The sequence below is a fragment of the Thermovirga sp. genome (assembly GCF_017656375.1).
Classification (GTDB): domain Bacteria; phylum Synergistota; class Synergistia; order Synergistales; family Thermovirgaceae; genus Thermovirga.
In genome coordinates, this window is record NZ_JACDOB010000008.1 from 1 (window position 1) to 56,463 (window position 56,463).

60 protein-coding genes (1 of these 60 only partly in view) are annotated in these 56,463 nt (G+C 43.6%); 28 read left to right on the top strand and 32 right to left on the bottom strand.

Annotated elements, in window-relative coordinates; all coding sequences use genetic code 11:
* Together H0Z23_RS04035 and H0Z23_RS04040 are read left to right on the top strand one after the other, a co-directional pair.
* A partial coding sequence (locus tag H0Z23_RS04035) for a pyruvate formate lyase family protein (protein WP_296867688.1) occupies window positions 1–989 on the top strand: 989 nt, incomplete at its 5' end.
* Between the two features lie 87 nt (window positions 990–1,076).
* The gene (locus H0Z23_RS04040; RefSeq protein WP_296867689.1) at window positions 1,077–2,087 is read left to right on the top strand and encodes an SDR family oxidoreductase; all 1,011 of its coding nucleotides are present in this window, start codon (window positions 1,077–1,079) and stop codon (window positions 2,085–2,087) included.
* A gap of 32 nt (window positions 2,088–2,119) precedes the next feature.
* Here the strand turns inward: H0Z23_RS04040 and H0Z23_RS04045 are convergent, their stop codons facing one another.
* The 13 genes from H0Z23_RS04045 to H0Z23_RS04105 form a co-directional block, all read right to left on the bottom strand.
* Complete coding sequence (locus H0Z23_RS04045; RefSeq protein ID WP_296867690.1) at window positions 2,120–3,502, bottom strand: phosphomannomutase/phosphoglucomutase; 1,383 nt, start codon at window positions 3,500–3,502, stop codon at window positions 2,120–2,122.
* A 69-nt stretch (window positions 3,503–3,571) separates the two neighbouring features.
* Window positions 3,572–4,771 (bottom strand): ribonuclease H-like domain-containing protein, encoded by a 1,200-nt coding sequence (locus H0Z23_RS04050; protein WP_296867691.1) that lies wholly within the window; start codon window positions 4,769–4,771, stop codon window positions 3,572–3,574.
* A 34-nt stretch (window positions 4,772–4,805) separates the two neighbouring features.
* Window positions 4,806–7,043 (bottom strand): DEAD/DEAH box helicase, encoded by a 2,238-nt coding sequence (locus H0Z23_RS04055; protein WP_296867692.1) that lies wholly within the window; start codon window positions 7,041–7,043, stop codon window positions 4,806–4,808.
* A 166-nt stretch (window positions 7,044–7,209) separates the two neighbouring features.
* A complete protein-coding gene (gene citF, locus H0Z23_RS04060; protein ID WP_296867693.1) occupies window positions 7,210–8,763 on the bottom strand; it encodes a citrate lyase subunit alpha in 1,554 nt (517 codons plus the stop codon).
* 2 nt (window positions 8,764–8,765) lie between these two features.
* A complete protein-coding gene (locus tag H0Z23_RS04065) occupies window positions 8,766–9,641 on the bottom strand; it encodes an aldolase/citrate lyase family protein (RefSeq protein ID WP_296867694.1) in 876 nt (291 codons plus the stop codon).
* On the bottom strand, window positions 9,641–9,910 hold the full coding sequence (locus H0Z23_RS04070; protein ID WP_296867695.1) for a citrate lyase acyl carrier protein: 270 nt from the start codon (window positions 9,908–9,910) through the stop codon (window positions 9,641–9,643). Before H0Z23_RS04070 ends, H0Z23_RS04065 begins: the two co-directional genes overlap by 1 nt.
* Before the next feature lie 130 nt (window positions 9,911–10,040).
* Complete coding sequence (locus H0Z23_RS04075) at window positions 10,041–11,273, bottom strand: isocitrate/isopropylmalate family dehydrogenase (RefSeq protein ID WP_296867696.1); 1,233 nt, start codon at window positions 11,271–11,273, stop codon at window positions 10,041–10,043.
* Between the two features lie 17 nt (window positions 11,274–11,290).
* On the bottom strand, window positions 11,291–11,785 hold the full coding sequence (locus tag H0Z23_RS04080; protein WP_296867697.1) for a 3-isopropylmalate dehydratase small subunit: 495 nt from the start codon (window positions 11,783–11,785) through the stop codon (window positions 11,291–11,293).
* 2 nt (window positions 11,786–11,787) lie between these two features.
* Window positions 11,788–13,044: a 3-isopropylmalate dehydratase large subunit gene (locus H0Z23_RS04085; protein WP_296867698.1), complete on the bottom strand. Its 1,257-nt coding sequence runs from the start codon at window positions 13,042–13,044 to the stop codon at window positions 11,788–11,790.
* Window positions 13,045–13,057: 13 nt separating this feature from the next.
* Complete coding sequence (locus H0Z23_RS04090; RefSeq protein WP_296867699.1) at window positions 13,058–13,576, bottom strand: 3-isopropylmalate dehydratase small subunit; 519 nt, start codon at window positions 13,574–13,576, stop codon at window positions 13,058–13,060.
* A 13-nt stretch (window positions 13,577–13,589) separates the two neighbouring features.
* Window positions 13,590–14,870 (bottom strand): aconitase/3-isopropylmalate dehydratase large subunit family protein, encoded by a 1,281-nt coding sequence (locus H0Z23_RS04095; RefSeq protein WP_296867700.1) that lies wholly within the window; start codon window positions 14,868–14,870, stop codon window positions 13,590–13,592.
* Between the two features lie 35 nt (window positions 14,871–14,905).
* Window positions 14,906–15,451, bottom strand: coding sequence for an HD domain-containing protein (locus H0Z23_RS04100; RefSeq protein WP_296867701.1), 546 nt, complete (start codon window positions 15,449–15,451; stop codon window positions 14,906–14,908).
* A 41-nt stretch (window positions 15,452–15,492) separates the two neighbouring features.
* Window positions 15,493–16,182 (bottom strand): FadR/GntR family transcriptional regulator, encoded by a 690-nt coding sequence (locus tag H0Z23_RS04105; protein ID WP_296867702.1) that lies wholly within the window; start codon window positions 16,180–16,182, stop codon window positions 15,493–15,495.
* A 208-nt stretch (window positions 16,183–16,390) separates the two neighbouring features.
* Between H0Z23_RS04105 and H0Z23_RS04110 the strand changes: the two genes are divergently transcribed.
* The 7 genes from H0Z23_RS04110 (at window position 16,391) to H0Z23_RS04140 (ending at window position 23,264) form a co-directional block, all read left to right on the top strand.
* Complete coding sequence (locus tag H0Z23_RS04110; protein WP_296867748.1) at window positions 16,391–16,693, top strand: DUF6262 family protein; 303 nt, start codon at window positions 16,391–16,393, stop codon at window positions 16,691–16,693.
* Window positions 16,694–16,830: 137 nt separating this feature from the next.
* A complete protein-coding gene (locus H0Z23_RS04115) occupies window positions 16,831–17,859 on the top strand; it encodes an ABC transporter substrate-binding protein (protein ID WP_296867703.1) in 1,029 nt (342 codons plus the stop codon).
* Entirely contained in the window at window positions 17,856–18,749 is an 894-nt protein-coding gene (locus H0Z23_RS04120; RefSeq protein WP_296867704.1) for a glycine betaine/L-proline ABC transporter ATP-binding protein, read from the top strand. Before H0Z23_RS04115 ends, H0Z23_RS04120 begins: the two co-directional genes overlap by 4 nt.
* The gene (locus H0Z23_RS04125; protein ID WP_296867705.1) at window positions 18,739–19,593 is read left to right on the top strand and encodes a proline/glycine betaine ABC transporter permease; all 855 of its coding nucleotides are present in this window, start codon (window positions 18,739–18,741) and stop codon (window positions 19,591–19,593) included. The genes H0Z23_RS04120 and H0Z23_RS04125 overlap by 11 nt, the downstream gene beginning before the upstream one ends.
* Window positions 19,594–19,693: 100 nt before the next feature.
* The gene (locus H0Z23_RS04130) at window positions 19,694–20,674 is read left to right on the top strand and encodes a sulfurtransferase (RefSeq protein ID WP_296867706.1); all 981 of its coding nucleotides are present in this window, start codon (window positions 19,694–19,696) and stop codon (window positions 20,672–20,674) included.
* 45 nt (window positions 20,675–20,719) lie between these two features.
* Complete coding sequence (locus H0Z23_RS04135; RefSeq protein ID WP_296867707.1) at window positions 20,720–22,357, top strand: nucleoside kinase; 1,638 nt, start codon at window positions 20,720–20,722, stop codon at window positions 22,355–22,357.
* 85 nt (window positions 22,358–22,442) lie between these two features.
* Window positions 22,443–23,264 carry a LacI family DNA-binding transcriptional regulator gene (locus H0Z23_RS04140; protein WP_296867708.1) on the top strand — a complete coding sequence of 274 codons (822 nt, stop codon included), beginning with the start codon at window positions 22,443–22,445 and terminating at the stop codon, window positions 23,262–23,264.
* Between the two features lie 8 nt (window positions 23,265–23,272).
* Here H0Z23_RS04140 and H0Z23_RS04145 read toward each other — a convergent pair whose 3' ends face one another.
* Window positions 23,273–24,304 carry a homoserine dehydrogenase gene (locus tag H0Z23_RS04145; protein WP_296867709.1) on the bottom strand — a complete coding sequence of 344 codons (1,032 nt, stop codon included), beginning with the start codon at window positions 24,302–24,304 and terminating at the stop codon, window positions 23,273–23,275.
* Window positions 24,305–24,336: 32 nt separating this feature from the next.
* Window positions 24,337–26,118, bottom strand: a complete 1,782-nt coding sequence (locus H0Z23_RS04150; protein WP_296867710.1) for an aldehyde ferredoxin oxidoreductase family protein — start codon at window positions 26,116–26,118, stop codon at window positions 24,337–24,339.
* 412 nt (window positions 26,119–26,530) lie between these two features.
* Between H0Z23_RS04150 and H0Z23_RS04155 the strand changes: the two genes are divergently transcribed.
* From H0Z23_RS04155 to H0Z23_RS04170, 4 genes are all read left to right on the top strand, one after another.
* Window positions 26,531–26,716 (top strand): hypothetical protein, encoded by a 186-nt coding sequence (locus H0Z23_RS04155; protein WP_296867711.1) that lies wholly within the window; start codon window positions 26,531–26,533, stop codon window positions 26,714–26,716.
* Window positions 26,717–26,886: 170 nt separating this feature from the next.
* Window positions 26,887–27,480: a ribonuclease HI family protein gene (locus H0Z23_RS04160; protein WP_296867712.1), complete on the top strand. Its 594-nt coding sequence runs from the start codon at window positions 26,887–26,889 to the stop codon at window positions 27,478–27,480.
* Window positions 27,481–27,525: 45 nt separating this feature from the next.
* Window positions 27,526–28,521 carry an iron ABC transporter permease gene (locus H0Z23_RS04165; RefSeq protein WP_296867713.1) on the top strand — a complete coding sequence of 332 codons (996 nt, stop codon included), beginning with the start codon at window positions 27,526–27,528 and terminating at the stop codon, window positions 28,519–28,521.
* 5 nt (window positions 28,522–28,526) lie between these two features.
* Window positions 28,527–29,321, top strand: a complete 795-nt coding sequence (locus H0Z23_RS04170; protein WP_296867714.1) for an ABC transporter ATP-binding protein — start codon at window positions 28,527–28,529, stop codon at window positions 29,319–29,321.
* A gap of 11 nt (window positions 29,322–29,332) precedes the next feature.
* On the opposite strand, the gene H0Z23_RS04175 is transcribed toward H0Z23_RS04170, so the two are convergent.
* Window positions 29,333–31,135 carry a ferrous iron transporter B gene (locus H0Z23_RS04175; RefSeq protein WP_296867715.1) on the bottom strand — a complete coding sequence of 601 codons (1,803 nt, stop codon included), beginning with the start codon at window positions 31,133–31,135 and terminating at the stop codon, window positions 29,333–29,335.
* A complete protein-coding gene (locus tag H0Z23_RS04180; protein ID WP_296867716.1) occupies window positions 31,132–31,380 on the bottom strand; it encodes a FeoA family protein in 249 nt (82 codons plus the stop codon). Before H0Z23_RS04180 ends, H0Z23_RS04175 begins: the two co-directional genes overlap by 4 nt.
* Before the next feature lie 207 nt (window positions 31,381–31,587).
* Between H0Z23_RS04180 and H0Z23_RS04185 the strand changes: the two genes are divergently transcribed.
* From H0Z23_RS04185 to H0Z23_RS04210, 6 genes are all read left to right on the top strand, one after another.
* Complete coding sequence (locus H0Z23_RS04185; RefSeq protein ID WP_296867717.1) at window positions 31,588–31,929, top strand: NifB/NifX family molybdenum-iron cluster-binding protein; 342 nt, start codon at window positions 31,588–31,590, stop codon at window positions 31,927–31,929.
* Between the two features lie 2 nt (window positions 31,930–31,931).
* Window positions 31,932–32,732 carry a P-loop NTPase gene (locus tag H0Z23_RS04190; protein WP_296867718.1) on the top strand — a complete coding sequence of 267 codons (801 nt, stop codon included), beginning with the start codon at window positions 31,932–31,934 and terminating at the stop codon, window positions 32,730–32,732.
* Between the two features lie 200 nt (window positions 32,733–32,932).
* Window positions 32,933–33,985 carry a TRAP transporter substrate-binding protein DctP gene (dctP, locus tag H0Z23_RS04195; protein ID WP_296867719.1) on the top strand — a complete coding sequence of 351 codons (1,053 nt, stop codon included), beginning with the start codon at window positions 32,933–32,935 and terminating at the stop codon, window positions 33,983–33,985.
* Complete coding sequence (locus H0Z23_RS04200; RefSeq protein ID WP_296867720.1) at window positions 33,985–34,482, top strand: TRAP transporter small permease; 498 nt, start codon at window positions 33,985–33,987, stop codon at window positions 34,480–34,482. The genes dctP and H0Z23_RS04200 overlap by 1 nt, the downstream gene beginning before the upstream one ends.
* Entirely contained in the window at window positions 34,479–35,768 is a 1,290-nt protein-coding gene (locus H0Z23_RS04205) for a TRAP transporter large permease (protein WP_296867721.1), read from the top strand. The genes H0Z23_RS04200 and H0Z23_RS04205 overlap by 4 nt, the downstream gene beginning before the upstream one ends.
* A 24-nt stretch (window positions 35,769–35,792) precedes the next feature.
* A complete protein-coding gene (locus H0Z23_RS04210) occupies window positions 35,793–36,512 on the top strand; it encodes a M15 family metallopeptidase (protein ID WP_296867722.1) in 720 nt (239 codons plus the stop codon).
* 40 nt (window positions 36,513–36,552) lie between these two features.
* On the opposite strand, the gene H0Z23_RS04215 is transcribed toward H0Z23_RS04210, so the two are convergent.
* The 6 genes from H0Z23_RS04215 to H0Z23_RS04240 all read right to left on the bottom strand — a co-directional run bounded on the left by H0Z23_RS04215 (window position 36,553) and on the right by H0Z23_RS04240 (window position 41,238).
* Window positions 36,553–37,416: an ATP-binding protein gene (locus H0Z23_RS04215; protein WP_296867723.1), complete on the bottom strand. Its 864-nt coding sequence runs from the start codon at window positions 37,414–37,416 to the stop codon at window positions 36,553–36,555.
* Window positions 37,413–38,261 (bottom strand): ATP-binding protein, encoded by an 849-nt coding sequence (locus H0Z23_RS04220; protein ID WP_296867724.1) that lies wholly within the window; start codon window positions 38,259–38,261, stop codon window positions 37,413–37,415. Before H0Z23_RS04220 ends, H0Z23_RS04215 begins: the two co-directional genes overlap by 4 nt.
* Window positions 38,262–38,279: 18 nt before the next feature.
* On the bottom strand, window positions 38,280–38,612 hold the full coding sequence (locus H0Z23_RS04225) for a NifB/NifX family molybdenum-iron cluster-binding protein (RefSeq protein ID WP_296867725.1): 333 nt from the start codon (window positions 38,610–38,612) through the stop codon (window positions 38,280–38,282).
* A 102-nt stretch (window positions 38,613–38,714) separates the two neighbouring features.
* Entirely contained in the window at window positions 38,715–39,116 is a 402-nt protein-coding gene (locus H0Z23_RS04230; RefSeq protein WP_296867726.1) for a hypothetical protein, read from the bottom strand.
* Window positions 39,106–39,675 carry a Fur family transcriptional regulator gene (locus H0Z23_RS04235; RefSeq protein WP_296867727.1) on the bottom strand — a complete coding sequence of 190 codons (570 nt, stop codon included), beginning with the start codon at window positions 39,673–39,675 and terminating at the stop codon, window positions 39,106–39,108. Before H0Z23_RS04235 ends, H0Z23_RS04230 begins: the two co-directional genes overlap by 11 nt.
* Window positions 39,676–39,753: 78 nt before the next feature.
* The gene (locus H0Z23_RS04240; protein WP_296867728.1) at window positions 39,754–41,238 is read right to left on the bottom strand and encodes a DUF4139 domain-containing protein; all 1,485 of its coding nucleotides are present in this window, start codon (window positions 41,236–41,238) and stop codon (window positions 39,754–39,756) included.
* A 152-nt stretch (window positions 41,239–41,390) separates the two neighbouring features.
* Here H0Z23_RS04240 and ychF point away from each other — a divergent pair, with 152 nt between their 5' ends.
* The 3 genes from ychF to H0Z23_RS04255 are packed head-to-tail and all read left to right on the top strand — an operon-like array spanning window position 41,391 to window position 44,369.
* Complete coding sequence (gene ychF, locus H0Z23_RS04245; protein WP_296867729.1) at window positions 41,391–42,485, top strand: redox-regulated ATPase YchF; 1,095 nt, start codon at window positions 41,391–41,393, stop codon at window positions 42,483–42,485.
* Between the two features lie 47 nt (window positions 42,486–42,532).
* The gene (locus H0Z23_RS04250; RefSeq protein WP_296867730.1) at window positions 42,533–43,561 is read left to right on the top strand and encodes an NADH:flavin oxidoreductase; all 1,029 of its coding nucleotides are present in this window, start codon (window positions 42,533–42,535) and stop codon (window positions 43,559–43,561) included.
* Window positions 43,539–44,369: a M55 family metallopeptidase gene (locus H0Z23_RS04255; RefSeq protein ID WP_296867731.1), complete on the top strand. Its 831-nt coding sequence runs from the start codon at window positions 43,539–43,541 to the stop codon at window positions 44,367–44,369. Before H0Z23_RS04250 ends, H0Z23_RS04255 begins: the two co-directional genes overlap by 23 nt.
* Window positions 44,370–44,374: 5 nt before the next feature.
* Here H0Z23_RS04255 and H0Z23_RS04260 read toward each other — a convergent pair whose 3' ends face one another.
* Window positions 44,375–45,265: a YitT family protein gene (locus H0Z23_RS04260; protein WP_296867732.1), complete on the bottom strand. Its 891-nt coding sequence runs from the start codon at window positions 45,263–45,265 to the stop codon at window positions 44,375–44,377.
* Between the two features lie 120 nt (window positions 45,266–45,385).
* Here H0Z23_RS04260 and H0Z23_RS04265 point away from each other — a divergent pair, with 120 nt between their 5' ends.
* Window positions 45,386–45,826 (top strand): hypothetical protein, encoded by a 441-nt coding sequence (locus H0Z23_RS04265; RefSeq protein WP_296867749.1) that lies wholly within the window; start codon window positions 45,386–45,388, stop codon window positions 45,824–45,826.
* Between the two features lie 77 nt (window positions 45,827–45,903).
* Here the strand turns inward: H0Z23_RS04265 and H0Z23_RS04270 are convergent, their stop codons facing one another.
* Window positions 45,904–46,365 carry a universal stress protein gene (locus H0Z23_RS04270; protein ID WP_296867733.1) on the bottom strand — a complete coding sequence of 154 codons (462 nt, stop codon included), beginning with the start codon at window positions 46,363–46,365 and terminating at the stop codon, window positions 45,904–45,906.
* A 135-nt stretch (window positions 46,366–46,500) separates the two neighbouring features.
* On the opposite strand from H0Z23_RS04270, the gene H0Z23_RS04275 reads away from it, so the two are divergent.
* Window positions 46,501–47,277, top strand: a complete 777-nt coding sequence (locus tag H0Z23_RS04275; RefSeq protein WP_296867734.1) for an A24 family peptidase — start codon at window positions 46,501–46,503, stop codon at window positions 47,275–47,277.
* On the opposite strand, the gene H0Z23_RS04280 is transcribed toward H0Z23_RS04275, so the two are convergent.
* Window positions 47,238–48,038 (bottom strand): alpha/beta hydrolase, encoded by an 801-nt coding sequence (locus H0Z23_RS04280; RefSeq protein ID WP_296867735.1) that lies wholly within the window; start codon window positions 48,036–48,038, stop codon window positions 47,238–47,240. The genes H0Z23_RS04275 and H0Z23_RS04280 overlap by 40 nt on opposite strands.
* A 12-nt stretch (window positions 48,039–48,050) precedes the next feature.
* Window positions 48,051–48,752, bottom strand: coding sequence for a lipid-binding SYLF domain-containing protein (locus H0Z23_RS04285; RefSeq protein ID WP_296867736.1), 702 nt, complete (start codon window positions 48,750–48,752; stop codon window positions 48,051–48,053).
* Between the two features lie 99 nt (window positions 48,753–48,851).
* On the opposite strand from H0Z23_RS04285, the gene H0Z23_RS04290 reads away from it, so the two are divergent.
* From H0Z23_RS04290 to H0Z23_RS04300, 3 genes are all read left to right on the top strand, one after another.
* On the top strand, window positions 48,852–50,216 hold the full coding sequence (locus H0Z23_RS04290) for a diguanylate cyclase (RefSeq protein ID WP_296867737.1): 1,365 nt from the start codon (window positions 48,852–48,854) through the stop codon (window positions 50,214–50,216).
* Window positions 50,217–50,542: 326 nt separating this feature from the next.
* Window positions 50,543–51,541, top strand: a complete 999-nt coding sequence (locus H0Z23_RS04295; protein ID WP_296867738.1) for an HAD-IA family hydrolase — start codon at window positions 50,543–50,545, stop codon at window positions 51,539–51,541.
* Window positions 51,535–52,851 (top strand): replication-associated recombination protein A, encoded by a 1,317-nt coding sequence (locus tag H0Z23_RS04300; RefSeq protein WP_296867739.1) that lies wholly within the window; start codon window positions 51,535–51,537, stop codon window positions 52,849–52,851. Before H0Z23_RS04295 ends, H0Z23_RS04300 begins: the two co-directional genes overlap by 7 nt.
* A gap of 213 nt (window positions 52,852–53,064) precedes the next feature.
* Here the strand turns inward: H0Z23_RS04300 and H0Z23_RS04305 are convergent, their stop codons facing one another.
* The 5 genes from H0Z23_RS04305 to H0Z23_RS04325 form a co-directional block, all read right to left on the bottom strand.
* On the bottom strand, window positions 53,065–53,952 hold the full coding sequence (locus tag H0Z23_RS04305; protein WP_296867740.1) for a DMT family transporter: 888 nt from the start codon (window positions 53,950–53,952) through the stop codon (window positions 53,065–53,067).
* A gap of 9 nt (window positions 53,953–53,961) precedes the next feature.
* Window positions 53,962–54,636 carry a GntR family transcriptional regulator gene (locus H0Z23_RS04310; protein ID WP_296867741.1) on the bottom strand — a complete coding sequence of 225 codons (675 nt, stop codon included), beginning with the start codon at window positions 54,634–54,636 and terminating at the stop codon, window positions 53,962–53,964.
* 91 nt (window positions 54,637–54,727) lie between these two features.
* Window positions 54,728–55,255 (bottom strand): cob(I)yrinic acid a,c-diamide adenosyltransferase, encoded by a 528-nt coding sequence (locus tag H0Z23_RS04315; protein ID WP_296867742.1) that lies wholly within the window; start codon window positions 55,253–55,255, stop codon window positions 54,728–54,730.
* A gap of 3 nt (window positions 55,256–55,258) precedes the next feature.
* The gene (locus H0Z23_RS04320) at window positions 55,259–55,708 is read right to left on the bottom strand and encodes a DUF2703 domain-containing protein (protein ID WP_296867743.1); all 450 of its coding nucleotides are present in this window, start codon (window positions 55,706–55,708) and stop codon (window positions 55,259–55,261) included.
* A gap of 63 nt (window positions 55,709–55,771) precedes the next feature.
* The gene (locus H0Z23_RS04325; protein WP_296867744.1) at window positions 55,772–56,200 is read right to left on the bottom strand and encodes a PaaI family thioesterase; all 429 of its coding nucleotides are present in this window, start codon (window positions 56,198–56,200) and stop codon (window positions 55,772–55,774) included.
* 106 nt (window positions 56,201–56,306) lie between these two features.
* Here H0Z23_RS04325 and H0Z23_RS04330 point away from each other — a divergent pair, with 106 nt between their 5' ends.
* Window positions 56,307–56,463 carry the 5' portion of a carbon-nitrogen family hydrolase gene (locus tag H0Z23_RS04330; protein WP_296867745.1) on the top strand. The gene runs 632 nt beyond the window's last position, so the window shows 157 of its 789 coding nt (coding positions 1–157); its start codon is at window positions 56,307–56,309; the stop codon falls past the right edge of the window.

Sequence of the window (56,463 nt, forward strand, 5' to 3'; positions counted from 1 at the left end):
ACAATGGCGTTGATCCCATGACTGGCAAGAAGATAGGCATTGAGACAGGCGATCCTAGGAACTTTAAGACATATGAGGAGCTCTTCGAGGCATTTAAAAAGCAGCTTCACCACTTCGTGGATATAAAGATGAGAGGCAACCAGTTTATAGAGCGCATGTACGCAGAATATGCTCCTGCAGTCTTCCTTTCCGTTTTAATTGATGACTGCATAAAGAAAGGTAAGGACTACAACGATGGAGGGCCAAGGTACAATACCAATTATATCCAGTGTGTAGGTATAGGTACCATAACAGATAGTCTTTCAGTCCTCAAAAAACACGTTTTTGAGGATAAGAGGTACACCATGGACGAAGTTTTAGATGCTTTGCATAAGGATTTTGAAGGATATGAACCTATGCGCCTTACATTCATGAACAAGACGCCTCGATATGGCAATGACGATGACTACGCTGATAGCATAATGAAGGAAGTTTTTGAGACCCTCTTCAATGAAATTGATGGCAGGAAGAACACCAAAGGCGGCGAATATCACGTGGACATGCTTCCCACAACTTGTCATATATACTTTGGCTCCGTAATGGGAGCGTCACCAGATGGGCGAAAGGCGAGGATGCCTTTGTCTGAAGGTATTTCCCCAGTGCAGGGGGCGGACAGAAACGGTCCAACGGCAGTCATAAAATCTGCTGGAAAGATGGACCACATAAAGACAGGTGGAACGCTCTTGAACATGAAGTTCATGCCTAAAGTTCTTGAAGGTGAAGAAGGTATCGAAAAGTTGGCTAACCTGATAAGGACCTACTTCAGGTATGATGCCCATCATATCCAGTTTAACGTGGTTGATGAAGCCACATTGAGAGATGCGCAGAAACATCCAGAAAAGTATAGGGATCTTATAGTGCGTGTGGCAGGCTACAGCGATTACTTCTGCGATATAGGAAAGGACTTGCAGGACGAAATAATAGCAAGGACAGCCCAGGAAACGTTGTAGAAAGCTCTTTATATATGTATCATTAAAGGGCAGCGGGTAAAACTGCTGCCCTTTTTTAATGGAATACATATAAAGGAGAGAAGCTTAATGCTAGAGCCTCTATCGCAAGGGTTAATTGGCAGTCGTTTTAGGTGGGCTATAACTGGTGCAGCGGGTTTTGTTGGATCGCATTTGGTTGAAAGTTTGCTTGCTTTAGGCCAGGAAGTTGTAGGGATGGATAATTTCCTAAGTGGCAGCACAAAAAACCTTGAAGAAGCTACGGAAAAACTTACTGATGATCAACGTAGGCGTTTTACCTTTATTGAAGGGGATATAAGAAACCCGGAAGATTGCTTGGCCCTTTGTAGAGGGGTGGATATAGTGTTGCACCAGGCGGCATTGGTTTCGGTCCCCAGATCTTTTGAAGACCCGTTATTGAACAATCAGTGCAATGTGGACGGCTTCTTAAACGTTCTTTTGGCAGCCAAGAAATCAGGTGCAAGGTCCTTCGTGTACGCATCTTCTGCGGCTGTATATGGTGATGGTGGGGAAAAGATTTTGACGGAAGATGCATCCTTGAACCCCAAATCCCCATACGCAGTAGCGAAGATGACAGATGAGCTTTATTCTCAAGTTTTTGCCAGTGATTTGAATATCGCAGGCTTGAGGTATATGAACGTTTATGGTCCGAGGCAAGATCCTACAAGCCCTTATTCCGGTGTTATATCGATTTGGTTAAGCCGTATAGCTCAGGGTCAGCAGCCCGTTATTTTCGGGGATGGCAAGAATACGCGGGACTTTATCTATGTTAAAGATGTAGTTCAGGCAAATATAAAGGCAGCACTGTTTAAGGGAGAAAAACATGAAGTGTTTAACATAGGTACTGGGCATAGTGTTACCCTCTTGGACCTTTTGTCCGTCATAAGGGAGCTTTATAGTGAGAAAACAGGCAAGGTAGCGCCAGAAGGTACATTTGCTCCTTTCAGGGAGGGGGATATACGCTACTCAAAAGCAGATATCAGCAAGGCAGAAAAAATGCTTAACTACAAGCCTACGTATGATTTGCGTGAAGGCCTTGATAGGACTATAGATTGGTTTATATTTCAACGGACAGGATAAAAGCCCACCCTGTCCGTTGAAATTGAGTTCTATTAGTATTCCCACTGGAAGTCTTCTACACCGGCATCGAGAATTCGTTTTTTAAGATCCTTACAGTACTTTTCTAGGTCTTCTTTTGTCTTGCCTTCTACTCTTGCAACCAATACTGGCTGGGTGTTGGATGCCCTTACCAGGCCCCATCCTGAAGGATAAAGGATCCTAACGCCATCTATTGTGATGGCCTCGTAGTCTTTTAGAGCACTTTCCTTTATTTTCTCTATGATCTCAAATTTGCGCTCGTCGCTACATGGTATCCTTGTTTCGGCGGTGCTGTAGTATTTAGGAATACCTGAAAGCATCTCAGATAGTTTTTTGTCGGAATTGGACAAAATTCGCAAAATTCTGCCTGCTGCGTAAAAGGAATCATCGAAACCATAGTATTCATCTGCGAAGAACATGTGTCCCGAGACTTCCCCTGAAAAGAGCGCATTCAGTTCTTTCATCTTAGCCTTAATGAGAGAATGTCCTGATTTCCACCAGACTACCTCTCCACCTAGGCGCTTTATTTCATCTACTAATGCTTGGGAACTTTTTACTTCAACTATGGCCTTTGCTCCAGGGTGCTTAGGAAGTATTTCCCGCCAGAAGAGTATCATCAAGATATCTCCAAAAATAATGTTGCCCTGGTCATCTACTACACCTATGCGGTCCGCATCGCCATCGAAGCCTAACCCTACGTCGGCTTTTTCCTTTAGAACTGTATCTATTAGGTATTTTAGGTTTTCCCTTTTTGTGGGGTCTGGATGATGATTGGGGAATTGTCCATTGGGCTCTGCGAAAAGAGGAATTACCTCACATCCTATTCTTTTTAAATATTCATTTACCACTGGACCTGCCGTACCATTCCCTGAATCTGTTACCACTTTGAGCTTTTTGGGGCCAAGTTTTGTCTTAGAAACGAGCATATTAATATAGCTCTCGTTAATGGATTCGGTAAAGATTGCTCCCTTTTTGCTGCTTTTTTCCATATCATTTTTACATATCATCTCGTATATTTCTTTTATTTGTTTCCCATACAAGGTGGTTTTCCCAACTGCCAGCTTAAGGCCGTTAAACTCTGGAGGGTTGTGGCTGCCAGTTATCATGATGCCCCCATTTAGGCCATAATGGTAGAGGCTCCAGTAGAGCATGGGGGTTGTTGCCACACCTATATCTGTAATGTCTATACCTGCAAGGGTGATTCCCTCTATTACGTCCCTTCGAATGCGCTCCGTTGATGGCCTTACATCTCCGCCTAAACATATTCTGCCTATCCCTCTTCTCTTTAGCAGCGTTCCAAATGCCATGGCAATTGCCTGGACGTTCTCACTGTTCAGTTCCTCTTCTGCCAAGCCTCTTATATCATATTCTCTGAAAATGTGCTCCGGTACGGGCATGTGAAGACCTCCTCGAACATTTTATGATACTTCTTAAGTATACTGTAAAAACATTAGCAAAAAATTACTTCAAATTATACCCTTTTGACGGTTCAACTTTCCAGTAAGCCTTTTCAATCTGTGAACTATAGAAAAGCGTAACTTCTTCCAGGAGTCGTACTCATAAAAAGGGCGAGCCCTGTCTAATATCACCAAGGCGGATTTTGTAAATTTGAAAGCTTTGGGAAAGTCTTTGATATGGTGTTCGTTTATTTTTGCAAGTTCAATTAATACATCTACAAGTATTGGTCCCTTAATGGCAGCGGCACACTCTTCGAAGAGGCTTGCAGCTTCCTCATAGTTTTGCCTTCTTTTTTCTTCGTAAGCCAGTTTTAGCTTTGCCTTATAACTCCAAGGGCAGTCGTAAGAAGCTACAGTTTTCCATAGCTTTTCTGCTTCTTTCATTTTCTTTTTTGAAGCCCAAAGCTCTCCAGCTTTCAAGGTATCCTCTGGATCTACCAGCTCTAATCCTCTCATTAGTTTTGCTATCTTCAGCTTAAGCGCTACTAAAGATAATATGTCCATGAGATTATGGTAGAACACTCCTTGGAGAGGCCGAGCGTTGCCGGTTTTAAGGAAATCGGCATAATGCTTGGGTACCAGCCATCCTGGAGCATCGACTATGGTTCTTTTGACCTTAAGTAGCTGAGTTTCAACTGTTGCCAACCTGCAATTTTCTAATTTCCCCTTCCAAAGATAGCGGACGAGTTGGAGTAAATCCAAATGTCCAAATACGTCCACTGGCAACGTTTTGCGGTTCAATATGGACCTGGTCTGGATTATAGGCCAATCGAAGGCTTTGCCGTTGTAAGTAACAAGCGAGACCCTATTCCCCGGGAAATTTTCAAAAAGAGCCTTAAGCCACAATTTTTCTGATGCAGGAGTCGCAAGAAATATTTGTTTGGCTACTAGGTGTGTTCCTGAAGGGTAGGCCAAGCCGGCCAAGAATGCGTAAGTTCCGCTTCCTCCAGCTAATCCGGTCGTTTCCAGGTCGAGGAAAACAGGTATCCCTTTGACTCCCCATGGCTCAAGGGTCAAGGCAGATTGACTTATTTTTTCCAGCAATACGTCTCCATGCCTGTACGGCAGAGGAAAAGTTTTTGTTATAAGATACACGCCTTCGTGGACCCAAGTGCCTTCAGGCAATCCTTCTATGCCATCTGATTTCTTTGTTTCGCTTTTTTGTGGCAGTGGACCCAATAGCCTTTCTAACCTGGTCAAGTTATTCATTCTTCTTTTATTGTCACCTCAATTAGAGAGGTCCTTAATGTGCAAGTATGGTATCCAGCAAGAATGCTGTGTCCCTTTTCGCGTTGATTTGTGCGCCAATTGGGCCAACACAGCCAGGGCAACCTTTCTCACATTTGCAACTAGATAGAGCTTCTCTTGCAGATAAGAGAAGCTTATCTCTCAGTTCGAAAGCGCCCTCAGCGAGCCCAATACCTCCTGGATAGTTGTCAGCTATGTACACTGCTGGTCCTTCAATGAAAGGATCCCTTACCAAACCATGGACTATTATGTCATGCCGTGCGCACATCAAAAATAAAGGAGCCGTACTGCGCATTAGGTTGGCAAGCCCTGTTAGCGCTGAACTTTGCCTGTTCTCATCCCATCCTTCCCAGACAATTCCTGTCTGTACTTTGAACCAGCACGCAGTTGTGTGCATTTGTTCTTCCGGTAGGTGTATGTGCCCATATCCTAGGTTCTCGTGAGTGTGTAGTTTTATCTTTTTGTATATAGTTGGCCTGCTGGCTAATAAGACCTCTCCAAAACCCCAGTTGCCTTTTTCTTCTAGGATATCTATAGGTTGGAACCTTACGGCCATATCAGCATCGGTATAGTAATCCACGTCTACCTGGCGCACGTAGCATCTCATGCCATCATAGTCCAGTTGCATCACCTGGTAGGTCTTTCCTCCGTGAAAGTATATGGCCTCAGGGTGGATGAGCATAGGGGCACTTGGCCTGTCTACTTCTCCTATGACCACAGGTTTTGCGGTTTCCGTGATGTCTATAATTACAAAATTTTCGCTTGTCGCGCTTCTTAAGGAAAGGGATTCGGCAGGGAAGGAATCTTCCTGCCAAAAGTACCTTTCTCCTGCTTTGTGAAGCGTGCCTTTCTGGCTAAGATATTCTAATATCTCAGAGATATCTTTATTGCCAAATGTTTCTCCATGATGAAATGCTAGCTCAAAAGCGCTGCATTTTACGTGGTTGGCCAGTATGTACAGGTTATCTGCATTTATGCGAGCCCTTTCCGGCGAGGCACCAAACAGGTACTCAGGCCTTGCAGCAAGAAATTGATCTAGAGCAAACGAGGAGGCTACCATTATGGCAGCAGAAAGCTCCTTGCTTCTTCCAGCTCTGCCTATTTGTTGCCACATTGACGCTATGCTTCCAGGATAGCCGTGAAGAATGGCTAATTTCAAGTAGCCTATATCTATGCCTAACTCCAGAGCGTTAGTAGAAACCACACATGAAATTTCACCTTCTCGCAGTTTCCGTTCTATCTCTCTTCTTTCACTTGGCAAATACCCTCCGCGGTATCCCTCAACCTTGTGGGGCTCTAGGCCTCTCGAAATTAAATTTCTTCTAATGTAAGTTACAAGAAGCTCAACATTTACTCTGGATCTGGTGAATACTATGGTGCTTATGTTGTTTGCTGCCGCCTCTGCTGCTATTTTTGCAGTCTCGTTCAAGGATGATTTCCGAATGCCCAATTGTTCATTGACCACAGGTGGATTGTATAAGAGAAATTTCCTGGGGCCCCTTGGCGCTCCGCTTCTCGTTATTATGTGAACTGGCTCCTCTAGTAGAAGTTCCGCCAATTCTTTAGGGTTGCTTATGGTTGCTGAGGAACCGATAAATGTCGGTTTGGTGCCGTAGAATGAGCATATTCTTTTGAGTCTCCTTATCAGGTTTGCCACGTGTGATCCAAAGACTCCTTTGTAAATGTGAAGCTCATCGATAACTACGTACTTGAGGTTTTCGAAAAGCTTTATCCATTTTGTATGGTGAGGAAGGATTCCCGTGTTGAGCATATCAGGGTTTGTTATTACTATATGTCCTGCCGCTCGAAGCTTTTGCCTTGCTGCTACAGGAGTATCTCCATCATAGGTAAAGGTTTTTACGTCTATTCCTGAGGAGTTTATAAGTTGGTGAAGTCCTGCCATTTGGTCTTGGCTCAGGGCCTTCGTGGGGAAAATGAAAAGTGCCCTTGCATTTTGATCTTTCATGATAGCTTCCAACACAGGGATGTTATAGCATAGGCTTTTACCAGAGGCTGTTGGTGTGGCAAGAACGACGTTTTTACCTTCCTGGATCATTTTGATGGCTTCAACCTGATGGCTATAAAGCCTTTGAATCCCTTGTTTTTCGAGGGCTTTTATTAATTTTTCATCTAACTTAGGCCACTCGTTCCATGCTGCACCTTGAGCAGGAAATTCTCTAAGTGAGCACACCTTTCCATTGAGGGTCTTTACCCACTCAAGGAATGAGTCCAAACTTTTGTGTGGTTTTATCAGCAGGGCAATACACCTCCCAAAAGAGCTTTGAAACTAAGTATTTATTGGTAGATTTTATACCAGAAGGGTTCCTGAAGGAAATGGATAAGTACAAGAGGCAGAGAAATAGGGGCCCATCAGGGCCCCTTAAGTTGTGAGTCAGTTGCTATTTTTTCTTTATCTGCCTGACTACATCTATGACAGAGCCATCCCTATATTCTATTACCCCTATTATTCTGTCCGTGTACTCGATTGGTGCCATTTCTCCTGCAATTTTTTTGGCTTTTTCTGCTAGCTCATCTATCGTAACTAGGGGTAAGTCTTTACTGGGCTTAATGGCGTCTAGGAGGTCCTGCCGTTTTGGATTTATGGCTACGCCAAACTCTGTGACCACAGCGTCTACAACTTCTCCTGGGGTCGTAACTGTATAGACTGAATCCACAACTGACGGAAGTCTTCCTCTGAGGAGGGGCGTGGTTATTATAGTAAGTTTGGCGCCCGATGCAGTATCCTGATGGCCTCCAATACCATGGAGCAGTGCGCCGTCAGATTCAGTATTGACGTTCACGTTAAAGTTCCTGTCTACTTCAGTGGCTCCGAGTACCACGGTGTCCAGCATGTTTACCATGCATCCGGCATTCCAGGGGTTAGCATACCAGTCTGCTGAAATTTCTACGTGAGCGGCGTTGCGGGATATGGATTCCACAGCGGCCAGATCGAAAGACTGAACGTCCATAATTTGTTTGAAAAGGCCTTCCTCCAGCATGTCTACGAAAAAGCTTGTAATTCCTCCAAGACCGAAACTGCCTTTTATTCCTCTTTTTCTCATAGCGTCACGAACGTAGGCTGCAGTAGCAAGAGATATCCCACCTGCACCTGTCTGGAAAGAAATTCCCTCTTTGAAGTAGGGGCTGGATTCAATAAGTTTTGCCGCGTACCGTGCTATGAGAAGTCGCATTGGATCTCGAGTTACTCGGGTTGTTCCTGATACTATGCCTGCTGGATCCCCAATTTTATCTACCTGAACAACATAATCCACCTGAGTTTGAGGAATCTGTATGTAGGGGGCAGGATATTCCACCAGGTTATCTGTTATGGCTACTACGCACTCCGCGTAATCAGCATCGGTGTGGGTGTAACCCAGGGAACCACAGGCAGACTGGCCACATGCACCAGTCAAGTTTCCGTATTTGTCAGCTGTTGGAGCTGCGATAAAAGCAACGTCAATTTTTACGTCTCCACTTATTACGGCCCTGGGTCTTCCTCCGTGGCTTCTCAACACAACAGGAAGCTCCATGCCGCCTTCCGATACAAGCTGTCCTATCGGTCCATTAACAGAGCCCTGAATTTGGCGAATTACGCCTTTTTGTATGTGCTTGGTCAGGTGCTTGTGAATGCCAAAAAGAGCGGTGGGGAATATGACTAAATCCTTTATGCCCATTTCAGCACAGGCATCAAGGACCATGTTGACCACGTAATCGCCATTACGGAGGTGATGGTGGAAAGATATGGTCATCCCGCTCTGCAATCCTGACTCGCGGATGGCAGCTTTTATGTTGGGGAGTGTCTTATCTGTTTTTGTGAAAAAAGTTGTCCTGTTTTTCTTGCCATAGCGGTTGCCTTTTGGCAATCGTTTCGTAGCTCCTCTGAACAACACAACGTCGTCTTTGTAACCAGGTATAGAGCTTGGTATATCTCGTCCTACAGCATTGACAGCCATATTCATTCGCCTCCTTCGAGAAGGCCAGCTTTTTGCAGCGTGTACTCTGCACGCTTCACTACTGGCTTATCTACCATTTTCCCATCAACAGAGACGGCGCCTAAGCCTTTTTCCGCAGCTTCTTTTGCTGCTTGTACTATTTTCTTTGCTTGAGCGATTTCTTTTTCTGTTGGAGTAAATACATCATGAATTATGGGAATTTGATTTGGGTGGATCACACTTTTGCCTTGGAAACCGATTTGCTTGATCCACTCGGTTTCCCTTCTTAAGCCTTCATCATCGGTTATATCGGAAAAGACGGTGTCTAGCGGATCCACTTTCGCCGCGTGAGCAGCCAAGACCACCATTCTCCTTGGACCTACCAGCTCTTCTGATGTCTCTGAGCGGCTTGTCTTTAGGTCTGCTCTCAGGTCTTCCCCTCCAGGGCATATGGCAGTAACTCTTTTTGAAGCAGTTGCTATGTGATATGCGTTCCAGATACCTAGTGCTGTTTCAAGTAAACAAGTTATTTGGATTTTCCCTTCAGGAATGTTGTTTTTGCTTTCTATTTCTGATATGGCTTCATCAAGCAGTTCTATATCTTTGGGAGTTTCCACCTTCGGAACTCTTATGCCATCTATCCCGCAGGGTATGACTTCCTCCAGGTCTTTTTTCCAGAAGGGGGTATCCAACCCGTTTATTCTCACTGTTACTTCACATCCGCCGAAGTCGATGTTCTTTAGTACTTCCCGTACCAGAATCCTCGCAGCATCCTTTTCGCTTAGTGCTACGGAATCCTCCAGGTCAAGAATTACTCCATCAGGTTTGAAAAGGTGTCCCCTTATCAACATGTTTGGGTTGTTGCCAGGTAAATATAGCATGGTTCGTCTTAGTGCCATTAGTTATCACCCCCTATAAGGGCTTTTGCTGCTGCCTCTACTCGTGCTTTTAATACTATGTCGTTGGCACCGTTATACTGAATAGACAGAATAACATCTTTGATTCCCATTTCTTGTAGTGTTGTCTTTGCTGTTTTAAGGATAGAATCCCTAAACCTAGCGATATTGGAACCTTCCATGGTTATAAATATGCCTTTGCCTTTTTCTGCTTCACTGGCAGTTACCAGGCAATCCATGGATTCCAATGTACCTGCTTGGGCAGTTTTCATTCTCATCCCCTCCGTGAAGTACGAACCATCTTTCGAAGATAATATTTCTACACTGGTGCAGTTTAGTTTGAACCAAAAACTAAAAAAGACGAGACCCCCTCTGGGGGTCCCGTCCACCACTAGAATAGTCTTAAACTAGGTGCTCCCATGCACACATTTCTTTCGCCTTGGCACAAATTTCGTCTGCTTTCTTATCGAAGTCTGGGTCTATCTTTGCTGCTATTGCCTTTGCCATGTCAAGGGTGGAGACAGCCTTTGTTTCCCAATCTTTATCTCCGCGGTCTCTCCAAATGTCATATGTTAAGTATTTGCCTTCTACCAATGTGTCGCCTATGGCTTTTTCTAATTTTTCTGCATATTCATCCAATCGTAGGTATTTGAGCATCATTGCTGCGGTTATAAGCATTCCACAAGGATTGATCTTGTACTGATGGGCGTATTTGGGTACAGAGCCATGGCTTGGTTCGAATACTGCGGTGTTTTCGCCTATGTTTCCGCTCGGAGAGAAGCCTAAACCTCCAATGAGCTGAGAAGCTTCATCCGAGAGAATATCGCCGAATACATTGGATGTCACTATGACCTGATAGTCCTGAGGATTCTTGATTAGCCACATTGCCGTTGCGTCAGCGTTTTCTTCTCTTGCTTCTATTTCGGGATATTCCTTGGCTATCTCAAGGAAACGTTCTTTCATCATGCCGTCGGTGGCCCTTATGACGTTGGCCTTGTTGCAGTTTACCACGCTTTTTAAGCCATTTGCCTTGGCATATTCGAAGGCAGCTCTTATTATTCTGTCGCACCCCTCTTTGGAGTAGACCCTCCAGGAAACAGCAACCTCGCTTTTGTCCTTAAAGCGCTCCATGCCGGGGTGTAGGTCGAACATCTCTTTAGGGAGAGGCCTCCACTCGACGGCAGAGTAAAGGTCTTCAGTATTCTCACGGAACAATACTATATCTATGTTTGGGTCACCCTTTAATGGAGTGCTGACGCCAGGGTAAAGCTTGGCTGGTCTGAAGTTGATGTAAAGATCGAATATCTGCCTTAGTTGAAGGATAGCAGATTTGAACCCTTTAACTCCTGATTTGGATGTTATAGCGGCCATCAACGTAGCATCGGAATTTTTTACTTTTTCTAGAGTTTCAGGTGGAACAGTGTTTCTCTTAGGATCTCCTTCGGGATATTCTTTGCATGATTTCTCCCACATGCACCAGCCCATGTCGGCCCTGACCCAATCTATTGGGGGATTTAAGGTCTGCATGACAATCATGGCTGCTTCCATTACGTCGAAACCTGAATCATCTCCAGGTATGTAAGTTACAGTGTAGCGATTCTTTTTCTCCTTTACTTGCATTACATTTCTTTGCATTTGTATGACCTCCTCTTTTATTCTAGCCCTAAGGATTTTCTCACGTGAGGTATAAGACCACCATCTTCTATGAGCCCTCTTACAAACTCAGGGAAAGGCGGGAAGGAGAAGGTTCCCTTAGGAGTAATAATTTCTCCTTTGTCGAAATCAATGGTTATTTCGTCATTGGGTTCTATAGCATCTACAGCGTCGGGAGCTACTATAATTGGAAGCCCTTCGTTTAAGGCGTTGCGGTAATAAATTCGGGCGAATCCTTTTGCTATTATTGCCCCTATTCCTCTTACCTTAAGGCACGTTACTGCCTGTTCTCGTGAGGAACCACAGCCCCAGTTTTTACCGGCGACTATAATGTCTCCTGGTTTGGCGTTTTTCGTGAACTCGGGATCCAGATCTTCCAGCGCGTATTGACCCATCTCAGAGCGTTCGGATACTGTATAGGTATATTTACCTGGGAAAATGACATCGGTATTTACGTCATCTCCATATTTCCAAACTTTCCCAGTTATCTTCATATCTAGAGCACCTCCCTTGGGTCGGCTATCGCGCCTTTTACAGCGGAAGCCGCTACCGTCATGGGGCTTGCCAGGTAAATGAAGCTTTCTTTGTTGCCCATGCGACCCTTAAAGTTTCTATTGGCCGTGGAAATACAAGTCTCACCAGGCGCAAGTATACCCTCGTGATTACCCATGCAAGGGCCGCAGCCAGGATTGTTTATTATGCAGCCTGCATCCAAGAAAATATTCAGCAGGCCTTCTTCCATAGCTTGGCGATATACTTTCCACGATGCTGGGATCACTATAGTCCTGACAGCTACTTCCTTGCCTTTCAGTATTTTTGCAGCTTCCCTTAGGTCTTCTATCCTGGCGTTTGTACAGCTTCCCAAGAAAGCCTGGTGTATGGGCGTTCCTGCTACCTCGTTTACTGGAGCGTAATTATCCACTGTGTGAGGCTTCGCTACGCCAGGTTCAAGCTCTCCAAGGTTATATTCCAATTCTTTAGCATAGACTGCGTCGTCGTCAGCCCAGATAGCTTCCCACTTGTCTGTTTTGGCATTATCTTTTATAGCGTCTAGAACTTTTTCGTCAGGAGGGCATACGGCGTTTTTGGCTCCCATCTCAATGCCCATGTTGCATAGGGTCATCCTTTCTGCGAGGGACATTTGAGAGATAGCTGGACCGTGGAACTCTACAGACATATAATCTGCTCCGTCTGCCTTTATATCGCCGATGATCTTTAAGATTAAATCTTTAGCAGATACGCCTTTTTTGAAAGATCCTTTTACCGTTATTTTCATCGACTCAGGCACGCGGAACCAAATTTTGCCTGTGGCCCAGGTAGCTGCCATCTCACTTCTGCCTATTCCGGTGGAGAAGGCTCCGTAAGCACCATAGGTGCATGTATGGCTGTCGCTTCCCACCATTACAAGACCTGGAAGAGCGTATCCTTCCTGGCACATTATCTGGTGGCAAACGCCCCCTTTACTGTTTACATCGTAGAAATGTTTTATTCCCTGTTCTTTTACAAATTCCCGAATTATCTTGTGGTTTTCGGCATGCTTGTCTGTAGGCGCCGGCACGGCGTGGTCCAGGATGAAAACGATATGATCCGGATTCCACACTTTTTCCACGCCTATTTTTTTAAAAATCTTTGAAATGGGTGCAGCGTTGTCATGGCTCATGCAAAAATGGGGTTCAACGGTTACCACTTGTCCGGTTTTTACATCTTCCCCTGCTGCTTTCCCCAAAACCTTCTCAGCGAAAGTTTTGCCCATTAGTTTTCACCTCCTATTTTTGTTCTTTGGCTGCTTGAGCCTTGAGGTAAGGGATGAGGCCGCCGTAGGCCATTATTTCCTTTTCAAGGTCTGTTACAGCGTCGCCGTGCATTACTTCACCCGTTGTGAGGTTTTTTATTTCTCCAGTATCAAGGTTTACCTCAAGTTCGTCACCATCTTTAACTTTCTTGGTTATTTCAGGGACTACTAGTACTGGATATCCATTGTTTACGGCGTTTCTGTAGTAAATTCTGGCGTAAGATTCAGCTAGGATTACGGGGATACCCAGTTCCTTGAGGCAATATACGGCGTGTTCTCTGGATGAGCCGCAGCCAAAGTTGTGGCCTGCTACGACAAAATCTCCAGGTTTGGCCTCCTTGGCAAAATTCTCTTTGCCAGGGTAGTATTCGAAAGAGTATTGTGCCATTTCCTTTGGGTCAGTTATAGCGAGATATTTGTTGTGGTATATAAGGTCTGTGTCAACATCGTCACCGAAAACCCATGCTCTTCCTCTTAAAATGTTCTCTGCCATGAGAATTCACTCCTTACCCAATAATTTCCCGCGGGTCGGTGATTACGCCGCGAACTGCCGATGCCATAGCAGTCATAGGACTTGCCAGATATGTATGGCTTCCTTTTCCGACCTTTCCAATGAAATTTCTATTGGTGGTGGACATGCCCACGTCACCACTGGGCAGCGTTCCATAATGCTTTGCTGTGCAGAGTGCGCAGGTAGGATTAGTGAAAATTACTCCTGCCGCCAGGAATTTTTCGATGAATCCGGCCTGTGCACACTGTTTCATTACCTCTCGAGTTGCAGGAGTAATGATGGCTCTAATTCCCGGGGCAATCTTGAAGTCTGCGGCCTTTAGGACTTCAAAGGCAGCGGCTATATCCTCAAAACGGCCGTTGGAGCAGGAGCCGATATGTATCTGGTCAAGTTTTTCACCAGCTACTTCTCTGACTGTCTTAACATTGTCAGGGGCATCAGGGGCAGATACCATGGGTTCGAGGTCGTCAACGTTAAACTCGTATTCTTCCGAATAGATTGCGTCAGGATCTGCCTTAATGGCTTCAGCTAATTCCACAACTTCCTCTCCTGCCCTTGCTTTAAGCCATTCTAAAACCTCACCGTTTGGCTGGATTAGCCCTATTTTTCCACTCATTTCAGTGACCATGGAACAAAGAGTGATTCTCTCTGCCAGGTTAGCATTTTCGATGGTCGGGCCGACAAATTCTACAGCCTTATATATAAGCCCACCAGCTCCTAAAGTTCCTACTATCTTTGTTAGCAGGTCGCGCATGCATACGCCCTTTTTGAAGCTTCCTGTTACGTGGATTTTGACGGTTTCTGGAACCCTGTACCAGAGTTTTCCAAGAATCCAGGATGCAACTATGTCGGTATTACCCACACCGGTAGCGAAAGCACCGACAGCTCCAAGTAGGTTCATGTGGCTGTCTGTTCCCAGTATGACCCATCCTGGTTTGACAAGGCCGTTTTCCAGGAGCACGTGTTGCCCTATTCCCCAATTTACGTCGAAGACTTTGGTTATGCCTTGTCGTTTCGCAAACTCTCGTATAAGTTTCTGGTTGTTTGCTACCTGCTCGGAACGAGAGGGAGCCTCCAAATCAAAGGTAAAAGCTATTTTGTCAGGGTTCCAAACCTTTCCCTTGCCTTCCGTTTCCTTGTCAAACTGCAGAACGCAGTTTGGTCCTGCGAAGTCTCTTGCAGTTGAAAGATCAATGTTGCACCATACTCTGTCACCAGGTTTTACTTCTTTGCCTGAAGCTCTCTGGATGATCTTTTGGATCATCGTCTTTCCCATGGAGATGCACCTCCGTTAATTGGTTTTAGGTAATCTTAGATAAGTCCCATAAAGGACTTAAGGGTTTCGAAGTTTAAAAAGTCGCACTTGTTTATTACTACTGCTTCTGGAGACCTGTGCCTTCCGTCGCCTTCGCCTGCGTGAACAGCTATGCAATGGCAGATGGGTGAAGGTATATCGTTCTTCATTGCCAGGCCGACACCTGAGAATGGATGGCGCAGATCCTTGCCGAGGTCGGATTTTACAACTTTGCCTTCGGCATCCCGTTTATACTCCACCAGCTTACCCACATCGTGGAGTATTGCGCCAGCTATCAAAGTATCGTTATCCAGCTTGTAGTCGTATAAAGCGTTGAATTCTTCCATGGCCTTTTTGGCCATCCTGGTTACACCTCTAAAATGGGTTAAGAGAGAAGCAGGACAATCCTTGATGAGTAGAGTAAAGGGAATTTTGTCCATGTCTTCTGGTTCCCAGCCGCCAATTTCCAAAGCGTCTTCCAGAGTTTTCAAAACTTTCTCCTTGAGCTCCTCGTTTTCAATCCAATTAATTTCTGGGAACAGCTTCAAGATCCTTTCCTTCATAATTAACACCCCTCCATGTTTTTCTTCTATGAGCTTATGGCCTACTGGGCCATTGCTTCCTGCAGAGTTTTATAGATACGGTCTATATGTTTGGCCGCAAGATTTGCAGCCAAATCCATATTATGGTCCACTATGGCTTCATATATTTCTTTGTGCTCGTTCAGGAATGCCTCTTTATCGTTCAGAAGGGAATATATCCTTTCGTGGGTTGCCATTATCAGGTTGAAAGTCATTTTAACGACGTTCACGAAGATGAAATTGTGGGTCGCCTCGGCGAGGGCTAGATGAAAGTCGTAATCCAACTTGGCTCTTTGGGACAAATCGTCGATATTTTGGGAGGTTTTGGATAGTATTTTTCTTATTTTGGTCAGATTTGAAGGGAGAGCGTGCATGGCAGCAGCTTTTGATATAGCAGGATCCAATATGCGTCGGGCTTCCATTAGTTCAAGGATTGCTTCATCTTCAAGGGGGACCATGCTTGTTTCCTTATTGTCTGTGCGGGGTTTCCTGACGAATCGTCCTTTACCCGGTATACTTTCTATCAACCCTATCAACTCTAAAATTCGAAACGCTTCCCTGAGAGAGCTTCGGCTTACGCCTATCTCTTGCATGAGTTGCCTTTCTGAAGGGAGAGGATCTCCTGGCTTAAGTTCTCCTGAAGATATTAGTTGCTTTACCTCTTCTACTACTTGTTCGTAGACCCTAGTGCCTTTTAATTTCCGTTGAGTCATAATCACCCCTCCTACTGGTCAGCCCAGTACACTTTATATACCAAGCGGTCCGTTTGTGCAAGAGGCCGCAAATAGTCTAAATGTTCTGACTAGAAAGACGTATTTTTATTGCATGCACTAAAGTTGACATATGTTCTTTTTTTCATTATGATACATGTAGCGATAATGAAGCATTTTTATTGTTGGCTTGTGTAGGGAGTGAATTAGGCTGGAGAAGAAAGAAAGACAAAACCTTTTTGACGCTGTCAAAATAGCCATTGAGGAAATGCGTTCTTCGGGACAGGAGGTGGATTTCCAATCTGTTGCGCGAAAATTGGGTGTTGCTCGTTCTACGCTTTATAGGAATCTAGCTGTAAGGGAGTTGGTGGAGGAAGTCAGAAGAAAAAGAAGAGGGGGAGTTGTTCCTTACTCTAGGTTAGTTGAAGAAGTTGCTGATTTGAGGCGGAGAGTAGAAGAGTTAGAACGTAAAGTCCAGGAGATTTCTTTCAAGAATTATTCTGTTGAATCTTAGCTGCTTCATTTCCTCTTGTTTTTAATATTTAATTTTTTGCTGATTTAATCATTCCTAAAGTGTCGTCTGTTGGAAAAACGAAAGCTCATAAAAGCTTATTGATGTTGAGGTAGGTAATACAAAAAGGAGGGGGAAAGATGAGAAAAGCATTCAAAGGTATGCTTGCAGTCGTTTTGTTGTCTTTCGTGGTGGTACTGTTGGTAGGGGCAGCTTTTGCTGCGGATAAGAAAGTTGTTTTTGTTGACCACAGTTGGAACAGTATTCAGATGCACAACAGAATAGCAGGGTATATTTTAGAGAAAGGTTATGGCTATAAGCCTGATTACATGTTTGCGGAATCTGTTCCAGGCCTGACTGGCCTTGCCAGAGGGGAAATAAATGTGCTCATGGAGCTATGGGTGGATAATGTCCTGGATTGGTATAAAGAAGAGGTAGAGGGAACTGGCAGAGTTTTGGATTTGGGAGAAGTTTATCCTGATGCCCCGCAAGGCTGGTATGTTCCTACCTTTGTTATAAAGGGGGATGCTAAAAGAGGCATCAAACCTATGGCTCCAGACCTCAAATCTGTATTTGACCTGCCTAAATATTGGGAACTTTTCAAGGATCCTGAGAACCCCAAGAAGGGTCGCTTCTACAACGCTGTGCCAGGATGGGTTGTCCACGATATCAACTTAAAGAAGCTGGAAGCTTATGGGCTTCTTAAGTATTTTGAGCCCTTTGACCCTGGTTCTCAGACAGCTTTGGCTACAGCCATAGTGTCCAATTATGAAAAAGGCAAGCCAGTGTTGGCTTATTATTGGGAGCCAGAATGGATAATGGGCATGTTGGATATGACTAAGCTGGAAGAGCCTCCTTACGATCCAAATCGTTGGGGGAAAGATAAAGACTTTGGTTGTGAATTCCCTCCTTCAAAGGTACACATAGGGATAAACGCCAAATACGCTAAAGAAAACCCCGAAATAGTGGAATTCTTGAAAAAGTATGAGACAACTCTTGCTCAAAATAACGCAGCGCTGGCCTTTATGCAGAAGAACGAGGCTTCTGTTGAAGACGCAGCCATATGGTTCTTGAAGACATATCAGGATGTATGGAGTAAATGGGTAGATGATCCGGAAAAAGTGGAAAAGGTAAGGAAAGCATTGGAGAAGGAGAAGAACCAACAGTGAGTGATGTAGCCATAGAAGTAAAAGAACTTTGGAAGGTATATTCGAAATCCAAGTCGGGAAAGGTCGTACTAGATGTAGATGATGAGGAGCTTATGAGGTCCATTGAGGTCTCTGAAGAGGACGTCGTGGCTGTAAGGGATTTGTCGTTTGAAGTAAAGAAAGGCGAAGTATTCATCGTGATGGGGCTTTCTGGTAGCGGAAAGTCTACACTGATTCGCTGTCTGATACGCCTTGTGGAGCCAAGTTACGGAAAGGTAATCATAAATGGCTACGATGTCACTGCAATGGATAAAAAAGAATTAACGGAATTCAGAAGGTATCAGACAGCTATGGTTTTCCAACATTATGGATTGTTGCCTCATAAGGACGTTTTGGATAATGTGGCCTTCGGATTAAAGCTAAGAGGTGTTCCGAAGAAAGAGAGAAGAGAGAAAGCTATGCATGCTCTTGAGGTTGTCGGTCTAGAGAAATGGGCTAACTACTACCCATCCTCGCTGAGTGGTGGAATGCGTCAGAGAGTTGGAATTGCAAGAGCTTTGGTTGCGGATCCCCCGATATTGTTAATGGATGAACCGTTTAGCGGATTGGATCCCTTAATACGCAGGGAAATGCAGGACGAACTAATTCGCCTTCAGGAAGAGATGCATAAAACCATATTTTTTGTCACCCATGATTTAGATGAAGCCATGCGTTTGGGAGATAGAATGGCCGTAATGCGAGATGGGAGCATAGTGCAGATTGGCAAACCCGCTGAGATCTTTGCAAATCCTGCCAATGATTATGTGGCTCGCTTTGTACAGGATAGAAGAGAAGAGATCAGAAAGGCCGATGAACAGATAGCAGCGCTCAATGCAGCGAAAGACAAAGAGGTGAATAGCGATGTTTCCTGAGGCTTGGGAATTTCACGTGGCACAACATCTTAATAGAGGAATAAAGATTTTGATACAAAACCACAGTGAAGGTTTTGACGCTTTTTCAAACGGGCTTTTGCAGTTTTTGTTAGGTGTGCAGTCAGCCCTGTCAACGATTCCGTGGTGGGGATATATATTATTGATTGCACTTATATCATGGTTTAGCATAAGAAGAATTGTCCCGACTATAGTTTTGTCTTTGTTGCCGCTGCTAATAGGAGTTTTTGGCTTTTGGGACCTTGCTATAGAGACATTGGCTATAGTAGTTGTCTCGGTTGTAATTTCCCTTGTGCTCGGTATTCCTCTGGGTGTAATAATGGCTGAAGTCAAAAGCCTTGGCTATGTGATAAGGCCTATTTTGGATGCCATGCAGACTATGCCTAGTTTCGTTTATCTGATACCAGCCATGATGTTGTTTGGATTGGGTAAGGTGCCTGCTATTTTGGCTACGGTTATATATGCCCTTCCACCGGTGATAAGGCTAACGTGCCTTGGGATTGAGCTAGTCCCTAAACCTGTGCAGGAAGCAGCCTTAGCTTATGGAGCGACTAGGTGGCAGCTTCTGAAAGAAGTGCGTCTCCCACTAGCAATGCCGTCCATAATGGCTGGTGTCAACCAAACTACAATGATGGCTCTTTCGATGGTCGTCATAGCCTCAATGATAGGTGCTAGGGGGCTAGGCCAGGAGGTTTTGCTTGCTATAAACAGGATCAATGTGGGGCGAGGATTTGAGTCTGGTATTAGTATAGTCATTATGGCTATAGTAATAGACCGTATAACCCAAGGGCTTGCGAAGAAGTGGGACCCAGTCAAAAAACGTTAATGCTTAAATGGCAAAAATTGCTGATGGCATATATTAGCCCCTCCAGGTAAAATATAGTTATCTGGAGGGCTCATTTATTTGTGAAAATAAGCATGAGAGGATGGTCGAGTTGCGTAAGATTGTAATTTCTGTAATGCTTGCTTGTATTGTGTTAGCTGCCGTTGCGGCAGCGGCTTTTGCTGCTGAGGGTGGGAAGCAGTCTCTTTATGTAACTCCCGAATGGTTGAAGGCTCATAGGAATTCGGTTGTTATCGTGGACGCCAGACCTAAATCCCTTTACGCCAATGGCCATATTCCTGGTGCTGTTAATGCAGAGTGGACGTACTTTGCCAACATGAAGGGACGCCCTGGTTCCCCTGGTTGGGGAGATCTTTACCCCAAACATATTTTGGCCAAGAAGATAGGAGCCTTGGGTATTGATGGAAAGAAACCGGTAGTTGTCTATGCCGACCCAGGTGGATGGGGGCAAGACGGATGGGTAGTTTGGATATTACGCCTTTCGGGTATAGAGAACGCGAAAATGTTGGAAGGCGGGTTCCTGGCTTGGAAAGCAGCAGGTGGCAAAGTTTCCACTAAACGTGTAGTGGCAAAGGCTAAACCCTTTAAGATAGAGAGTTTCAGGGGAGGTTATAATGTCACTACACCATGGCTAAAGGTCAAATTAGGAGAAGTCCGTATAATAGACGCTAGAACTCCTTTCGAATACCAGGGAGCAAGAATCTTCCAGGAGCGCAGGGGAGGCCATATCCCAGGGGCTATAAATATACCTTATGATTCGGTTTTCAATGAGGATCAGACGGTAAAGGATGTAGGGGAACTTAAAGCCCTTTTCCAGTCCTATGGCTTATCTCCAGACGACGAGATAGTGGTGTACGACACCGCGGGGGTGAGGTCAGCATACTTGGTTTTGGTCCTAAGAATGGCTGGATTTGAAAATGCGAGAAATTATGATTCCTCATTCCACGAGTGGGCAGGAACTCCTGAGTTGGAAGTTGTTCAAGGGAGCGAGCCTGGGGCTCCGTCTCCACTCGCTGCTGCAGGTAATAATGAGAAAAATAGCACCCAAGCGGTAAGTAACTAAGCTGTTTTTATCGTGGAGATATGGGGCATGGGAGTGTTTATGTAGATGCCATTTAGCATTTCTATTGAAGGAGTAGGTCTCAAGACGTTCGACAATCCTGTTTCAGGGAAAGATGTTCTTTCTCTCTGCACTCTGGACGATAGGCCTGTGGTGGCATGGCATGTTAACAATTACCTCAGACCGTTAACATGGGTCGTGTCGGATCATGCAGAAGTGGATTTCGTGGATACCTCAACGTTTGAGGGGATGGCAGTCTACAGGAACACTTTGAGTTTTTTGCTTGTAGTAGCATGTAAGAAAACTTTGGGCAGAGAACTTTTTATAAGACATTCCATTAGTGATGGGTTTTTTTGTGAGTTGCAGGGAGGGGCTCCTACGCAGGACGAATTAAAATTACTTCGTGGGAGCCTTAAAAACCTCATTGAAGAAGATATACCTATAGACATGGAAATCGTGCCTCTGGATAGGGCAAAAAAAATATTTAAAGCCCAAAATGATGTTAGGAAAGCCGATTTATTAGGTGCAGCATGTATGGATCCAGTCACCGTGTGGTTGTGTGATGGAATTTATGGACATTTTTACACCCCACTAGCACCTTCTGCTGGCTATATTAAATCATGGGATCTGGTTTCGTTCAGAAACGGTGTGGTGCTTCGCTTCCCTACGGTAACATCGCCTCAAGGATTACCTCCCTTCAGACCTCCAAAGAAGCTTGCGGACGTATTCGAGGAATACGCTGGCTGGTTGGATATTTTAGGTGTCAACACAATGGAGAGCCTCCACCGTTACGTTGCATCAGGAAAGGCCCAGGAGCTTATTTTAGTGTCCGAGGCTTTGCATAATCAGAAATTAAACGAGATAGCTTATGAAATAATAAAAAAGGGCGATGTTAAAGTGGTGTGTATAGCAGGTCCGTCTGGTTCCGGTAAGACTACCACTGCTAAAAGGCTCGCCATAACCCTTAGGGTACGTGGCAAAAAAACGGCAGTAATATCTCTTGATGATTATTTCTTGGACAGAGAAAGGACACCAAGGGATGCTGATGGTAATCCTGATTTTGAATCTATAGAGGCTCTAGATTTGGACTTCCTGCACCATCAACTCGAGATGATCCTTGAAGGCAAAGAAATTATATTACCCAAATTCAACTTTATATCGGGGAAAAGAGAACAAGGGCCTCGCCTAAAGCTAGAGGAGCAGGGTGTAGCCATAATTGAAGGGATTCATGGGTTGAACCAACGGATCACGGATGTAGTTCCAGAAGAAAAAATATACAAAATCTTTGTATCTCCTCTTACTGGAATAAGCATGGACCAGTACAACAGGACAAGTACTACCGATAATAGACTATTGAGACGTTTGGTAAGGGATTACAGGACGAGGGGGAAGAATGCGGAAGCTACTTTGCTACAATGGCCTTCGGTCATTAAAGGTGCCCAGAGGTATATTTTCCCCTATCAAGAACAGGCCGATAGAATGTTTAATTCCGCATTGGTTTATGAACTTCCTGTCCTCAAAGGCTACACTGAAGCTCTTCTGAGGAGCGTAAAGGAGTCTTCACCTGCTTATGGGGAAGCCCAAAGACTCTTAACCCTTTCTCAGTATATTCCTTTTATCCCCTCAGATGCAGTGCCTAACACCTCCATATTAAGGGAATTTATAGGTGGCAGCTGTTTCGAATAGCCATATATAGCCTTGAAATGTTCTTGAAACTTCCCCCTTGAACTTTATTATGCAACCGGTAGTATTATGTTCAGGAGGGGATGTCATGAAGGTTACCATGGCTGATGTGGCGGCTGAGGCTGGAGTCAATAAGGCTACTGTAAGCAGAGTTTTAAAAGGGGATCCGAGGATAAGCACTGCTACACGGGAAAAAGTGTGGGCAGCAGTAAAGAAGCTGGGGTACAGGCCTAATATCCTGGCAAGAGGCTTATCCACCAAAACCACTGACACAGTAGGCGTTTTGTTTAAAAATCTTTCCCTCTGGTGGGTGGGTCCTTACCTTTGTGGGCTGGAGCGAGTCCTTGAGAGGGCAGGATTAGAGATTATAGTGAAAGAAACCGCTTCAGATGAGAAAAAAAGATTTAATGCTTTAAAAAACCTTTCTGCAAGACGTGTGGATGGTGTGATATGCGTTTATGAGAAGCCTCCCGAGACAGAAATGGATTTGGTGGCTGTTACTGTAGGAGAGCATGATCCGAACGGTGTTTCTATCAAATTTGATGAGGCGGCAATAGTCGACAAGATAATGAAAATGACTGATGGCCTAGGGTTTAGATATCATAAGGGGGAAGGTGCGGTATATCCCTTCCTTGAAAAATACCAGTCAGAGAAAGATGTAAAAGTACATTTGATAGATGGTAGGGTAAATAAAAAAATAGAAGCCTCTCCCCTGAATTTTATGGTAATTTGCGGTTCTCAGGGAGAGGCTCTCGTTTCAGGCGCTTGGGCATTAGAGTTTCCTGCATTTCACTTGGGGGCCCTATCTGGAAGGCTCCTCATAAATTGCCTAAAAGACAGGCGGATCCGCCCCCAATCTGTTCTAGTGGTTCCTCAAGTGTTTACTCCCGAAGGAGAACTTTGGAGCTAACCCTATGGCTATTTTCTACAATGTCTTCTGTGTATGGTAAGTATGTCTGTTAAAAGTGCTTGGCCGGTTTCGACTCTGCCGGCCCCTGGTCCTACTATTGTGACATCCCCAAGGTGGTCCGTAGTAAAGGTCAAAGCGTTAGTGGCATCCATTATGTTGGCCAATGGATGGCTCAAAGGAATTTCCATGGGGGCAACAGAAGCTTTTGCTTTGCCATTTGTCTTCTCTACTTCTGCTATCAGCTTTATCCTTGCCCTTCTTTGTGCAGCTTCTTGGATGTCCTTTTGCGTTATCTTTGTTATTCCTGTTCTCTGAACGTCTTCTATCTTCATCTGCTCGCCCATTATGACGTTTGCCAAAACCTGGGCTTTTACAGCTGCGTCCCATCCTTCCACGTCGCCGGTAGGGTCTGCTTCAGCGTAGCCTAATTCCTGAGCTTTTTTGAGGGCGTCTTCATACGATGTTCCCTCTTCCATTCTTGTAAGAATGTAGTTGGTGGTTCCGTTTACTATTCCCATAACTTTCTTGATGTCGCAGCCTGCTAGGGCTTCTCTTACCAGGTTTATAGAGGGAGTGCCACTTAAGACTACACCCTCGAATAGGTATTCCACATTGTTTTTTGATGCTAGTTCTAGTAGTTCTGGCAAAGCAACAGAAACAGGCCCTTTGTTTGTAGAGACAACGTGTTTTCCGAATTTTAGTGCTGCTTTTATGTGGCTTAATCCTGGTTCTCCTGTTTCCAGGTTGGTTATTGTAGTTTCCACTATAATATCGGCTTCGCTTTTTTCAATGATTTCAAGAGAGTCAGGATCTGTTATGTTGGGATGTTCTTTTATATTTCCTTTGGAGTCAAACATGTTTAACAAAAATTCTAGATCTAATCCAGAAGTGTTAAGTACAGATCCTTTGATTGGGTCAGCTATTGCTGTTATAGAGTACTCAAAATTGTATCGCTCCTTGAGAGAGGCTTGTTTGTCTTTCAGTATCCTCAGGAATCCCTGAGATACATTTCCAAATCCTATTATTGCTATTTTCCACATGAACTTGCCACCTCCGATTTTATTTTGATACTTTAAAGATCTAGGCGCCTCAAAGTACTTTCTTCAGGAATGCCATCTTTATTCCATCCTCTCAAATTATAATACTCGTCTAACATCGCATCGAAAAGTTCTTTCGGCAAATTTACTTTTTGTTCTCCCCTAGGGGGCATAGGAAGGGGCTCCTGGAACATACGCCTTGGAAGGTAGTCATCTTTTCTTGAAATATTGGCTTCTCTGATATTAAAGAGTCTTATATGGTTCCATATCCTTTCCCCAGCTTGTAGGTATTCTTCTTCGCTAATATCTATACCTGCAGAATATCTAAGGCAGGGATATATCATATTTTGATCGTAAGGCAAAAAGTCACAAACTATTAATGAGAAGGCTGCTGCCCTTTCATCCTGAGTGCTTTTAACCTTAAGAGCAATTCCTTCCGTACTAAATCGGGGGAGAATACCGTCCAGCTCTGCAAGAACAGTCCATGCTCTTTGGTGGCAGCCTCCTCTGTCCGCAGTGGCGTAAGCTAGAGCCATTCCCCACGTGGCTCTAGGTTCGTACCCTGGTAGTTCCAATCCTTTTACTTCTATAGCGAAGTCTTCTGAGCCTTTTCCTATATGACCTGCAGCTTTTTTGACTCCGTCAGCTAAAATAGCCCCTAAACCTCTCCTAAGAGCTATATCTTCTAGGAGTTTGCGTTGGCCTTTGGGATCTCCGAAGGAAGGAGCATCTGGAAGTATGCCTCGGGCCTTACATTCCATGGCAAAGGCGACAATGCCCCCTGCTGATATGGAATCTATGCCCATTTGATTACAAACAGAAATTGCCTTGGTTAATTCGGGCATGGAGTCGATTCCATTGTTGCTGCCCAAGAGGGCTATGGATTCGTATTCTACCTTTGTGTCTTTTCCATCAGCATCCAGGATCTTTCCGCATGTTATAGGACAACTGAAACATGCAACGTCTCTTTTGGTGTGATATCTCAGGTTAGCAGAAGTCAGTCCATAGATGGGGTGAAAATATCCCTGTTGGAAATTGTATGTCGGTAAGATGCCCGTTCTGCTCATGGGCTCTACCAGAGCGGAAGTGCCTACGGTACGCCTGCGGTGAATTGCTGGAGATTCTAATGCTGCTTTTACTATGTGGGATGTTATTTCCCGAAGGTTTGTTTCGTCTTTGACCGGTATGGTGCCGGTTCCCTTCAAGGCTACTGCTTTAAGGTTTTTGCTCCCCATAACGGCCCCCGTGCCACCTCTGCCGGCTATACCAGCTCTCCAGGGATCACTATCCTTGTCGACAGTTATAGTTGCTATGGTAACAAGCTTTTCCCCAGCAGGCCCTATTACTGCTACATGGGCATCGGGGGAAGTTTCTTTTCGTATAGCTTCCACTGTTTCATCTACTTTCATGCCCCAAACGTGATGTGCCTCTCTTATTTCTACTTTCTCGTTTTCGATCCATATGTAGGCAGGCATCGATGCTTTGCCTTTTATGGCCAAAACTTCGAAACCTGCTTTTCGCATGGCAGGGGCGAAATGGCCTCCAACGTGGCTGTCGACGTACATGTTAGTATGAGGAGATTTAGTGACTATGGTAAACCTGCCAGATGTGGGAAAAGTTGTTCCAGTTAAGGGCCCGGTTAGAAAAAGCAGTACATTGTCCTCTCCAAGAGGGTCGGTTTCTTTCGGGATCATTTTATCCAACAGGTAAATTCCTAGTCCTTTCCCTCCTATATATTTTCCGATCACCCTCTGATCAATTTCTTCTATCCAAGACTTTCCACTGGATAGATCTGCAATCAGCATCCTGTAGTGCACAGCTATCACCTCACAAGGTCTTTTTGTCTCTGATACAATTCTACTTCATCTTATCATTATCAAAAGGAAACACGGAAGGAATTTTTATATTTTTCTCTCAAGTACACAAAAAATTTTTACGACATAACTTCTTGCAAAGGAGAAAAAGAAGCGATATAATTCAACCGGTTGCATAAACTAAAGGGTTTGTATCGTTTAAAATCAAGTAAATAATAAACTAAAGTTGACAAAATCAAGGATGGCTGGTATAAATTACCGCAAGCAGTTGTAAAAGGGGGAATGAAGTTGCTGAAAGGTTTAAGGAATTGTGGTTTTGTGCTTTACCCAGAGCCTGGACGAATAAGATGAACCTGCCCGTTTTGAGATTGTATTGGAAGGCCGATCGATGATTATAAAAACGGGAGGGATAAAGATGTGGATTAAAGATCAGAATGGTAATTGGTATATGGCAAGCCAAAGTATCATAAAGGAAGCTTCTTTAAATAATAATATTTGGATCAAGGATGGCAACGGCCAATGGCTTTTGGCTAAACCCAATAGTATGCCTAGTATGAAAACGGAAATTGGGGAATCTTATTATGTGATAGAGTCTTTTTGAGACGCGTAAAATATGACTGCAGCTTAAAACAATAGTGTAATAGTAAAATGCATAGGCGCCCAAGGGCGCCTATTTTTTATATTATTGCTATAATGGCGAGGTATTCCAACCCAGCTATAATACTAAGCATAGTTATGGTTTCTTTAATATTTTCTGAAAGGGGCAAGAGTATGATAATAGGATACTTTGATGGCGCATCTAGAGGAAATCCAGGAGAAGCCGGGGCTGGAGCCTGCATCGTGGATTTTGATAAGGGGCAAGTTCTATGGAAAGAATCTAAATATCTTGGTAAGAGAACCAACAACGAAGCAGAGTATGAAGCTTTGATCCTTTTACTTAGAGAGTTGCTTCAGCGGAAACTATTTAATTGTGTAGTTAAAGGTGACAGTAAATTGGTTGTCAATCAAATGCTTGGCGAGTGGAAGGTGAGAGAGCCTAGGCTTTTGCCCTTGGCCGAAGAGGCAAAGCTCTTGATAGAAAAAACCAGAGCCCGGCTTCAGTGGATCCCAAGGCAGGAAAATAGCCTCGCTGACAGCCTTTCCAACCAGGCCATAGATGAAGCCAAAAAAAGCAAAAAACAAACCGATCATGATGTAGCAAAAGTGGTTGCCCGCATGGTGTCAGATTATATATTTGTCGTAAGGGATGGGCAGGAAGAGTATGCGGTGGACTTGAAACATAAAAACTGTAGTTGCCCTAGTTTTGCCGTTGAAAAAAACTGCGTCCACATGGAGGAAGCCCTAAAGGAGAAAAATCAAAAATAAGCGTGGAGCATACATAAAACAAAATATTCCAAGGTAGGTTTTTAGATGATTCTTAAGAGGTGTAGTAAAAGCTTCATTGGTTACGTTATTCTTTCAATAGGTTTAGTTTTATGTGTTTTGTGGTCCCTTGCCGTTGGAGAAGCTAAGATACCCGTAAAGCAAGTTTTTGCAATTTTGGGCAATGTTTTGGGGTTTGTTCCCTCAACAGGAGCTGAAATTACGGATAGGTTGATTCTTTTGGATATAAGGCTTCCCAGGGTTCTTTCAGCTTTATTGGTCGGAGCTTGTCTTTCATGTAGTGGAGTAATATACCAGGGACTTTTGATGAATGTCCTGGCTGAGCCTTACACTCTAGGTGTGGCTACAGGAGCAGCTTTTGGGGCTTCCTTTGCCTTAGTTTTAAATTTGAGGCCCATAGCATTATTTGCCTTTGCAGGTGGAGCAGCTTCTCTTTTGATATCCATATTTTTGAGCGGAGGAAAATCAAGGATAAGGAATTCTACGCGCCTCATCCTCGCTGGAGTAGTAGTAAGCAGCATCCTAAGTGCCGGCATAACTTTGTTGAAGGCTCTCGCTGGCCAACAGGCCTCAGTTATTGTCTTTTGGCTTCTAGGAAGCTTTTCTGCGGCTGATTGGACCCAGGTCATGTTGGTTTTGCTATCAGCTTTTTCAGTATTGGTGGTAGGGGTTTGTTATTCCAGGGATATGGACATTATAGCCTCTGGAGGGCCAGCAGATGCTTTGGGGGTTGACGAGAAAAAAACCAGGATGCTTCTTTTATTTGTAAGCTCCCTTGCAACCTCGATAGCAGTATCTACTTGTGGAATTATAGGGTTTGTTGGATTGGTGGTTCCCCATTTGTTGAGGCTTATCTTTGGCCCCGAACACAGGCGGCTTGTCGTGATGGCCTTCCTCGGAGGAGGAATTTTGCTTGTTGTAGCAGATACATTTTCTAGAATGTTGGGAGAGCTGCCCATTGGTGTTTTGACGGCTCTTACAGGAGGGCCTATGTTCTGTTTTCTCCTATGGAGGGAAAGGTAGAAACAATGGAGTCAAGCAATAAGGCTTTGGAAATTAAGAATATGAGCGTAATTATGGGAGGAAAGGCGATTTTACACTCTATCAGCTTTGATGTGAGATATGGTGAAATATTGAGTCTCTTGGGACCCAACGGTAGTGGGAAGAGTACTCTTATAGGTGCAGCAGCAGGAATAGGAATAAAGACTAGCGGAGAGGTCCTTCTTGAAGGAATAGATATAGGTAAGATTTCCAAAAAGGAACTTGCTCAAAAGATAGCTGTAGTTCCTCAGCAGAATTATTTCCACATGCCCTTTAAGGTTATTGAGGTCGTGTTGATGGGCAGATATTCTTATGCGGGGAAATTCAGCAGTTTAAAGACTCAAGATTACGATATAGCCCGGAAAAGCTTGGAAGCTGTGGATTTAAGTGGTTTTGACAATAGGCTAGTTACAGAGCTTTCGGGAGGAGAAGCGCAAAGGGTTGCGATAGCAAGAGCACTAGCTCAGGAGGCGAAAATCCTATTGATGGATGAACCTACCAGCGCATTGGATCCTAAACACGCTCTTTCGTTGTTTAAGCTCATTACGAACCTGAAAGGCAAAGGTTATGCCATATTACTAGCCATGCACGATGTTAATTCTGCCCTTTTATGGTCTAGCCGGATCATGTTCCTTAAGAAAGGTAAAACCTTCTGTATTAAAAGGCCTGAAGAGGTAGATGAGGGAGTCTTAGAAGGGGTATTTGGTGTAGAGTGGGTCAAGTATACCCTACCTTCTGTTGGAGAAGTTGCGTTCCCCGCAGATGAGTGCGGAGAACGCTAAAACATTTTGTGTTATGCCAGCAAGAAAAGGAGTCTCAATGTGGCTCCTGATAGGATCGCTGTTACAAGCATTATGCTCAAGCTTAGCATCATCTTTTTAAAGCCCAATTCCTTGAAAAGCACGATGAAAGTGGCTATACATGGGAAAGTCATGGATAACATAACTACAGAGATGACCATCTCTTGAGATGTTAAGTTTAAAGGTAAAAGCATCCCTACAGCTACGTCTTTTCTGAGCAACCCTAATATGATTGGGCCTGCTGTTGAAGCTGGAAGCCCAAGGACTGTATTGAAAAAGGGAGCTAAAAAGTTTGATATAAGGTTCATTGCCCCCGATATGTAAAGGAGGTTTACTAATAAAACGCCAAACATAACAAGTGGAATAGCCTCAAACAGGAAGCCCTTCACCCTAAACCACAGCTTTAATCCGATCCCCCTCAGAGAAGGTAATCTGTAAGGTGGTATTTCTATTATAAGCTCCGGACTATAGCCTGGGAGTAAAATGTTAAGAAGCCTTCCTAAAATGATCCATGTTACAGCGAGGGAACCATATACAATTACTACGTATTTTCCCCCAAATCCCCCTAAGGCACCGAAGATCATGGCTTGGAGGCTTGTACAGGGTATTGCTATAGAAATCAATGTCGAGGCGATGAATCTCTCCCTTGGAGATTCTAGCACCCTGGTTGCTAATACTCCTGGCACGTTACATCCTAATCCTAGCAGGTTTGGAACTATAGCGAATCCGTGTAACCCAACTCTGTGCATCAGTGAGTCGAACAAGACCGCTAGTCGGGGCAGGTATCCTGAATCCTCCAGTAAGCTCAATACGGTATAAAAGGCTACGATATAGGGCAAAACCATCACGATTGGGACATATATTCCTGTCGTGAATAATCCAAAGCTTTGTTCAAAATCCAGACTCCCGTTTATCAAGGAGCCCAAAAGCAAGGAATGTATGATGCCTTCTTGGTTCATGCTTTTTGAAATATTTTCTAACAGGGGGAGCACAAAGGAAGAGAAGAAAGGGTCCAATATGTAGTTTATAATTCCTTCTCCAATTCTTCGAATGGCAAAGAAGCTTGTAGCAATAACGGCCACTCCTACTAGGACGCCCCAAAGAGGGTTGATGGTTATGTCTTCTAGCCTGTCTTTTGCAGTGTGATGCCTGTGATGTGCTTTTTGTACTTTCATTACTATATTACCTATGGTCTTCCAGCGGTCTTCATCGCTCTGCGGTTTGATGTGAGACTTTTTAGCTTCTTTTAGGCGGCTGACTAGCTCCTTTATACCTCTGCCTGCAAGGGCAACTGTTGGAACTACAGGTACCCCTAAAGCTTCTTCAAGAGCTTTGATATCTATTTCTATGCCTTTGTGCCTTGCTTCGTCCACCATGTTTAGAGCCACTATAGCTTTTCCCCCAAGTTCCAGAACTTGAAGGGCCAGATATAAATTTCTTTCCAAGGCACCTGCATCTAGAACTATCACAACTATATCAGAGTCACCCATGATTATCCGCTTAGCTACTTCTTCAGCTTCATTGGTTGGGTTCAATGTGTATGTTCCAGGGACATCAATGAGGATATAATTTTGGCCTTCGTGTCTTAAGTTCCCTTGAGTAAAGCTTATGGTCGTTCCTGGGAAATTGGAGGAAATAGCGTGAACCCCAGTCAATCTGCTGAAAACAGCGCTCTTGCCTACGTTTGGGTTTCCCACTAAGAGGATTTTTTGGGGTTTGCTGTCAACTTCTCCACATTTGACATGGCACCCGTTGCAGGATTCCGTTTTATGGCAGCCAAAGCATGGAAACTTCATAGCTTTTCTCCTTTTTTATCAAGGGGCTCTATGATTATTCTCTCGCTCATGCCATGGCCTATGGCTATCTGTCTCCCATCAAGGGAAATGGTGATTGGTCCCCTGAAGGGCATTCCCGAGACTTTTTCTATTATTTTTCCAGGCCTTAATCCCAGGGCTTCAATGCGTCTTCCGCATAAGCCTGGGGGTAGAGAAACTATTTTGGCTTTTTGACCATTTTTTAATAAATGAAGTTTTGCGCTCATGGCTACCTCCTTCATAGATTGGACAAGGCCTTACTATATGAAAGTTAGCCTTACCGAACTTTTGTAACAATACACGTAAGTATTGTTATTGTCAATATCCTTTATCAATAACTGATTTTGTGCGCTTATTTTGCTTGACGAGCCATCATGAAAGAGTAATATTGTTGTTAGTGATAATAATAATCAAAAACAGGAGGTGCTAGTCATTTGCAACGTTTAATTGCTGTCCCCTCAGATGGGAAAACTGCAGATTCCCAGATTTCTGACAGGTTTGCCAGAGCCTCATTTTTCCTCGTTTTTGACGAGGAAGGGTTATTACGGGAAGTTATAGAAAACAAAGCAAAAGAAGCAGGTCACGGTGCAGGAGGCCAGGCGGTCCAAGAGCTATCGAGGTCGGGAGTTTTCGTGGTTTTGGCCCCAAGGATAGGGCCGAAGGCACAGGCTGCTTTGAATGCGGCAGGAATGGAGTTTTACGAAGTCAAAAATTGCAATACGTGCAAACAAGCTGTTGAGGAATATATAAACAAAGGCCCTTACAAGGAGAGATGAAAATGGCAGAAATGAAAGATCCAGGAGGCTTACCTCCTAAGACCAAAAAAGGTATCAAACATATAATAGCAGTGGGAAGCGGAAAGGGTGGAGTTGGCAAAAGTACCCTTTCGGCACTGTTGGCTGTTGCCCTTGCAAAAGAAGGATTGAAGGTGGGAATTTTAGACGCAGATGTAACAGGACCATCCATACCTAAATTGCTTGGAGTGCGAGAAAAACCTTTTGTAACCGACAAAGGGGTAATACCACCCAAAAGCAGTTGGCTTGGCATTAAAGTGATGTCCGTAAACCTTGTGCTGGATGACCCCTCTAAGCCAGTTGTTTGGAGAGGCCCTTTGATAGGCAAAGCTATAATGCAGTTTTGGGAAGACATAAATTGGGAGGATACTGAATACCTGGTTGTGGATTTGCCTCCTGGTACGGCTGATGCAGTGCTTACAGTCATGCAGCTTATAGACTTGGACGGTGTTGTTATGGTAAGCACCCCGCAGGGTCTATCTTCGCTTATTGTTGAGAAAATGATGCATATGGCAAAGATGCTTGAAGTCCCCTTGATAGGGATTGTGGAGAATATGGGATATGCAGTTTGTCCTCATTGTGGCGAAAGGTGGGATCTGTATGGCCCCAGCCATATTGACCAACTGAAAGAAAAGTGGGAAGTTCCCATTCTTGTTGGGTTGCCGGTGGATAGAGAAATTTCAATCTTGGGTGATTCAGGAAGGTTAGAACATTACACCAACGATGCAATTTTGAAAAAATTGGCTGACGGGGTCCTATCAGCTTTGAACAAAACCGTTGCATAGCTGATTGTGCGGCTAACTGTAAGAAAGAAGGGTAAGAGTTGAGGCAAAACTGCTTCAACCCTTATCCTTTTGTTTTATGAGATCAAAGGAAAAGTTGTATAAATTAATGCAAGTTAACATAAAATGCAATTGACCATCTTAAGTATGAGATAGTAAAATGCCTAATAGTTTATTTAGCTTGATAAAAGGAGGAAGGGTTGATGAAAGTAGAGATGAGAAGATTCCTGGTGGTGTTTCTGTTAGTAGGGGCTTTGCTTTTAAATGGTGCAGTTGGAGCCATGGCCGTTACGGTGAAGATGTCTTACAATGGTCCTCCGGATCCGAAGAACAATGCCGTTCATGCATTTGCAGTAAACTTCAAGAAGTTTGTTGAGGAAGGAACACAAGGCAGGCTTCAAATAGAACTTTTCCCAGATAGCCAGTTAGGTACTGAAGAAGAAAGGATGGAGCTTTTGATGAAGTCGGGGCTAAATCAACCTATCATCAATGTAGCTTCTTTTGCGGGAGTAGCTCCTGTTTTCCCTGAGATATACGCTTCATCTGTACCGTTTATGTTCAATAGCTATGAAGCTGCTCATTATTTCTTTGATAACAGCCGTTACTGGAAAAAAGCTCAAGAAGAGTTTCGCAATAGGACAGGTGCTGTCTTATTGGAAGCAGTTGAAGAAGGTGGCTTTTTGGCCTTTACTAACTCTAAGAAACCCATTCATCGCCCCGCAGATTTTAAGGGGTTGAAGTTCAGGGCCATGGACGAGGGGCAGATAGCTATATACAAAGCCTTTGGTGCCAGTGGTACCCCGATCCCTTGGACGGAGCTTTATATGGCCTTGAAAACGGGAGTTGTTGATGGGCAGATGAATCCTGCGATGTACATAATAATTGGAAGCCTTTTCGAAGTTCAAAAATATATGACCCTTGCTAATATTCAATACTCCGATCAGTTCTTGGTGATGAATGGAGACCTCTTTGATTCCCTCTCAAAGGCAGATCAAGAAGTTGTCCTGAAGGCTGCAAAAGAGGCTAATCGGATTAGCAGGAAAGAAGTAGAAGAGGCCGACTCGAAGCAAATAGAGTTCCTGAAAGAAAAAGGCATGGAGGTTTATGCTCCTACACCAGAAGAAATGAAAGAATTCAGGTCCATAGGTCAACCTGGTTATATCGAGTGGCTTAAGAGTAAGGTTCCTGCTGATTGGATGAAGTTGGCATTGGAATGTGCAGAAAATGCCAATAAGGTTGCCTCAGGAGGGAATTAATGGAACATAGAGGTTTGGCCGTCCTGGAAAAGTTTTCCAGATTAGTTGAGGCGACAAGCGCCGTTCTTGCAGGGGGCCTGTTAATAATAAATATCGTTGATATAGTGATGGGTATAGTTTTTCGTTACGTTTTGAAAAATTCGGTGATATGGACGGAAGAGGTGGCCAGGTATTCTTTGGTTTGGCTTGTCATGCTTGGGGCCGCAGGAGCGCTGGCCAAAGGGGATCATATGGCAATAGATTTCCTTGTCCCCAAATTCCCCGGGTGGCTTAAAAAAACCTCTGAAGTTCTGAGATTAGGCATACAGCTTGTAGTACTTTTTGTCCTCATCTGGTATGGGGCGATGAATGTAAGAGGAACATGGCACATGAAGACGATGGCCCTGGGGATCCCCAAGGCCATCGTCCTCATGGCGGTACCCCTGGGCATGTCAATCTTGCTGCTGCAGCTTGTGATATTGGAGTTCATAAAAGCCAGAAAGGATGAGAACAAATGATTCTGGCGCTGCTTTTGGTGTTTTTCTCACAGATGGTTATAGGTGTTCCCCTTTATGCATCTTTACTTTTCACAGGCCTGGTGGGTTTGCTAGTTACAGGCAATGTCACCTTGATAAGGGTCATCCCACAACAGTTTTTTGGAGGTATGGATGTTTTTTCTTTGATGGCTATTCCATTTTTTATTCTTGTTGGGAATTTGATGAATCGCTCTGGTTTGACCGATAGATTGATAGATTTCAGTAGGCTCCTAATAGGAAGTGTGAGAGGTGGGCTCGGTTATGTTAACGTAGTTGCCGGGATAATTTTGGCCGGAGTCAATGGGTCGGCTGCTGCAGATGCTTCTGCTTTAGGTTCTATACTGATACCTGCCATGGAAAAAGAAGGTTTCCCAAAGGCTTATGCTGCAGGGCTCACGGCTGGAAGCTCTCTGATAGGGCCCATAATCCCGCCAAGCATATTCATGATCATCTACGCTTCCATGACCAACACCTCTGTGGGAGGGCTTTTTATAGCTGGGATTCTGCCAGGTATCGTTTTAGGAATGGCTTTTATGGTCATGAACTGGCTGTATTCTAGACGGTACAACCTTCCAGTAAATGACCCTAAAGAGGTAAGAAAGGAAGCAAAAAACATACTTAAAAGAGCTTCCATAGCCTTAATAGCTCCTTTCATAATAATAGGAGGAATAGTAACAGGGGTAGTGACTCCCACGGAATCTGGAGCGCTTGCGGTTGTTTACTGCCTTATAGCCGGATGGCTTGTAACTAGGGAATTGACTCTAATAAGCCTTTGGGAAGCTATCTATGAAACCCTTAGGCTGACTAGCGCAGTTTTTTTGATAATGGGAGCTGCTACAGTTGTGGGGTGGTTTCTGAAATGGGAAAGGGTGACCCACAAGTTTGCATCTTTGCTAGTGTCCATGGGATTGCTAGATCACCCGTGGCTGTTGTTGGTCGTTTTGAGCCTTATTACCTTTGTCATCGGGATGTTTATGGAGGAAGTGGCTGTATTGACACTGCTCACTCCTATATTCTATCCGCTGGCTATGAAGGCAGGAGTAGATCCCTTTCATTTTGGAATCGTTATGACCTTAAACGTGACTATTGCCTTGATAACCCCTCCAGTAGGGGCTTGTAATTACATCGTGGCCGCCGTGGGAAAGGTCCCCTTAGGTGATCTATTCAGGGAGATATGGCCCTTCATTAGTGTAGCTATGGTTGTTCTTTTGGCTATAATCACGTTTCCCTTCATAACTGTCACATTGCCCAGGATATTAGGTTTATAAGGCCAGAGTATTGGGAGGTGGAAAATGATCTTAAAAGAAAAGACACATTCAAATATACCTTTTGTGCCTAAACTAGAAGAAAACGGGGAACCTCTTATACCTGCAAGCTGTTATCCTGAAAGGATCTTGGTCAGGCCTCAATATTTCATACAGGGGCTTGAGGGAAGTATTCCTGAGTGTTATGTAAGGCGAGGGGTTTATGAAAGGCTTGTTGAGGCTGCAGAAAGTTTACCTAAAGGATGGAAGCTTATCCTTCTGGATTGCTGGAGGTCTTTAGAGCTCCAGAAAACCTTGTTTTTCAAAATATGCAAGGAATTGCGAGAATCGAATAAAGATCTTACTGAAGAAGAGATTAGGAAGAAAGCCGAGACATTTGTGGCTTTGCCTTCAGAGGATCCAATGCACCCTCCAGGTCATGCTACAGGCGGTGCTGTGGATCTGACCATAAGCGACGCAAAAGGCAGGATCTTGTATATGGGCTCAGACTTTGATGAGACAACAGAGCGTTCTTTTACAAATTATTACAAGGATTTAGTGAAAGAGGGGAAGGCTCTTTCAGGAAGAGAAAAAGAGGCCATGAGAAATAGGGACATACTTCTGGAAGTAATGGAAAGATCCGGTTTCTCTAATTACCCGAAGGAATGGTGGCACTTCGATTTTGGCAACATAAATTGGGCTATTAGGACTGGGGCAAGAAAAGCTATTTACGGGAAAACCTCACCAAATTTTAGATGGGCGGGCTAGGCTTTGTAGTTCGGCGGCCCGCCATCCATTATTTTCACTTTCAGCCTAAAAGTTCAAAAACCTTTTTCACTATATTATCTATCTCTGCTTTCATTTCTTTTAAAGGAATCTTTCTTTCCGAAATAGCTCTTGGAATGTCTTCAGAAAATGGGATTTCTCCAATTATAGGAATGTTGTCTTTAAAACACTCCTCTTTGATTTTAGCTGAGATGTTTGGTGAAAGATCAGCTTTGTTTATGACAACCCCCATGGGAACAGAAAAGCGCCTGGCTACCTGGGCCAATCTTTTTAAGTCTGAAAGGGCGCTCATGGAGGGTTCTGTTACAGTTATAGTAAAGTTACATCCTGTAATTGAAGAGATGGCTGGACAAGCTACCCCCGGAGGCCCATCGGTTATGATGTAGGGAATTCCCTCTTTTGACGCCGTTTCTTTTGCCTTTTCCCTTAAAATTTGTACAAGCTTACCCGAATTTTCTCCTCCTGGAAAGAGCTGGGCGTGCCACATAGGACCAAAGTCAGTGGTGCTCTCATAGTAAGTTCCTTGCCTTGTGGGCACCATAGAAATTGCACTAGTGGGACATACATAGGCGCAGGTAGCACATCCTTCGCAGAAATGGGTATCTACTACCGCCTTGCCATTAATCATGGAGATTGAGTTAAAACGGCAGCTTTCAATACAACGATTGCAACCGATGCATTTAGACGGATCCACTTGTGCAGTATCCATGCCCCAAAAAGCGTAATCAGTTTTTATGGAGGGGTTCAATAAAATATAAAGATCTGGAGCGTCTACATCAGCATCGCATAAGGCCACTTTGCCCAAAGATGCAGCGAGAGCTGAGGTTAGAGTGGTCTTTCCAGTTCCTCCCTTTCCACTGGTAACGACGATTTCTTTAGGTCTCATTTTGCAACCCTCTCTTCAAAATAATTCCATATATCAGATATTTTTTGCTGCCATAGGGGATCACTTTTGGCTGGAGGAATACCTTCGGCGTAGGAGGCTGCTATATGCCTGCTAAAAGGGAAATGGCCAAGGACTGGCACATTGAAATCCCTGCACAGTTCTTCAACATTTTCCGATGCGATACCAGATTTGTTGACCACTACTCCGATGGGCTTCTTTAGCGGAATTATCGCCTCAAGGGCAAGTTTTAAATCCGCTAACCCGAAGGGAGTAGGCTCTGTTACCAGTAATACAGCATCGGCCTTCCTTACACCTGCAACCATAGGACACGAGGTACCAGGAGCACAATCTATTACTTTGGGCTTTTCTATAGCCATGGCAGCATCAACTACAGCTTCCACTATTGGCACAGGGTTGGGCATTCCAAGCATCAAACGCCCTTCTAGGAGTTCTATATTTCTTGATAGGTAATGGCGTATCTCTCCTATTGGTTTTTCTGTTTCTGATATGGCCTTCGTAGGGCAAACCAAAGAGCAAAGACCACAGCCATGACAGAGGTCATTCACCATAGGGATATTGTTTCCAAACATATTTAAAGCTCCGAAGCGACAGGCATCAGTGCACTTGCCACATCTTGTGCATAGCTCTTCTTTTATTACTGGAATTTGTAAGTTTACCAACGAGCTTTCTAGAGGTTTTAAATTCAAAAGAAGAGCCAGATTTGGTTCTTCCACATCAGCATCTACTAAAAGGACTCCCTCTTTGGTTACTCCAAAAGATGAGGCAAAACTACTTTTGCCTGTTCCTCCCTTACCGCTTGCTACGGCCAATGTCAGATCAGACATACGAGAATGGGCCTCCTTTTAATGATGGTCACAGGCACTTGGGCCGGTTTGAAGGGTGCCTTCACAGTATTTTTGTACGACTTCCTCTACAGGACCCTTTGCTCCTATTACTGGTGTTATACCCTGCTCTTTGAACAGTTGGACTGCACGAGGCCCCATTCCACCTGCTATGATCGCATCAACTCCAAAACTAGCCATCCATTTAGGCAAGAATCCTGGTGTATGTCCAGGGTTTGCCAACTCTTCTTTTTCCACAATCTTATTTTCTTGGATAGTGAAGATAGCATAAGAAGGAGCATGACCGAAATGTTCGCAGACATTTCCGTTCTCCATCGCTACAGCAATTTTCATATTTATCACCTCGGTTATATAGGATTAATGTATGGTACACTCCAATAATAACGATAATTGTTATCAATATTATTGTCAACAACTATAAATTGCGCGTGGATATTAAGGTTTTGCCTTTACTGCTATAAATATTCCTTTGGCTGAAGAGTTTCTTTGCTTCCACGTTCCTTCCATGCGATAGGAGAAATTTATTTTTCCTCTGAATAAAATAGATTTTTGAGAAGTGTAAAACTCACAGATTCCATTGTGAGAACAGAAGCCCTCTAAAGGTACACTATTCGGGTTTTTACGAATAGTAATAGATCCCTTTATGGTTCCTGTTTCTGATATGGTGATGATAAAAGTTCCATAATCATCCCCTACGTAGGTGCCTACATATTCCCCTATAAAGCTTTCGGCTATGGGAACAGCAAAACATTGAGCACAAACATAATGTACTCCAAAAAAACAAATGAAATGCCAAGTTAATACTACTGTAAATAGGATGGCAATTCTAGCTTTCATGCCCCCATCTGTGCCTTTGCTTTTTGCATCGTTGCCTGCAGATAGGCCATTTAACATCACAGAAATCCTCTTCTGTTATGCCTTTAGCAATGCAATCTGGACATATTCCTGCCAATTCAAATGTTTGTGGGAGTAGCCTAAACCCTTCCTTTTGAGCCCAACTATTTACCGTGTTCGTTTTATCTTTTTCGTCTGGCAAGTGTACGACTTTTCCGCAGGATTTACAATAGAAATGAAAGTGCATTTGTTCATCTGGAACTTCGAACCTGCTGAATCCCTCTTCCAGGTTTATCATGTTGAGCAAGCCCAGGCCAGTGAGGAGATCTACCGTCCTGTATATGGTGGCTATCCCTATTGTGGGATCTTCCTCTTGAGCGATGCTCAAGAGTTCTTTTACGTTTAAATGTTTTCCTAGGTTTTTCAGCAGTATTTCAATGATTGTTTTGCGTTGGCTTGTCACCCTAAACCCACAGTTTTTTAGCCTTTCCATGTACTTATCTGTGAGCTTATTTATTTGCTTCTCTTGTTCAGATATAGTTGAATTTCCAGAACGCTTCATACTCACACCTTCCCAAGCATATTGTTTTAGCCATTTTTAAAATTATACATTCATAGGCTACAAGCCGGAAAGAGCCTCTTATCGAAATATTATTTCTTTGTTGGCCGGGAACCTCACAGTATAAGAGACCGTAATGGCCTTTTTAGTGCCTCCCTTTAATTGCATATTCCACGTGATTATACCTTTTTTGTCTTGCTCATGTGGGGTTGGATTCATCATTATTTCTTCTACTTTTATACTTTCCTTCGCAGAAGTGGGTATGCGATCAATTATGGTTACTTCTATGTCTTTTTTCATCCCATTGGTTACAGTTATAGTATAGCCTTTCTTAACCCAGCCTTTGCCTATCCATCCCTGCCCCTCTTTGGGTATTAGATTTTCTTTTGTTACTTTTATTAGCGGAGTTTTCCCAAAAGGTATTTCCACTTTGTCACCTATTCCGGTTCTTGTGAGATTGGTGCGAGCCGACGGTTTTCCGTCTATATAGAGCTCTGCGTTGCCACCAAGGATAACCTTGTCCATGGAGTCAATTGTAGCTATGGCCCAAGCCTCTCCTGACAACTCGGGGATGCAGACCAGAGAAGTTTTCCCATTTAAAGTAAAAGTTTCTATTTGTAAAATGTTGGGTCTTGAGGAGAGGGCCTCTCCTTTTATGATGTGAACTATGTCTGCCATATCATATTTTTGTTCAACCATAGTTGTGGCTCCCGTGCCTATGCTTTTTCTTAGGCCCTTAAAAAAATCTTCTTTCTCTTTGAAATCAGCGATCAAAGGCCTTAGTTTGGGAACGAAGAGGCTTTCTAGGGGCATGGTGGTGTGTAACCTTATGAGGCCCTTCCATGAAATTCCCGTGTTGTTGATTATTTGAGCCTCCAATGTTCCGCTTATGTTAGAATTTTCGCTGCTAAGGTTCAGTTTATATGATGGTTTCCATGAGGCGTTATTTGTCCACGCAGAAAGTATTATATCGCCCTTGCCTTTAGTTTGAATTAGGAGTCTATTTTGTTTCTTATAGTTTACCGGAAGCAAGGCATCCAATTCTTTTTTTAAGACCTCGTAGCGGTGTGTGGCTTTTTCTAAGGCTTGGGACCGTTCAAAAGATAACATTTCTAGTTCTTGCCTTTTTTCCGCTATTTTGCTTATGAATTCAAGAATTTCGTCTGAAGTCTTTCCGGGAACAGAAATTTCGTCGAGCTTCTTAATAGATTGCCTAATGCTTTCTAGCTGAGCGGCAAGGAGGTCTTTTTCCTTTTTAGCTATTAGCACAGTTTGAGCTAGTTCTTCCAAGCCAGGAGGTACTTGATCATCAACATCCATTATTCCAAAATTGAAATTGGTTACCTGGACTCCATGTGATGGCATTATCCTTATGGAGTCCTTTTGGAACGTCGCGGGGATATTCACCCTTATAGAATTTTGGGCGGGAATCTCAAAGTAAACTCTTGCGCCTTCAGGGTAGACATCGACCTCGGAAGCTACCAGAGCCCCTGCTTCTGAAGCGAAGGCATGTGAGGCATAAAATAGCTGAAATATAAATACCAAAAGGCACATGTGGGTTTTCATTTTTATAACCTCCTTGCAAGGTAGACATTTGGTGTTTCTGTGCATTCTTTAAATCATGTTAACATATTAAATGCCTATTGTCATAAAAACGGTATCCTAAAACTTGAAACATCTTGTACAATAGACAAAAAGGCTGTTTTGGGAGTGATTTTATGCTGAACTGCGGTATAGTAGGTCTTCCTTTATGTGGTAAAACCACTATCTTTAATGTTATAACCAAGGCCGGTGCAGAGGTAAAGCCTTACGCTAGCGGAAAGACTGACCCCAACAGGGCGGTAGTCCCTGTGCCCGACAAGCGCTTCGATAAGTTGGTTGAAATTTATCAGCCTAAGCGAGAGGTTCCAGCGCAAGTTGAATTTGTGGATCTTGCGGGGCTATCGAAGGATGCAAGCAAAGGGGCGGGGTTGGGCAATGCTTTTTTGTCCTTCGTTAGCGAGAGTGATGCCTTGATTCATGTGATAAGGTGTTTTGATAATCCCCAGGTTCCTCACCCTGAAGGGAATATAGATCCGTCTAGGGATTGGGAAATAGTTGAGATGGAACTTATCTTTAGGGACTTGTCTGTCATAGAAAACAGGCTGAGTAGGTTGAATTCCAAGAAAAAGCTCCAGGACGAGGAAAAGAGGGAGCAAGATTTATTGGAGAGGTGTAAGAAATTTCTCTTAGAGGAAAGGCCTCTTAGGGAGCTTGAGCTGACTGCGGAAGAGACAAAGCTTTTGAGAGGCTTTGCTTTCCTTACGGTAAAGCCGGAATTGGTGGTCTTGAATCTAGATGAAACCCAGGTAGATGAGGATTCTGTGCCGGGAATGGAGAAATTCAAAAGGCTCTCAACTGAAAGAAATTTACAGGTAGTAAGGCTTTTTGGAAGAATGGAGATGGACCTTTTAGAGTTGGGAGAAGATGAGCAAAAGGAGTTTATGGAAGATCTTGGCATCCGTGAACCTGGCAGAGAAAGACTTATAGCTGCTGCTTATAAGCTTTTGGGCCTCATCTCCTTTTTCACAGTAGGCAAGGATGAGGTAAAGGCCTGGACAATAAGGCAAAACAGCACGGCTGTGGAGGCGGCAGGTGCCATTCATACCGATTTGGCTAGAGGATTTATAAGGGCTCAAGTTGTCCACTATAATGACTTTGAAGCCAATGATTTTTCAATGGCAAAGAGCAGGGAGAAAGGGCTTTTAAGGTTGGAGGGCAAAGAGTATCTAGTAAAAGATGGAGACATAATAGAAATAAGATTCAACGTGTAAAGTTATGTGAAGTTTGCACCTTTACATTGTAAGGAGGGACAGAAAAGATGGGTAAAGTCTTATGGCAGCCTATTCAGGTAGGGCCTATAGAGCTTAAGAACAGATTGATTTCAGCTCCAATTGCCACTAGTACTTCGACAAAAGATGGTCTTCCAACTGCAGATACCCTTGATATAAACGAGAAGATAGCTAAAAGCGGTGTAGCCCTTTCAATCGTAGAGCATCACGCTGTCCATAAGGAAGGAAGGACAAGGCTTAGGCAGCTTTTGCTCGATAGAGACGAGGTTGTTTCTTATCAACAAAGGCTTACTGATTTATACAGTAATAATGATTGTAATGTCATTGTTCAAGTGAACCATGCTGGATCTCTTGTGCAAGATGAAGACATGTTGGTTGATGATTGGGCCCCAATAGCACCTTCGGCGTTACGTCACCCTTGCTGTGCCCTTTACGTGATGCCACGGCCTATAAAGTTGGAAGAAATGCCTGATCTGGTGGAATTGTATGCCCAAGCTTCTCTAAGGGCTGTCAAGGCAGGTTACAGAGGAGTAGAGATACATGCTTGTCACGGTTACCTGATAGGGCAATTTTTAAGTCCCTTGACCAATCAAAGAAAGGATAAATACGGAGGAGAGATAAAAAACAGAGCCAGATTTTTATTTGAGGTGTATGAAGCGGTGAGAGACACACTATCAGATGAATATGTGGTTGCCGTAAGGCTTGGAGCTGCAGACTCTTTGCCGAATGAGGAACCGAAAGGGTTGACTATAGATGAATCCAAATGGGTAGCTAAGGAATTATCAGCAATGGGAGTAGATCTTCTGGATATTTCAGGGAATCTTTGCGGCTACGATGGAGAGGGATCTGCCTATTTTGCTGATTATGTTGCTGCCATTAAGGGCGTAGTGGGAAATACTCCTGTGGTAGGTACGGGAGGGATAACAGAACCTGCTACAGCGGAAGCTTTGTTGGAAAAAGGAGTTTGTGATCTTGTTGGATTGGGTAGGGCCTTAAGGAAAAATTATAAGATAGTACATGTTTGGGAGGAGAGCCATGCGGATTTTTATAAGCGCTGATATGGAAGGTGCGACAGGTATAGTAAACCCTGAGCAGGTCCGTCATGGCTCTGGCGAGTACTATTTTGGCAGAAAGATGCAGGCACATGATGTTATGGCAGTTGTTCAGGCTTGTTTGGACATGGGGGCTGAGGAGATAATAGTGAATGACGCACATGGCCGAATGATAAACCTGGATATAGAGAGCATGCCTAGATCGGTACACCTGATAAGCGGATTCCCAAAGATATTGGAGATGGTGGAAGGAGTAGAAGAAAGCGACGGAGTTTTCTTTGTTGCTTATCACGCCATGGCTGGAACAGAAAAAGCAGTTTTGGATCACACTTTTTCTGATTCGTGTGTACATGACCTTACTTTAAATGGTTGGAGGATAGGCGAGACAGGGCTTAACGCTTTTTTGTGTGGGGCTTTGGGTAAACCTGTTGCTATGGTAACTGGGGATGTGGCAGTGTGCCTGGAAGCTAGAAGCCTCTTGGGTGAAACTTTGGTTACATGTCCAATTAAGGAAGGAAGAGGAAGGTCTTCTGCTGAATTGCTTCATCCGGATATTACCGCTGAACTCTTGCGAGCTGCTACAGAGGAAGCTTTAAATATTATAGACAAGAAAAGTGCTCCTATATTCAGACTTAGCCCGCCTTATGAGGTAAGTGTAACTTTTAATTACACAGTACAGTGCGATGCTGCCTCTGTAGTTCCAGGTTCAGAAAGGTGTTCAGGCAGAATGCTGCGGTCTGCTTGGAGTGATCCAATGGACGTATATAGATGGGTTGTGTCTGTTGTAGAGATAGCATCTACTGTTCGGTGGTAGCGATATTAGATATGGTGATGCCAGCTTTTGAAACCCTTTCCAACAACTTCGGTTGCGTCTGAAATCACCATGAATGCTTCGGGGTCATTGAGTGCTAAAAATCGCTTTAGTTCAACGCTTTGTCGTGGAGTCAAAAGACAAAAAATTATCTTTCGGGGCTCTTTAGTGTAGCCCCCTTCTCCATTTAATAGAGTGACCCCTCTATGGAGTTCTTTCATGACGAAATCAGATACTATTTCCGGAATGCTGCTTATCACGAAGACTTGCCTTCGCTTGTCGAAAGATCTAAGGACGTTGTCCATAACTAACCCATTACAGAAAATGCTCACCAAACCATAAAGAGCTCCTTCTAGTCCTACTAGAGGAATAGATGCAGAAAGTATGAAAAGGTTTATATAGAAAGTGAATTTTCCGACCTCTATACCGTAGCGTCGTCTCATAGCTACCATGAGGATGTCAGTTCCTCCAAGGGAACTACCTGATCGTATTACCAGCCCTCCACCCAAACCCTTCACAACTCCGGCAAGGATGGCCACAAGAAGCATCTCGTTGAGGTCAGGGTGTGGAATGTTTTCAAAAAACTTTAATAGGACAGTAAGGAGGGAAACAGAATAAATGGTCCATACGATAAATCGTTTGGGAAGTTCTTTGAGGCCCCATAAAAGGAGAGCTGCATTAGTAAATCCTACTACCCATGCAGGAGATATGGAGAAAGCATAGTTAGATAGAACTGCTATGCCAGAGACTCCAGAGTCAGGGAATTTGTAAGGGATCGTTAAGGCCATAATACCAAAAGCAACCACAAAGCAACCGAAGGAGGTCGCAATAAAGGTAGGAAATTCTCTTTTTATGTGTATATATATCTTTGATAAAATATCCCGCAATTTGAGCCACAAATTTCATCATCTCCATTATGTGTATTTATCGCATAGTTTACATCACAAAAAACCTAATGAAAATACACCCTTCGTGTTACAATTATGCTTGGATTTTTATTTGAAGGAGGATTTAAAATGATGCAAATGCCAAGGCAGATAAGTCTAGATGATCTTTTGAGTATGTTGGTAGCGAGGATAGATAGCTTGTCCTACAGTGATGAAAATCACAAAACCAAGTTCAATATACTAGCAAGGGCCTTGTATAAGAAAGGGCTTTTGGATGATGAGGACATCAAGGAATCTATAAGGGAAGAGCATAGGATCCTCAAGGAACTTGGTGCCATCAGTGAGGTGCCTTCCGAGGATGTAGTAGAAGCTATGGCGGATAGCATTATGCAGTGGGTCAAAGGAGACGTAAACAAAATCAAGGAAGCCATGGAAGAGTATGAAAAGAAGCTTCGTGAAGCCATGCAGAAAGAACAGGCCGCTAAACCTAAAATCGATGTAGCTTCTCCTGCCATATTGGAACAACTGGATAAGATCAATAAGGGTAAGGGTGGAAGCAAGCTTATCTACTAATGTTATTGTTGTGTGAAAGAAAGTATTACCAATCGAAATGAAGAGCTAAGGTGGACCGTAAAGAGTCCACCTTAGCTCTAAAGTATGTCTTCTCCAATCCTGTGTATCAAAACAGAACAGTGGGCGTATCTAGCCACGTTTGCCGCTGTGCTTCCAACAACCATTCGTTCTATGGTGCCGTGTCCCCTTGATCCAACTATTATGAGATTGAAGTTGTTTCTTCTTGCGTAATCTATTATGGTTTCAGCAGGACTCCCCTCCAGTATGATGACTTCTCTTTCTTTGTCTTTCAACAAGGGGTCTTTTTCTTCTGCTTTTTTGAGATAATACTGAAGTTTCTTTTGGGCGATTTCCTTTATTTGATGGTCTATTTCCGTTCTCGGTATCCAGGGATCATATCCTTTCCACAGAGAGGGATGAGGCAATACATGGACAAAGGCAACGTCTACATCAAGCCTAAACGCAAGCGAAAGCCCATAAAAGGTAACATCCTCCCCTAACTTGCTCATGTCTACACCTACAAGGATTCTTTTGGGCACGTTCTCCACCTCCCTATGGAATAAAGAAAACTACAACATTACTATTATTTTACCACGATAAATTTGTATTTGATAAATATGTATATATTTGGAGCTTATAATACTGTAGAATTATTTAGTGATAGGAGGGATTTCATGAAATGGATGTTTGTCATTATTAGCGGCTTTATAGGAGCTTCTATGGGTTCTTTCCTTAATGTGGTTGCTATAAGAACCGTACAAAACGATAAATGGTGGGGAAAAGAGCGTTCCAGGTGTGATCACTGTGGGAAAGAACTTTCTTTTTGGGATTTGATACCTCTTTGTTCCTACATAATTCAGAGAGGGAAATGCAGGTATTGTTCTGTGTCTATCGGTAAAAGTTATTTCCTTGTGGAACTTTGCGGTTTTGCTATTGGGGCATCTTTGGCTTGGCGGTGGGGATGGTCGGTTGCAACCATTATTTCTCTAATTATAAGCTATGGATTGCTATTAAACGCCCTTACAGATATTTATAGCGGGTATGTTTATGATCTTTTTGCGTGGGCGCCAGGGGTTGCAACTTTGTTAATCCGTGCAGGGACAGGAGGTCTGAACGCAGGTTTAGATTCTCTCTTGGGAGCATTGTTGGGCGTAGGTTTAATAGGGCTTATTATCTTCCTGTCCAAGGGGAAAATGGGATGGGGAGATGCCAGCCTGATGGGCGGAACGGGTTTGGCTTTAGGGGTTAAGATGACCGCATTGAGCCTCTACTTGGGGTTTATGGTTGGAGGAGGAGCCGCTTTGGTCTTGCTTCTTTTAGGCAAAGTCAGTAGGAAAGATGCCTTGGTGTTTGGGCCGCACCTTGCTTTAGGGAGCTTTCTTAGCCTTATCTTTGGGTCCTTTATTTTGTCCTATATTGGTTTTTCTGTGCCTTGGCCTTGGAGGACATGAGGAACCACAATATCCAACATGACCTTGATAGGTTCTATGGATTGTTCCCCTCTCATCAATCTAAATGAGTGGTCTGCCCCCTCTATTACATGAAAATCCTTATTTTCAGGGGGGAGAGGAACTAAATCGACAATGGCTCTGCATGATTCTTTCGAAAAAACGTTATCTTCTGTTCCCCAAAAAGATATGAGTTTTTGCGTTGATACTTTCATTGTAGCTTCTTTTAGCGCTTTTTGTGGGGGCATGGTGTCAAGAATAGGTAGTTTTAATGCCCCTTCAGCTTCTTTCGTTACATTTATCCCACTTCCGCTAAGGATCAAGCCTTGCGGCTTTTTAGGGATGTTCTCGCTAGCTATTAGGATTGCGTGTATTCCTCCTAAGGAGAAGCCCCAAAGCCAATGGTCTGAATTGGGGAATTCTTCCTGTATTCGAGATACACCTACAATATTGTCAGCATGGTCCTCTTCAAAGGTTTTCCCTTTAAAAGCTTCCAATGCCCAGGTAGTTCTGTCATCACCATAGGGCTTCATGTCCCTGTAAGCTCTACTGGTTTCTATCATGGTGGCATTAATGCCTTTGTTTAACAGTAGCTGAGCTATTTGCCCATACTTGTTACCCACTTCTACATTTGCGCATCCATGTACTCCGTGCATTAGAATTATTACCGGGCCCCTTGAGATTCTTGTAGTTTTATCAGGGATGAAAATTCTGACGACTTTGTCTCCGTAGCGCCCTTTTTCTGTTATCTCAAGCCAACCCATAAATCCCCCTCCTCAGTGGGCTTTCTTCTCAAGGATAGCTATCTCTCTCAAAAGGGGTTTTATCCTAGTATCTGTGGCGGGGCGGCCAAGAATAGCCTTAGCGGACATGGATGCTCCCCAGTATATGGCATTGGCGTTTTCATCCACGTCTATTACAGCGCCGCCGATAGTTAATCCTGCAAAAGCTCCTTTAGATATTGAGTAACTGTAAATTGATGCTTTAAGCCTGCTGTCTGTCCCTGCTTCCACTTGCCTTCCTACAGGGCCTGCTGCCACAGAAAGATCGCCGCTCAATTTTACGTTATCTCCCATGAAGCCCCTGAGACCGTTTTCATTGGTGACCACTAATACGAGACCTATGGACTGAGCACCTATCTGCAACCCATAAGAGAGACCAGTTATGTTTACGAAGTTAGGGCCGTACCATCTGCCTGTGGTTGGATCTTTCCTTAGGAAAAGCCCTTCTCCCCGCTGTCCCCCTATGATAAATCCTGCCTTTATGACTGAGGGAAATATAGCAACTCCTTTCGCATCTTCTATGAGGGCAGCCATACGAGGTGAGTCTTTTTGATCTATCATTTCTCGTATCAGTTGTATTGAGCCATCAATTCTTTCTTGTGGTGTTGCAGAAAAACCTTTTTGCGGTGCGATCAAAGTGAATCCAAATGCAATCAGGATCATGGCTAAAACAGATTGCCAAAAACGCTTGTTCATTATTTTTACGCCTCTTTCCTTATTATGCTTGATAGTTTGCCATTACTAATAAATAGTTTATCATTATTATATAAAAATCACTATCGAGAGGTGAAAAAAGTGGGAAACCTCGCTGTCTGGCTGGAACAACAGGAATCTGGTTTGAGGTTAGAAGACGTATGGGAATGGATGCCAGCTTTAGTTTTTGGAGGATACATTGATAATGAAGATGGTTTAATAATAGAAGCAGCAAACAAATCCTTTTCTTCTGTGTTTGGCATCTCTGAGTTTGATTTCCCTTGTAGGATGGCAGAAATCCTTGGTGGTGAAATGCCCCTGAATTATGAAGCCCTGGAGAGAAAAGTGCGCACTAAGGGGTGGAGCAAAATATCTTTTGAGTTGGTGCCGGGAAGTATGGCCTTTGAAGGAAGTGTTTTTTCTTTTAGTAACGAGAAAATTTTAGCGATGTTGAAGGATATTACTGAAGAAAAAGCATATAAGAGGATGGTTGCTTTTAAGGAAAAATACTTCGAATTGATAAAACTTTATGAGTCAAGGAATTTAATCCAAGGGCTTATTAGTTCTCTGTTGCAGATAATAGAAGCAGAGTGGGGGGGCATTTTTGTTTGGGATAGTAGCCAGGAGCGTTGGGTTTTACAATTTGATGCGGTTTTGCCTATGCTTTTAGGGCAAAAGGGCCTTAAACGATACCTTGATTTTGCTCTACAATTAGGAGTCATTTCAGGTGGAGAGACACCTTGCAACTTTGGTGGGCTCAATGTTGTTGAAGGTGGGAAATGGGAGATTCCTTGTTTGGAAGCAGCTGGTTCGTGGAAGAATCTCATGGAACAGCACCAAATTTCTTCTCTGAGGGCTGGTACTCTTATTACAGGCAGTATTCCTGCTGTGTTTTTGATTCTTTCAGGTGAAAATGGCAAGTTGGGAAAGATAAACAATCAGGTTATAGATGCTTTCTGGGCTGTGACAGTCTCCATATTGGAGAAAAATCGTGTGGTGGAGGGTATGTCTCAGCTGTATCAAAAAGATCCTCTTACGGGGTTTTATTCGTCTTCCAGGCTTAAGGAGATGGTAAAAGTAGAGATTCAACGTTCCATGCGTTATGGCTATCCCTTATCTTTCATAGCGATGGAGATAGGAGATCTCGAGGGTTTAAGTAAAGAAGCAGAGGAAGATAAAACTTTATATGAATCGATAATTAAGGAGATTGGTAAGAGCGTTAAGAAAAACTTGAGGGCGGTAGATATTACGGGACGCCTAAAAAACACATTAATTCTTATTCTTCCCCATACACCAGCTGCAGGTGCGGAACTGGTGGCAGAAAGGTTAAGAGCTAACCTGGAAAACTTAAAAATAGGGAAGTATTCTCTAAAACCTATAAAAATAAGCACTGTGACCCTAAACGGTGAAGTCTCAGAATTGGATGAAGTTAAAGAGTTTTTGAATCGGTGTGGTTTTGACTTGTAGCTCCATATAGCTTTGTTTATAATTTCTTGGCGGTTATGGTATTAGCATAATTGAGAGGATATGTTATAATTTAGCTGTAGATCGTGATAACCCTGCGCTGTGCGTGATGCTTGAAAGAGTCTTGAGCCAACACTCGACCAGAGGCGGAGCTGGCGTCCCTTCCGGCAGAGAAGCCCTAGGTTTCGAACCCGAGCTGGGCAGGCTCCCATTTAGTAAGGATCGGGTCAAGACCTTCAGATCACGGCAGTCGCGGGGCACGGTTGGCTTACTTAGATTAAAGGGTATGGAGCTTCTAAGGCCTCATACCCTAAAATTTTATGGTCTGCGTGGTGGTAGTATTGACATCAATTGTACCCCTTCCTTTTTGGCATCCAGCAGCAGCTAAGGGATTTGTCTTGGACTGGGATGGAGTTTTAGCAGACACAAGGCTGGACTTTCATAAGATAAGAAATAAGTACTTTAATGGGCGCTTGGTGCCTTTGCTTGAATCTAGCTATCTGTTGGAAGAAAAAAAGCGGGAAGAATTAGAAAGAGAGTTGCTGGAAGTAGAAATGGAAGGAGCAAAGAGAGCTACTCCTGTTGCGGGAGCCCATGAGCTTATAGATTGGTTAGAAGAAAACCATGTTCCTTGGGCTGTTGTGTCTAGGAATTGTTCTGCTTCTGTGCAAGAGGCCGCTTTGAGGTGTGGAATTAAGTTACCCAAGCACGTTTTCACTAGGGACGAAAAGCCTATAAAACCTGATCCCAGAGTCCTGTGGGCTGCAGCAGAACGTTTAGGTGTTCCGTATAAAGAATGTGTTGTTGTTGGAGATTTCCTCTATGACCTACAAGGGGCAAGAAGAGCTAAGATGCGAGCGATATTGGTAGAGAGAAAAGGGGAGACTTGGGCCCATTGGGCAGATGCAGAATTCGAAAGCGTTAAGAGCCTTGTCGAAGCTTTGAGGAAGCCTACACCACTGGTCCCATGGGAATATAGAAAGTTAGTGAAGCAAAAAGGAGAAAGATGGCTAAGAAGAGCTTGGCAAATGACCTTATCTTTGCCGGTTGAAGCCCCTAAGGTTTTCGATGTGGCTTATGAGGCAGCAAAGCTTGGGGTTGGATGTTTAGTAGTAAAAGAAAATGCCCAAATATCTTTGGAGCAGTGGGCATATTCTAGGTTGTTGACTTTGAATTGGGTAGAAAAGCCTCTTTTGGAAGGACTAAATTTTTTCCTTAAAGAGAAGTTCCCTCAGCTTAATATCCGTCATGGTGATGATGCCGTTACTCTTCCATCGGATCCGGAGGATATGGAACCATTTTTAGAGGAGAAAATTTTGCGATGTTAGATGAAACCCCATTGTGGAAGAATTTTGATAATGATGGTGAGGAAAATTTAAACAAAGAAATTCCACTTCCAGAGCGGATGCGCCCAAGAACCATTGACGAATTTTTAGGTCAACCTCATTTAGTTCACGAGGGGAAACCTTTGAGAGCCTTTTTAGAATCAGGTAAAGTCCCCAATTGTATTTTATATGGGCCTCCAGGTGTGGGAAAGACTTCTCTTGCCAGAATAATGGCTTCAATGACGGGGAGGCATTTTATAGAAATAAACGCAGTTACTTCCAATGTGGCCTCGCTTAGGGGAGTTTTAGCGGAGGCTCTTGAGAAAAAAGCTTTGTCCGGAAAGGCTACTGTCCTTTTTGTGGATGAAATATATCATTTTAACAAACAACAGCAAAATGTTCTTTTGCCATTTGTAGAAAAGGGAGACATAGTTCTGGTCGGATCCACAACAGAAAACCCCTGGTTTGAAGTAAATAAAACCCTCTTGTCCAGGATGATTGTTTTCGAGCTTTATCCCTTGGGGCATGAGGCGATAATTGATTTATTGAAGAAAGCTTCAGAAGATATGGAGAGAGGCCTTGGGAAATATGGAATAAAGTTGTCTCCTGAAGCTTTGGAGGAACTTGCTCGTCTTTCAGGAGGAGATGCTCGTCAGGCCCTTTACCGCCTGGAAGTGGCAGCTATAGCGACAGTTGCACGAGGGGCCAGTGTTATAGAAAAGGAGAAACTAAAAGAACTTACTGGTAGTTCTTTCAAGCGTTATGATAGAGCCCAGGATGAGCACTACAAGGTTGTTTCTGCTCTCATAAAGAGCATGAGAGGATCAGACCCGGATGCAGCGTTATATTGGTTGGGAAGGATGATAGCTGGGGGAGAGAATTTGCGTTTTTTGGTCCGAAGATTGCTGATTTTTGCGGCGGAAGATGTAGGTTTGGCTGATCAAAACGCTCTTACACTGGCAGCTTCGGCAGCCTATGCGATAGATATGGTGGGATATCCGGAAGCAAGGATAATACTTTCAGAGTTAGTGATCTACCTGGCTTCAGCCCCAAAGAGCAATAGTGCATATCTGGCTATTAATAGAGTACTTTCTGCAATAGAAAAAGGAGACCTCATGGAAGTTCCTAAGCATTTAGATCCTCATGGGGAAGGATATAAATATCCTCATGATTTCCCTGGGCACTGGGTACCGCAGAAATATTTACCAGAGCAAAGAAGGTTCTACTACCCGCAGGACATAGGTGAAGAAAAGGTAATAGCTAAACGGCTTAGTAATTTTTGGAGGCGTTTTCGTGAAAGTGTTGATAACTAGTCTAGTAAATAATTTTGTAAACTAGCAACCCAATGTATTCTCTTTTTGCAAGTATGGTTTTTTCATGGTTACCGGCAAAAAGTCAAGGGGATTAAGGAGTTTGTCGTCTGTTAAGTAGACTAAGGACCATTTAGCTTTGACGATGATATGGGTTGCTTGCCACTACCATAATTGCTTGCAACAATAGAAGCTAGCTTGTTTACGTAGGTTATATCAGAGTGATATTAATATAATACCTATTGTAACCAAAGAAATTCCTGCAACTTTGATCCTAGTTAGTCTTTCTTTTAGGATGAAGAAGGCAAATAGAGAGGCTATAAAAGGCCTTGATGAAGCTATACATGTTGCTATGTCTACGCTTATGAACTTGAAACTATAGGTGAAAAGCAGATTGCCTACTGCGAGTCCCAACGCACCGGCGAGGGACATTTCTGTTATATTGCGTAAGGAAAGCCTTTTTAGGTCTTTTATATTATCCATTACCATAAAAAGCACCCACGAACCAGTAGTAACGGAGACTGCGCGCCACCATTCTAATTGGGGAGCAGGGATTGCATCCAGAAGAAACCTATTGGTTATTATGCCAAAAGTCCAGCAGCACATGGTTAAGAACGCCAGAGAAATTCCGTTAACAGAAGGGGTCAAATGTTCAGGAGATCCTGTTCTATGGGAAAGTAGTATTACGCCAAGTACAATTAAAATTGCTGCAACAAGAACCATAGAATTAAAAGGGGCCTTAAGGAATATCCAAGAGGCCGGTACAGCTAAGAGGGGGTAAGCAGAGGTTATAGGTACGCACAAAGATACACCTAACCTGTGTAAGGATGCGAAGTACAAAAAATCCCCCAAAACTAACCACACGTTTGAACATATAAAAACTAGCACAAAGAGCTTTATGCCAGGAAATGAGAAACTTCCAGCTCCCATGGTTACAAGCAGAAAGGCTCCTGCGCTGACTATATAACCGATACATCTTATAGCTCCCAAGCCGTAATAAGAAACATGGTCTATTGCCCTTCTGTAAAAGACAGGGGCTACTGCCCACGTAATTGCAGCCAGGAATGCTAGGGAAAAACCTGTAACAGTAGTCGTTGGAGTCATTGCTTCAAGTTATTTTTCTTTCACGTCAGGATGTTTTCTCAAATAACTTAAAAGGCCTTCTTTGGTGCGATTAAGGTGGGCTCTCATTTCTTTTTCTGCTCTTTCTAGATCCTGGTCTAGTATTGCATCAATAATTAAAATGTGTTCGTAAGCAAAAGTTGTAAGGGGCGTTCCTTCCACAGAATAATGGCGACACAGGTTTATTAGGTCCGAAATGTTACCTAACATTATGTGAAGATATTTGTTTCCTGAGGCTTCATATAGCATGTTGTGAAATTTTCTATCTTCCGCTAGATAATATTTTGATTCCGTTTTTTCGTTTATTGATGCGAATATTTCTCGGTACATTTTAAGGGTTTCTACAGGCGGGTTTTTTATGACATACCTTACTGCCATGAGTTCTAGGGTGGATCTTAAATCATATAGGTCCTCCGCATCTTTTAGAGTTGGAAGGGTTACAAAGGCTCCCTTTCTAGGTTCTAGCGTGACAAGCCCTGTTTGAGCGAGCTGACGTATGGCTTCCCTTACTGGTGTTCTTGAAACTGCTAGCTTGTCCGCTATATCGACTTCAGAAAGACGCTCTCCAGGTTTTATGAGTCCTTCCACTATAGCTTCCTTTATCTTTTGGTATACGATTTCTCTCAAGTCCATATTTCTTGCTGGAGTAAAAGGGTTATTCGTCATAAAAATGCCTCCCCTCAAATGTAGGCGTATACAGAACCCATTATACAATAAACTTGAGGATTTGTTTTACGAGATTATGATCGGGAAATGTTTAGTTATTTACTTTCCCCGCTTCGTCTTCTAGGAAAGATAGCCATATACAGAGAGCAAAGATTGCATCTGAGAGTCGGTTTATAAAAATGTAGCATTTTTCTTCTATTTCTCCATCACGATAGAGTTTGACTGCCTTTCGCTCTGCCCTTCTTGCTATAGTCCTGGCAAGGTGAAGGAACGAACCAACTTTAGAGTCTCCAGGCCTTAGAAACCTGAAGGGCCTTCCGCCTGCGAAATCCTTTGAGCTAGATATTATCTCTTCCAGTTTTTTGTATTCTGGGCTTTGAATGCCCGGGAAAAGTGACAAGTGCCCCATTAGAGTTCCTACTAAGTCCTCTATTTCCAGAAGTTTCTCGCTTATCTCTTTAAAATCGCAATGGGCTCGTGCTATTCCTATAGCAGCTTGACATTCATCTAGCGTTCCGTAAAGCTCTATCCTTGGATGATCCTTTGGAACTTTTTCCCCGTTGCCCAGGCTGGTCAGCCCTTTATCTCCCTTTTTCGTAGTTATCCACGAAGTTGCCATGATCTATCCTCCACAACCGCCGCAACCATCGCAACTATGTCCGCATGTGCCTCCGAGTTGGTCCAATGCCGAGAAGGCTACGCGTAATATTCCGTCAAGAATCAAACCAGGGGGTAGGGCCTGGAAGGATTTGCCTTCCACGATAAGTGCCCGACACTCATTAAGGTCTCCTCCGCATGGGCAGGGCTCCATATGTACGGGGACACCTATTATTTCTTCTAGAGGGGTTTCATCAAAATCCATTTCTTTACATGAAATAGTTACTTTGTTAATGTCTTGATGTGAGGTTTCTTTTGCATTACTTAGATTTAAAAGCTCTAGTTCTATATTGAATCCTATATTTTTTAATTTTGGTTCCATCTCCGCAACAAGCCTTTGAAGAGTTTCAAGTGTCTGCTCCACTGGGGGACATTTCTGTTCTGTACAGTAGTGCCTAACGATAATTCGATTCATTTTATAATCCTCCTAAAGTTTTTGTTTTAAATAATAACTTAAAGGACGTATCTGTTTAGATCTTTATTTATTATTAGAGATTTGTAGTACAAATATAGCTTTTGCGTCGACATGTACTTTGCCCTTCTCGTCAACTATACGGGCTTTTGTGTGTATTTTCCTTCCCTCATGGTCATGCACTGATCCTATGACTTTGTAGGACTCTCCCGCTCTTACAGGTCTCAAATAGCGTATGGATAGTGAAGCAGTTAGTCCGAAGGATTGAGTTGTTTTTTTAAGAGCCCAAGACATTGCGTCATCTGTAAGGGCGGCGAGGATGCCCCCATGAACTATCCCTTCAAAGCCGCACCAAGTCTCATCTGGCCTGAAAGGTATTTGGATTTCTTCTTTTTCATTATCCCAGTAAATGTTTACGCTGAGGGATCGGGGGTTTTCCCCACTAGTGTCACATACGAAACACCCATCGTAGCCCGGCATTTTTTCTAAAGACATATAACTCACCTCCAAGAATGACAAACATATTCTAGCAGTAGAGGTAAATAGATGATACAGTAAAAATAATATGTATATCTAACTGAAAGCAAGGGAGGAGGGAGGCATGAGGATGAGGATCTCAATTATTCAAATGGATATAGTGAAAGGATGCCCTGATAAAAATTTTGAGAGTGTAACAAAAAAAATAGAGGAAGCATCGGCGTCAACCCCAGATGTAATTTTGTTGCCGGAGATGTGGAACACGTCTTATTCTCTTGAAA

Coding starts and splice junctions, on each gene's coding strand:
- H0Z23_RS04100 (WP_296867701.1), bottom strand. CDS start 15,451: ATGAAGGAAAGGATCTTGAAGCTGTTCCCAGAAATTAATTGGATTGAA.
- H0Z23_RS04320 (WP_296867743.1), bottom strand. CDS start 55,708: ATGAATCGAATTATCGTTAGGCACTACTGTACAGAACAGAAATGTCCC.
- H0Z23_RS04205 (WP_296867721.1), top strand. CDS start 34,479: ATGATTCTGGCGCTGCTTTTGGTGTTTTTCTCACAGATGGTTATAGGT.
- citF (WP_296867693.1), bottom strand. CDS start 8,763: ATGGCTGTCAATGCTGTAGGACGAGATATACCAAGCTCTATACCTGGT.
- H0Z23_RS04280 (WP_296867735.1), bottom strand. CDS start 48,038: ATGGGTTGGCTTGAGATAACAGAAAAAGGGCGCTACGGAGACAAAGTC.
- H0Z23_RS04170 (WP_296867714.1), top strand. CDS start 28,527: ATGGAGTCAAGCAATAAGGCTTTGGAAATTAAGAATATGAGCGTAATT.
- H0Z23_RS04115 (WP_296867703.1), top strand. CDS start 16,831: ATGAGAAAAGCATTCAAAGGTATGCTTGCAGTCGTTTTGTTGTCTTTC.
- H0Z23_RS04045 (WP_296867690.1), bottom strand. CDS start 3,502: ATGCCCGTACCGGAGCACATTTTCAGAGAATATGATATAAGAGGCTTG.
- H0Z23_RS04050 (WP_296867691.1), bottom strand. CDS start 4,771: ATGAATAACTTGACCAGGTTAGAAAGGCTATTGGGTCCACTGCCACAA.
- H0Z23_RS04250 (WP_296867730.1), top strand. CDS start 42,533: ATGGGTAAAGTCTTATGGCAGCCTATTCAGGTAGGGCCTATAGAGCTT.
- H0Z23_RS04300 (WP_296867739.1), top strand. CDS start 51,535: ATGTTAGATGAAACCCCATTGTGGAAGAATTTTGATAATGATGGTGAG.
- H0Z23_RS04240 (WP_296867728.1), bottom strand. CDS start 41,238: ATGAAAACCCACATGTGCCTTTTGGTATTTATATTTCAGCTATTTTAT.
- H0Z23_RS04145 (WP_296867709.1), bottom strand. CDS start 24,304: ATGTGGAAAATAGCAATAATAGGATTTGGAAATGTATCTCAGGGATTC.
- H0Z23_RS04190 (WP_296867718.1), top strand. CDS start 31,932: ATGGCAGAAATGAAAGATCCAGGAGGCTTACCTCCTAAGACCAAAAAA.
- H0Z23_RS04040 (WP_296867689.1), top strand. CDS start 1,077: ATGCTAGAGCCTCTATCGCAAGGGTTAATTGGCAGTCGTTTTAGGTGG.
- H0Z23_RS04080 (WP_296867697.1), bottom strand. CDS start 11,785: ATGAAGATAACTGGGAAAGTTTGGAAATATGGAGATGACGTAAATACC.
- H0Z23_RS04140 (WP_296867708.1), top strand. CDS start 22,443: ATGAAGGTTACCATGGCTGATGTGGCGGCTGAGGCTGGAGTCAATAAG.
- H0Z23_RS04325 (WP_296867744.1), bottom strand. CDS start 56,200: ATGTCTTTAGAAAAAATGCCGGGCTACGATGGGTGTTTCGTATGTGAC.
- H0Z23_RS04090 (WP_296867699.1), bottom strand. CDS start 13,576: ATGGCAGAGAACATTTTAAGAGGAAGAGCATGGGTTTTCGGTGACGAT.
- H0Z23_RS04210 (WP_296867722.1), top strand. CDS start 35,793: ATGATCTTAAAAGAAAAGACACATTCAAATATACCTTTTGTGCCTAAA.
- H0Z23_RS04175 (WP_296867715.1), bottom strand. CDS start 31,135: ATGAAGTTTCCATGCTTTGGCTGCCATAAAACGGAATCCTGCAACGGG.
- H0Z23_RS04130 (WP_296867706.1), top strand. CDS start 19,694: ATGGTCGAGTTGCGTAAGATTGTAATTTCTGTAATGCTTGCTTGTATT.
- H0Z23_RS04075 (WP_296867696.1), bottom strand. CDS start 11,273: ATGCAAAGAAATGTAATGCAAGTAAAGGAGAAAAAGAATCGCTACACT.
- H0Z23_RS04065 (WP_296867694.1), bottom strand. CDS start 9,641: ATGGCACTAAGACGAACCATGCTATATTTACCTGGCAACAACCCAAAC.
- H0Z23_RS04125 (WP_296867705.1), top strand. CDS start 18,739: ATGTTTCCTGAGGCTTGGGAATTTCACGTGGCACAACATCTTAATAGA.
- H0Z23_RS04285 (WP_296867736.1), bottom strand. CDS start 48,752: ATGAACAAGCGTTTTTGGCAATCTGTTTTAGCCATGATCCTGATTGCA.
- H0Z23_RS04230 (WP_296867726.1), bottom strand. CDS start 39,116: ATGAAAGCTAGAATTGCCATCCTATTTACAGTAGTATTAACTTGGCAT.
- H0Z23_RS04275 (WP_296867734.1), top strand. CDS start 46,501: ATGAAATGGATGTTTGTCATTATTAGCGGCTTTATAGGAGCTTCTATG.
- H0Z23_RS04315 (WP_296867742.1), bottom strand. CDS start 55,255: ATGGCAACTTCGTGGATAACTACGAAAAAGGGAGATAAAGGGCTGACC.
- H0Z23_RS04180 (WP_296867716.1), bottom strand. CDS start 31,380: ATGAGCGCAAAACTTCATTTATTAAAAAATGGTCAAAAAGCCAAAATA.
- H0Z23_RS04155 (WP_296867711.1), top strand. CDS start 26,531: ATGTGGATTAAAGATCAGAATGGTAATTGGTATATGGCAAGCCAAAGT.
- H0Z23_RS04165 (WP_296867713.1), top strand. CDS start 27,526: ATGATTCTTAAGAGGTGTAGTAAAAGCTTCATTGGTTACGTTATTCTT.
- ychF (WP_296867729.1), top strand. CDS start 41,391: ATGCTGAACTGCGGTATAGTAGGTCTTCCTTTATGTGGTAAAACCACT.
- H0Z23_RS04255 (WP_296867731.1), top strand. CDS start 43,539: ATGCGGATTTTTATAAGCGCTGATATGGAAGGTGCGACAGGTATAGTA.
- H0Z23_RS04225 (WP_296867725.1), bottom strand. CDS start 38,612: ATGAAAATTGCTGTAGCGATGGAGAACGGAAATGTCTGCGAACATTTC.
- H0Z23_RS04215 (WP_296867723.1), bottom strand. CDS start 37,416: ATGAGACCTAAAGAAATCGTCGTTACCAGTGGAAAGGGAGGAACTGGA.
- H0Z23_RS04160 (WP_296867712.1), top strand. CDS start 26,887: ATGATAATAGGATACTTTGATGGCGCATCTAGAGGAAATCCAGGAGAA.
- H0Z23_RS04095 (WP_296867700.1), bottom strand. CDS start 14,870: ATGGGAAAGACGATGATCCAAAAGATCATCCAGAGAGCTTCAGGCAAA.
- H0Z23_RS04085 (WP_296867698.1), bottom strand. CDS start 13,044: ATGGGCAAAACTTTCGCTGAGAAGGTTTTGGGGAAAGCAGCAGGGGAA.
- H0Z23_RS04305 (WP_296867740.1), bottom strand. CDS start 53,952: ATGACTCCAACGACTACTGTTACAGGTTTTTCCCTAGCATTCCTGGCT.
- H0Z23_RS04220 (WP_296867724.1), bottom strand. CDS start 38,261: ATGTCTGATCTGACATTGGCCGTAGCAAGCGGTAAGGGAGGAACAGGC.
- H0Z23_RS04200 (WP_296867720.1), top strand. CDS start 33,985: ATGGAACATAGAGGTTTGGCCGTCCTGGAAAAGTTTTCCAGATTAGTT.
- H0Z23_RS04105 (WP_296867702.1), bottom strand. CDS start 16,182: ATGACTCAACGGAAATTAAAAGGCACTAGGGTCTACGAACAAGTAGTA.
- H0Z23_RS04070 (WP_296867695.1), bottom strand. CDS start 9,910: ATGAAAACTGCCCAAGCAGGTACATTGGAATCCATGGATTGCCTGGTA.
- H0Z23_RS04310 (WP_296867741.1), bottom strand. CDS start 54,636: ATGACGAATAACCCTTTTACTCCAGCAAGAAATATGGACTTGAGAGAA.
- dctP (WP_296867719.1), top strand. CDS start 32,933: ATGAAAGTAGAGATGAGAAGATTCCTGGTGGTGTTTCTGTTAGTAGGG.
- H0Z23_RS04265 (WP_296867749.1), top strand. CDS start 45,386: ATGCAAATGCCAAGGCAGATAAGTCTAGATGATCTTTTGAGTATGTTG.
- H0Z23_RS04235 (WP_296867727.1), bottom strand. CDS start 39,675: ATGAAGCGTTCTGGAAATTCAACTATATCTGAACAAGAGAAGCAAATA.
- H0Z23_RS04135 (WP_296867707.1), top strand. CDS start 20,720: ATGCCATTTAGCATTTCTATTGAAGGAGTAGGTCTCAAGACGTTCGAC.